The sequence below is a fragment of the Dolosigranulum pigrum ATCC 51524 genome (assembly GCF_000245815.1).
Classification (GTDB): Bacteria; Bacillota; Bacilli; order Lactobacillales; family Carnobacteriaceae_A; genus Dolosigranulum; species Dolosigranulum pigrum.
Genome location: NZ_JH601103.1, coordinates 1 through 57,671, shown reverse-complemented (window position 1 = coordinate 57,671; position 57,671 = coordinate 1). Strand labels below are relative to the sequence as shown.

49 protein-coding genes, 1 tRNA gene, 1 pseudogene and 1 riboswitch (1 of these 52 running past the window's edge) are annotated in these 57,671 nt (G+C 40.2%); of the genes and pseudogenes, 40 read left to right on the top strand and 11 right to left on the bottom strand.

Features of this window, described 5'->3' with window-relative positions:
• Positions 1-249 carry the 3' portion of an FtsB family cell division protein gene (locus tag HMPREF9703_RS00255; RefSeq protein WP_004634578.1) on the top strand. The gene continues 216 nt to the left of window position 1, outside the view, so the window shows 249 of its 465 coding nt (coding positions 217-465); the start codon falls outside the window, past its left edge; the stop codon is at positions 247-249.
• A gap of 90 nt (positions 250-339) precedes the next feature.
• Positions 340-423, top strand: a tRNA-Leu gene (locus tag HMPREF9703_RS00250).
• 157 nt (positions 424-580) lie between these two features.
• Here HMPREF9703_RS00250 and HMPREF9703_RS00245 read toward each other — a convergent pair.
• Together HMPREF9703_RS00245 and HMPREF9703_RS00240 are read right to left on the bottom strand one after the other, a co-directional pair.
• Positions 581-1,342 carry an SDR family NAD(P)-dependent oxidoreductase gene (locus HMPREF9703_RS00245; protein WP_004634576.1) on the bottom strand — a complete coding sequence of 254 codons (762 nt, stop codon included), beginning with the start codon at positions 1,340-1,342 and terminating at the stop codon, positions 581-583.
• A gap of 69 nt (positions 1,343-1,411) precedes the next feature.
• A complete protein-coding gene (locus HMPREF9703_RS00240) occupies positions 1,412-3,307 on the bottom strand; it encodes a heavy metal translocating P-type ATPase (protein WP_004634574.1) in 1,896 nt (631 codons plus the stop codon).
• Between the two features lie 116 nt (positions 3,308-3,423).
• Positions 3,424-3,521: riboswitch (NiCo riboswitch) on the bottom strand.
• A 337-nt stretch (positions 3,522-3,858) separates the two neighbouring features.
• Here HMPREF9703_RS00240 and lipA point away from each other — a divergent pair.
• The 8 genes from lipA to HMPREF9703_RS00200 all read left to right on the top strand — a co-directional run bounded on the left by lipA (position 3,859) and on the right by HMPREF9703_RS00200 (position 11,144).
• On the top strand, positions 3,859-4,959 hold the full coding sequence (gene lipA / locus HMPREF9703_RS00235) for a lipoyl synthase (RefSeq protein ID WP_004634572.1): 1,101 nt from the start codon (positions 3,859-3,861) through the stop codon (positions 4,957-4,959).
• A gap of 3 nt (positions 4,960-4,962) precedes the next feature.
• Complete coding sequence (lplA, locus tag HMPREF9703_RS00230) at positions 4,963-5,964, top strand: lipoate--protein ligase (RefSeq protein ID WP_004634570.1); 1,002 nt, start codon at positions 4,963-4,965, stop codon at positions 5,962-5,964.
• Between the two features lie 15 nt (positions 5,965-5,979).
• Positions 5,980-6,324, top strand: a complete 345-nt coding sequence (locus HMPREF9703_RS00225; RefSeq protein WP_004634568.1) for a metal-sulfur cluster assembly factor — start codon at positions 5,980-5,982, stop codon at positions 6,322-6,324.
• Between the two features lie 379 nt (positions 6,325-6,703).
• Complete coding sequence (arsD, locus tag HMPREF9703_RS00220) at positions 6,704-7,078, top strand: arsenite efflux transporter metallochaperone ArsD (protein WP_004634566.1); 375 nt, start codon at positions 6,704-6,706, stop codon at positions 7,076-7,078.
• A gap of 15 nt (positions 7,079-7,093) precedes the next feature.
• The gene (arsA, locus tag HMPREF9703_RS00215; protein ID WP_004634564.1) at positions 7,094-8,839 is read left to right on the top strand and encodes an arsenical pump-driving ATPase; all 1,746 of its coding nucleotides are present in this window, start codon (positions 7,094-7,096) and stop codon (positions 8,837-8,839) included.
• 421 nt (positions 8,840-9,260) lie between these two features.
• Positions 9,261-9,836, top strand: coding sequence for a hypothetical protein (locus HMPREF9703_RS00210; protein ID WP_004634561.1), 576 nt, complete (start codon positions 9,261-9,263; stop codon positions 9,834-9,836).
• Between the two features lie 143 nt (positions 9,837-9,979).
• Entirely contained in the window at positions 9,980-10,360 is a 381-nt protein-coding gene (gloA, locus tag HMPREF9703_RS00205) for a lactoylglutathione lyase (protein ID WP_004634559.1), read from the top strand.
• 160 nt (positions 10,361-10,520) lie between these two features.
• Entirely contained in the window at positions 10,521-11,144 is a 624-nt protein-coding gene (locus tag HMPREF9703_RS00200; protein ID WP_256998273.1) for an SGNH/GDSL hydrolase family protein, read from the top strand.
• A 66-nt stretch (positions 11,145-11,210) separates the two neighbouring features.
• On the opposite strand, the gene spxA is transcribed toward HMPREF9703_RS00200, so the two are convergent.
• The 5 genes from spxA to HMPREF9703_RS00175 all read right to left on the bottom strand — a co-directional run bounded on the left by spxA (position 11,211) and on the right by HMPREF9703_RS00175 (position 15,303).
• Positions 11,211-11,621: a transcriptional regulator SpxA gene (gene spxA, locus HMPREF9703_RS00195; RefSeq protein WP_004634555.1), complete on the bottom strand. Its 411-nt coding sequence runs from the start codon at positions 11,619-11,621 to the stop codon at positions 11,211-11,213.
• A gap of 528 nt (positions 11,622-12,149) precedes the next feature.
• Positions 12,150-12,686: a splicing factor U2AF large subunit gene (locus HMPREF9703_RS00190; protein WP_004634553.1), complete on the bottom strand. Its 537-nt coding sequence runs from the start codon at positions 12,684-12,686 to the stop codon at positions 12,150-12,152.
• A gap of 6 nt (positions 12,687-12,692) precedes the next feature.
• Positions 12,693-13,697 (bottom strand): flotillin-like protein FloA, encoded by a 1,005-nt coding sequence (gene floA / locus HMPREF9703_RS00185; RefSeq protein ID WP_004634551.1) that lies wholly within the window; start codon positions 13,695-13,697, stop codon positions 12,693-12,695.
• Positions 13,698-13,752: 55 nt separating this feature from the next.
• Positions 13,753-14,376, bottom strand: a complete 624-nt coding sequence (locus HMPREF9703_RS00180; protein ID WP_004634549.1) for an NfeD family protein — start codon at positions 14,374-14,376, stop codon at positions 13,753-13,755.
• Positions 14,377-14,475: 99 nt separating this feature from the next.
• Entirely contained in the window at positions 14,476-15,303 is an 828-nt protein-coding gene (locus HMPREF9703_RS00175) for an undecaprenyl-diphosphate phosphatase (RefSeq protein WP_004634547.1), read from the bottom strand.
• Positions 15,304-15,482: 179 nt separating this feature from the next.
• Between HMPREF9703_RS00175 and HMPREF9703_RS00170 the strand changes: the two genes are divergently transcribed.
• Both HMPREF9703_RS00170 and HMPREF9703_RS00165 read left to right on the top strand, forming a co-directional pair.
• Positions 15,483-15,995: a PTS sugar transporter subunit IIA gene (locus tag HMPREF9703_RS00170; protein ID WP_004634546.1), complete on the top strand. Its 513-nt coding sequence runs from the start codon at positions 15,483-15,485 to the stop codon at positions 15,993-15,995.
• Between the two features lie 107 nt (positions 15,996-16,102).
• A complete protein-coding gene (locus HMPREF9703_RS00165; protein WP_004634544.1) occupies positions 16,103-16,642 on the top strand; it encodes a guanylate kinase in 540 nt (179 codons plus the stop codon).
• Positions 16,643-16,729: 87 nt separating this feature from the next.
• Here the strand turns inward: HMPREF9703_RS00165 and HMPREF9703_RS00160 are convergent, their stop codons facing one another.
• The gene (locus HMPREF9703_RS00160; RefSeq protein ID WP_004634542.1) at positions 16,730-17,764 is read right to left on the bottom strand and encodes a GMP reductase; all 1,035 of its coding nucleotides are present in this window, start codon (positions 17,762-17,764) and stop codon (positions 16,730-16,732) included.
• Positions 17,765-18,043: 279 nt separating this feature from the next.
• Here HMPREF9703_RS00160 and HMPREF9703_RS00155 point away from each other — a divergent pair, with 279 nt between their 5' ends.
• Both HMPREF9703_RS00155 and HMPREF9703_RS00150 read left to right on the top strand, forming a co-directional pair.
• Positions 18,044-18,700: a phosphatase PAP2 family protein gene (locus tag HMPREF9703_RS00155; RefSeq protein ID WP_004634540.1), complete on the top strand. Its 657-nt coding sequence runs from the start codon at positions 18,044-18,046 to the stop codon at positions 18,698-18,700.
• A gap of 26 nt (positions 18,701-18,726) precedes the next feature.
• Positions 18,727-19,800 carry a M50 family metallopeptidase gene (locus HMPREF9703_RS00150; protein WP_004634537.1) on the top strand — a complete coding sequence of 358 codons (1,074 nt, stop codon included), beginning with the start codon at positions 18,727-18,729 and terminating at the stop codon, positions 19,798-19,800.
• Positions 19,801-19,913: 113 nt separating this feature from the next.
• On the opposite strand, the gene HMPREF9703_RS00145 is transcribed toward HMPREF9703_RS00150, so the two are convergent.
• On the bottom strand, positions 19,914-20,141 hold the full coding sequence (locus HMPREF9703_RS00145) for a hypothetical protein (RefSeq protein WP_004634536.1): 228 nt from the start codon (positions 20,139-20,141) through the stop codon (positions 19,914-19,916).
• Between the two features lie 443 nt (positions 20,142-20,584).
• Between HMPREF9703_RS00145 and HMPREF9703_RS08515 the strand changes: the two genes are divergently transcribed.
• From HMPREF9703_RS08515 to HMPREF9703_RS00085, 12 genes and pseudogenes are all read left to right on the top strand, one after another.
• Entirely contained in the window at positions 20,585-25,774 is a 5,190-nt protein-coding gene (locus HMPREF9703_RS08515; RefSeq protein WP_004634535.1) for a S8 family serine peptidase, read from the top strand.
• 364 nt (positions 25,775-26,138) lie between these two features.
• Positions 26,139-27,650 (top strand): glycerol kinase GlpK, encoded by a 1,512-nt coding sequence (glpK, locus tag HMPREF9703_RS00135; RefSeq protein ID WP_004634533.1) that lies wholly within the window; start codon positions 26,139-26,141, stop codon positions 27,648-27,650.
• A gap of 25 nt (positions 27,651-27,675) precedes the next feature.
• Complete coding sequence (glpO, locus tag HMPREF9703_RS00130; protein WP_004634530.1) at positions 27,676-29,496, top strand: type 1 glycerol-3-phosphate oxidase; 1,821 nt, start codon at positions 27,676-27,678, stop codon at positions 29,494-29,496.
• Positions 29,497-29,527: 31 nt separating this feature from the next.
• A pseudogene (gene dhaK, locus HMPREF9703_RS00125) lies at positions 29,528-30,511 on the top strand (dihydroxyacetone kinase subunit DhaK).
• A 5-nt stretch (positions 30,512-30,516) separates the two neighbouring features.
• Positions 30,517-31,098, top strand: coding sequence for a dihydroxyacetone kinase subunit DhaL (gene dhaL, locus HMPREF9703_RS00120; protein WP_004634526.1), 582 nt, complete (start codon positions 30,517-30,519; stop codon positions 31,096-31,098).
• A 100-nt stretch (positions 31,099-31,198) separates the two neighbouring features.
• A complete protein-coding gene (dhaM, locus tag HMPREF9703_RS00115) occupies positions 31,199-31,579 on the top strand; it encodes a dihydroxyacetone kinase phosphoryl donor subunit DhaM (protein WP_004634524.1) in 381 nt (126 codons plus the stop codon).
• A gap of 43 nt (positions 31,580-31,622) precedes the next feature.
• Positions 31,623-32,003: a Lin0368 family putative glycerol transporter subunit gene (locus HMPREF9703_RS00110; RefSeq protein WP_004634522.1), complete on the top strand. Its 381-nt coding sequence runs from the start codon at positions 31,623-31,625 to the stop codon at positions 32,001-32,003.
• Positions 32,003-32,341: a Lin0368 family putative glycerol transporter subunit gene (locus HMPREF9703_RS00105; RefSeq protein WP_004634520.1), complete on the top strand. Its 339-nt coding sequence runs from the start codon at positions 32,003-32,005 to the stop codon at positions 32,339-32,341. Before HMPREF9703_RS00110 ends, HMPREF9703_RS00105 begins: the two co-directional genes overlap by 1 nt.
• Positions 32,342-32,457: 116 nt before the next feature.
• Positions 32,458-33,051, top strand: coding sequence for a hypothetical protein (locus HMPREF9703_RS00100; RefSeq protein ID WP_004634518.1), 594 nt, complete (start codon positions 32,458-32,460; stop codon positions 33,049-33,051).
• Between the two features lie 26 nt (positions 33,052-33,077).
• Positions 33,078-33,917, top strand: coding sequence for a bifunctional hydroxymethylpyrimidine kinase/phosphomethylpyrimidine kinase (gene thiD, locus HMPREF9703_RS00095; protein ID WP_004634515.1), 840 nt, complete (start codon positions 33,078-33,080; stop codon positions 33,915-33,917).
• A gap of 225 nt (positions 33,918-34,142) precedes the next feature.
• Positions 34,143-35,057, top strand: a complete 915-nt coding sequence (locus HMPREF9703_RS00090; RefSeq protein WP_040376730.1) for a glycerophosphodiester phosphodiesterase family protein — start codon at positions 34,143-34,145, stop codon at positions 35,055-35,057.
• Between the two features lie 126 nt (positions 35,058-35,183).
• The gene (locus HMPREF9703_RS00085) at positions 35,184-36,362 is read left to right on the top strand and encodes a Mur ligase family protein (RefSeq protein WP_004634512.1); all 1,179 of its coding nucleotides are present in this window, start codon (positions 35,184-35,186) and stop codon (positions 36,360-36,362) included.
• Positions 36,363-36,573: 211 nt separating this feature from the next.
• Here the strand turns inward: HMPREF9703_RS00085 and HMPREF9703_RS00080 are convergent, their stop codons facing one another.
• Positions 36,574-37,602 (bottom strand): siderophore ABC transporter substrate-binding protein, encoded by a 1,029-nt coding sequence (locus HMPREF9703_RS00080; RefSeq protein WP_004634510.1) that lies wholly within the window; start codon positions 37,600-37,602, stop codon positions 36,574-36,576.
• A 304-nt stretch (positions 37,603-37,906) separates the two neighbouring features.
• On the opposite strand from HMPREF9703_RS00080, the gene HMPREF9703_RS00075 reads away from it, so the two are divergent.
• Together HMPREF9703_RS00075 and recD2 are read left to right on the top strand one after the other, a co-directional pair.
• On the top strand, positions 37,907-38,548 hold the full coding sequence (locus HMPREF9703_RS00075) for a redox-sensing transcriptional repressor Rex (protein ID WP_004634509.1): 642 nt from the start codon (positions 37,907-37,909) through the stop codon (positions 38,546-38,548).
• Positions 38,549-38,710: 162 nt separating this feature from the next.
• Positions 38,711-41,119: an SF1B family DNA helicase RecD2 gene (gene recD2, locus HMPREF9703_RS00070; RefSeq protein ID WP_004634507.1), complete on the top strand. Its 2,409-nt coding sequence runs from the start codon at positions 38,711-38,713 to the stop codon at positions 41,117-41,119.
• A 39-nt stretch (positions 41,120-41,158) separates the two neighbouring features.
• Here the strand turns inward: recD2 and HMPREF9703_RS00065 are convergent, their stop codons facing one another.
• On the bottom strand, positions 41,159-42,067 hold the full coding sequence (locus HMPREF9703_RS00065) for a diacylglycerol/lipid kinase family protein (RefSeq protein WP_004634506.1): 909 nt from the start codon (positions 42,065-42,067) through the stop codon (positions 41,159-41,161).
• A gap of 88 nt (positions 42,068-42,155) precedes the next feature.
• Here HMPREF9703_RS00065 and HMPREF9703_RS00060 point away from each other — a divergent pair, with 88 nt between their 5' ends.
• The 12 genes from HMPREF9703_RS00060 to HMPREF9703_RS00005 all read left to right on the top strand — a co-directional run.
• Positions 42,156-43,073 carry a YitT family protein gene (locus HMPREF9703_RS00060; RefSeq protein ID WP_004634504.1) on the top strand — a complete coding sequence of 306 codons (918 nt, stop codon included), beginning with the start codon at positions 42,156-42,158 and terminating at the stop codon, positions 43,071-43,073.
• A 176-nt stretch (positions 43,074-43,249) separates the two neighbouring features.
• On the top strand, positions 43,250-43,504 hold the full coding sequence (gene rpsT, locus HMPREF9703_RS00055) for a 30S ribosomal protein S20 (protein ID WP_004634503.1): 255 nt from the start codon (positions 43,250-43,252) through the stop codon (positions 43,502-43,504).
• 136 nt (positions 43,505-43,640) lie between these two features.
• Positions 43,641-45,623 (top strand): excinuclease ABC subunit UvrB, encoded by a 1,983-nt coding sequence (gene uvrB / locus HMPREF9703_RS00050; protein WP_004634502.1) that lies wholly within the window; start codon positions 43,641-43,643, stop codon positions 45,621-45,623.
• Between the two features lie 149 nt (positions 45,624-45,772).
• Positions 45,773-46,186, top strand: coding sequence for a hypothetical protein (locus tag HMPREF9703_RS00045; protein ID WP_004634500.1), 414 nt, complete (start codon positions 45,773-45,775; stop codon positions 46,184-46,186).
• Positions 46,187-46,219: 33 nt separating this feature from the next.
• Positions 46,220-46,708: a thioredoxin domain-containing protein gene (locus HMPREF9703_RS00040; protein ID WP_004634499.1), complete on the top strand. Its 489-nt coding sequence runs from the start codon at positions 46,220-46,222 to the stop codon at positions 46,706-46,708.
• A 128-nt stretch (positions 46,709-46,836) separates the two neighbouring features.
• Positions 46,837-47,865, top strand: a complete 1,029-nt coding sequence (locus tag HMPREF9703_RS00035) for a sugar-binding transcriptional regulator (protein WP_004634498.1) — start codon at positions 46,837-46,839, stop codon at positions 47,863-47,865.
• 39 nt (positions 47,866-47,904) lie between these two features.
• Entirely contained in the window at positions 47,905-48,900 is a 996-nt protein-coding gene (gap, locus tag HMPREF9703_RS00030; RefSeq protein ID WP_004634496.1) for a type I glyceraldehyde-3-phosphate dehydrogenase, read from the top strand.
• 127 nt (positions 48,901-49,027) lie between these two features.
• Positions 49,028-50,212: a phosphoglycerate kinase gene (locus HMPREF9703_RS00025; RefSeq protein ID WP_004634494.1), complete on the top strand. Its 1,185-nt coding sequence runs from the start codon at positions 49,028-49,030 to the stop codon at positions 50,210-50,212.
• Between the two features lie 89 nt (positions 50,213-50,301).
• On the top strand, positions 50,302-51,060 hold the full coding sequence (gene tpiA, locus HMPREF9703_RS00020) for a triose-phosphate isomerase (protein WP_004634490.1): 759 nt from the start codon (positions 50,302-50,304) through the stop codon (positions 51,058-51,060).
• Positions 51,060-52,589, top strand: a complete 1,530-nt coding sequence (gpmI, locus tag HMPREF9703_RS00015) for a 2,3-bisphosphoglycerate-independent phosphoglycerate mutase (protein WP_004634488.1) — start codon at positions 51,060-51,062, stop codon at positions 52,587-52,589. Before tpiA ends, gpmI begins: the two co-directional genes overlap by 1 nt.
• A 127-nt stretch (positions 52,590-52,716) precedes the next feature.
• The gene (eno, locus tag HMPREF9703_RS00010) at positions 52,717-54,018 is read left to right on the top strand and encodes a phosphopyruvate hydratase (protein ID WP_004634487.1); all 1,302 of its coding nucleotides are present in this window, start codon (positions 52,717-52,719) and stop codon (positions 54,016-54,018) included.
• A 398-nt stretch (positions 54,019-54,416) separates the two neighbouring features.
• The coding region (locus HMPREF9703_RS00005; RefSeq protein WP_004634485.1) for a GA-like domain-containing protein at positions 54,417-57,671 on the top strand (3,255 nt) is incomplete at its 3' end.

The window sequence follows — 57,671 nt, the reverse complement described above, 5'->3', positions numbered from 1 at the left end:
GCAAGCGATGAGCTTAAGTTGGTGAAAGGATATCAAGAAGATCTTCAATATTATATTAAACAATTGAACGATGAACAGTATGTGGCTAAGTTAGCGCGCAATGAATATTATGTGACAGGAGAAGGCGAGATTGTCTTCAACTTGCCCGATGAACATATTCCAGATTATCAGCGTGTTATCCAGCAACACAAAGAAGACCGGCACCTGTTGAGACATCCAGAAGATGCTACTGAACCACAATCCGAATAAACTTCGGCATGAAGAACAACTTTTACAAGAATTTGGGTAAGTAAGTTGACAAATAATCTCTAAATTGGTATAATTATGATTGTGATTGAAGCGCATATGGCGGAATGGTAGACGCGCTACCTTGAGGGGGTAGTGGGCCTTGTGCCCGTGGAAGTTCAAATCTTCTTATGCGCATTACATATTAAACTGCAATATCTCATTGCACATCGAACCCCGGAAGAGTGATCAACTTTTTTCGAGGTTCTTTTTGATTACTTATTAAAAAAATAGCCGAGAAACGCTAGTAAGATAGACGTTTCTTGGCTATTGGTGTTTCAGTTAGTTAAACCGCTTAGTTACCGCCAGCATATTTGAACTGAGGGTCTGTTAGTTTGAATTCGAAATCATCTAAGTCAACGATTCCGACCACTTTATCGGATTCGAGCAACTTCCAGGCGAATTCAGCCATCTGTTCACTGGTGTGGTAGCGTTCGAAGACATCAGAGTAATCAACATCTGCTTCAGCATCACCACGAACAACGCCGACAAATTCGGTCTCAGTTGCAGCAGGAGCAAGTACTTTAGCCCGAGCTGGTTTGTTTTTATTTGCTAATTCGTGGGCTAAGTTTTCAGTTAAGGTACTGACAAAGTGCTTAGACACGGAATAGAGTGGGGCACTTTCCATTAAAGCATAGCCGGCCACAGATGAGACATTGAGGAGTTGGACAGGCTCATCCGCATAATCTTGCAAGTAAAGAATTGACAACTTAGCTAGAGCCCCGGTATTGAGTTTTAACATTTTTAAGATGTCATTGGGATCTATCTCTAAGAAGTCACCGGAAACACTGATTCCGGCATTGTTAACCCAGAGATCAATGTTGAATGCTTTTGTTTTTTCATAAAAATCATCTAAGCGGGCCACATCACCAATATCCTGCACGAGGTACTCGGCACTTACGTGGTAGTTTTCTTCGATATCGGCAGCAATTTCTTTTAGCCGTTGTTCACGGCGGGCCACAAGGATAACATTGTGTCCTTCACTAGCTAGTTTGTATGCGAGATCACGCCCGATACCAGAGCTTGCTCCAGTAATTAAACTATATGTTTTTGTCATGAGTTATCAACCTTTCTATTTGCTACCTAGTATAACATACATAGCGGTGTAGCGAGAGAATCGTGCTTATTAAATGATGGTCTCGGGATGATCAGCGGTATGCTGTTGTGATGTGTTAGCTTCGGTAGCTGCTGTAGAGCTGTTTCGCAAGAGCCGTAGACCATTTAAGATGACTAGAATAGTCGATACTTCATGAAAAACAACGCCCATCGGTAAATCGAGCCCTCCTAAAATATTCAGTGTGATGAGTGTGATAATCACACCAATTGCAAAGAAAAGGTTTTGCTTAATAATCTTATCTAGGCGTTGACTTAAGCGATAACTATTGAACAATTTTTGTAGATCATTCTTAACAATTACAATATCAGCAGATTCCATGGCCGCTTGCGAACCGCTGCCCATCGCGATTCCAATATCGGCGTGAGCTAAGGCAGGAGCATCGTTAATGCCATCACCGATCATGCCAACCACTTCATTGTTGGACTGGCTGGATTGGATGAAATTCATTTTATCTTCTGGAAGCAATTCAGCATAGGTTTTAGGAATACCTATATCGGTAGCGACTGCTTCGGCTACGCGTTGTTGGTCACCAGTGAGTAAGACTACTTCAACGCCAGCTGCTTGGAACTGTTGAACAGCCTCTCGAGAACTAACTCGAATTTTATCTGCTAAATTAACATAACCGACGATGCGATCACGTTCAGCTATAATAACGGTCGTATCTGTACTGTCGATAGCTGCTTGGACGGTTTCAATTCCTGTTGACTGTTTGAATAAATCAGGTTTTCCGACTGTGATGTTGCCCATTTTCAAGCCGGCTCCCGCAATTTCTTCGATTTGAGCTGATTCAGTTGGCAATTCGATCTTCTCTGATTTGAAGTGAGCAACAATTGCTTGGGCGATAGGGTGACTCGATTGCTGTTCCATATAGACCAGTGTTGGAAGATAGTCATCGGCTAACTCATAATCAGTGACACTGAATTCTCCTTGAGTGAGTGTACCAGTTTTGTCGGTATAGAGTGTCTTCAATTCACCGAAGCGTTCCATAACCTTACCCCCTTTGAAGAGGATACCGTTCTTTGCGCCGTTACTAATAGCGCTGAGTGTGGCAGGAGTGATAGAAGCAACTAAGGCACAAGGACTGGCGACTGTTAAGAGAACAAGTCCACGATAGAAGGCGTCTTGCCAACTGAGATCTTGCAGAAAAAATAATCCAATAATAAATAGAGGAACTGCAATCAGAACACCTGTGACATAATAGGATTCAAATGTATCAATCCAGCGAGCTTTTTTGGAGGGTTGCTGTTGTGCTTGCTCGACCATATGAATAATGTTGGAGAAGATAGTGTCATTACTTGTCTGAGTAACTGTTAGATAAAAGACATCTCCTTCATTCAATGTTCCGGCATAGACCATATCACCGCTAGATTTTTCTACTGGAATAGATTCACCAGTGAGGGCGGATTCGTTCAATACAGCTTGGCGATCAATCGTACCATCGATCGGAAGTTGAGCTCCTTTTTGAACGATCACTGTGTCACCGATTGCTAAGGAATCAGTGGGAACACGATCAACCTTGCCGTTCTCGCGCATAATATGAGCTTGATTAGGAACGCTAGACATCAACTCAGAGATACTGTCAGTTGCCTTATCTGTTACGTAATCTTCTAACACTTCTGCACCAGCAAAAATAAGAAGTAATACAGCGCCTTCTGATTCATATTGGATTAGGGTGGCTCCTAAGGCTGAGAGAATCATCAGCAGAGCATCATTGGGGGCTTTATGTTTAAAAGTTTCAACTAGCGCTTCTTTTGCTGCATAGAAGCCTAAAAATACAATAGCACCATAGAATGCCCACCGACTACTCGTTAAATCCATTATTGATAAGTTGAATCCTAGTACTGTTAATAGAATACCTATGACTAAAAATTGTCCTTCACGATTTGTTTTTAAATAATTTAACATTGTAATCTCTCCTTTGGTAAAAAATAACTTGAATAATGAGTGACTAAATTGCGCTAGTGAAACGATCCTCCTTTTTAGGCTACTGTACTAAAAAAGGCACACCTGTGGACAGAATTAACTGTCTCACAGATGTGCCTTAACACTCTGCTGCTACGTTTAGTAGCCGGGCTGCATGAATAGTCACCTATTCACCGCTTGCTCAGATTTGTGCTTCTTTTCAGTAGAAGCGCTATGTAATTTTTAATAACTCATCTAACTTATTTATAGTATACTACATCGCAATGAATATGTAAAGTATTTTACAAGTATTTTTTAAATTTTTTTGATAGTACATAGTAACGAGTGATGGAGAGAATAACGGGTTCTCACTATGTTTAAAGTCGAAATTGTTTTTATAATACATCTTATTATACTTTTTTATATGGAATTTTATTAAATGTTAGGTTTATTGATAATTTTTTGTCTTTTGTATTGTAATGGTTATTATTTTTTGGTAGATTATAGGCAAGAAATCGGTATAAAAACTATTCTACATTGGAGTGATTATAATTATGACTATTCATATCAAGATGCCAAAATTACTTCCCAACATGGAAATGGGGAAACTTGTTGCTTGGGTTGTCGATGAAGGTGAAGTATTCGAAGCTGGCGATCCGTTATACGAAGTTGAAACAGATAAAGTCGTTAATATTATTGAGGCAGAGATGGATGGCTTGATGATGAAGCATCGTTACGAAGAAGGAGATGATGTACCCGTTGGAGCAATTGTCGCTGAGGCGGGACCACGATCGTCAAAGCCTGATTGGTTGCGCGTGTCTTACAATGGGAGTGCGATTAAAAACGTCTCTAATATTTTAGAAGAGAACAGATTAACGACAGTTTGTGAGGAAGCAAATTGTCCGAATATCGGGGAATGTTTCGGCAATAACACCGCAACCTTTATGATTATGGGAGAAAAATGTACCCGTGGCTGTAAGTTTTGTAATATTGAACGGACCGCTCGCCCGGGCCAGCTTGATCCACTTGAGCCCATTCGAGTGGCCGATGCAGTTCGTAAGATGAAGCTTGAGCATGCTGTGGTTACGCAAGTCGCACGAGATGATCTTAAAGATGGTGGTGCAGCGCATATGGCTGAGACTGTTCGACAAATCCGCGAGATCAATCCGGAGACAACAATCGAAGTCTTGATCTCAGACTTGCGCGGCTCTTATGAAGCATTGGAAGACGTTCTTGCAGCCGATCCCGATGTCTTGAACCACAACATGGAGATGCCAAAAGAATGGTACCGAAAAGTCCAGCCACAATGTAATTATGAACAGTCCTTGAATGTTTTACGCAATAGTAAGAAGATTTCACCGAATACCTTAACGAAGACTGGATTCATGGTCGGTCTAGGTGAGTCTGATGAAGAGATTTCTAACTTGATGGATGACATCTTAGCGACGGGTTGTGATATTTTGACGATTAACCAATACTTGCAACCATCTAGTGAGCACCATAAGTTGGCCCGCTACGTGACACCGGAGAAGTTCAATGAATATGAAGAAATGGCCCGCGAAAAAGGATTTAAATATGTCGTAGCAGCACCGCTCGTTCGTTCATCATACAAAGCAGCGGAGGCCTTCGAACACGCTAAAGCAAAGCAGGCTTAGCCTATGTTGTTTATTAATAATGATTCTAATGACGTATATTTTAATTTTGCTTTAGAGCATTATTTTGTAACGGAAAAACAAATGAATGAGCCCTTATTAGTTTTTTGGCGGACGGAGCCAACGCTGATGGTTGGGAAGTATCAAAATATTTATGAAGAAGTGGATGTCAACTATGCAAAACAGCACGATATTAACATTGTGCGGCGTCCATCTGGTGGGGGGACTATTTATACAGATTTGGGCAGTTGGCAATTTACTTTTATTCATTATCAGACGAAGCGAGAGATATTCTTTGATGATTTCACGCAACCGGTTATTGTAGCACTCAATCGATTGGGTGTTCCGGCTGAATTTAATGGCCGAAATGATATTATGATTGAGAACAAAAAAATATCGGGCAATGCACAGTACAAAGAAAAAGGGATTACGGTCCATCATGGCTCATTGCTCTTCGATACAAACATTGAGGAAATGGTGCGCAGTACGACGGTGGATGAACACAAAATCATCTCAAAAAGCATCAAATCTATTCGCGATCGGGTGACGAATATTGCTGAGTATTTGCCTAATGACTTTACAGCAATGGACTTCAAGCAGTATATGGTCCAAGAATTGATGGGTAACGAAGCAACAATCTATCACTTAACGAGAACAGATATTGCTCGCATTAATGAACTGGCGGATCAATTATTTCGCAGTTGGGAAGCGAAATATAAGCGGAACCCCACATTTACACGTACAACAACGCATTATTTGGCGGGAGGTAAGCTCAGTGTGTCGCTCAATATCAAGTCGGGACGTATTGCTGAATTGCAATTGACAGGGGATTTTTTCTCAGGTGAAGATATTGAAGAATTTTGTCAGAAACTTGTTGGGACACGCTTAGACGAACAAGCGATTCGAGAAAAAATAACAGAATTAACTGATCAGTCGTTGATTTACAATATCTCAAATGAAGAAATCGCCACAGCCATCTTAGATATCCCACAACGCAATATAGATTAAGGTAGGTGCACAGATATGATGGAAAACTTAAATGTTGAATTGTTGAATGAAGCTCAAACGCATCAAGAGGTCTTACACCAACAACTCACGCAAGTTATTGATCCCGAGTTAGGTATTGATGTGTTGAATTTAGGCTTGATTTACAAACTTGATTTAAATAAAAAAGGGGACTGTAAAGTAACCATGACGCTTACATCAATGGGCTGTCCGCTAGCTGATGAGATTATGAATGGTGTCCGTTTTGCTCTGCTTGATTGTGATCCTGTTGAATTTGTTAATATTGATCTGGTTTTTTCACCGGCATGGAGCACGAGCCATATGTCGCGCTATGCGAGGATTTCTCTCGGCGTTAGAGCATAAAAAATAAATAGAGAAAATAAAAGAAGCTCCCCGCAAATTGGGGAGCTTCTTCAAGTAGAAAGGAGATGATAAATGAAAAGAAAAACAAAAAGCTTGTTTGTCCCATCCATCTATTTATATGATACCGCATTCTGGAAACGGTGTCAAGCGGAAATGGAAATTATTTATTTTTTTAGTAAGGAAATCATGAACTACCTATAATTCAGTAACCAATCGTAATGAATGAGGCTATGTATTTTGAGTATTAATTGTCTTAGTAAAAAGACATATATTGTGCCTTTTTTTACAATGGATTAAACTTGTGGTATGATAAAGATGTAAACAGATACATGGATGACTATAAAAAATACTGAGAGAATAAGAAAGGAAGTCGGCTAAAATGAAGAAAATGGTTATATTTGATCCAGCTATGTGTTGTTCTACAGGGGTTTGTGGGCCTTCTGTTGATGAAAATCTGCTGAGGGTATCTACAGTAATCAATAAATTAAAAAAGAAAGATATAGTAGTTGAAAGACATAATCTAGCCAATGATCCAAAAGCATTTGTGGAGAATGAATTAATTAACCAAATAATTGACAGTGAAGGAACAGAGGCACTGCCGATTACAACAGTAGATGGAGAAGTCGTGAAGAAGAAAGAATACCCTACAAATGATGAATTTTGCTCATTTTTAGATATTCCTAAAGCATATCTGGATTCATCGAAAGAACAATCAACAAAAAAATGTTGTTGTGGAAAAGGTAATTGTTGCTAAAAGGAGTGAGGTCATATGTTTGAATCATTTAATGCAGATAATATTGATTTAACTAAATATTTATTCTTCACAGGAAAAGGTGGTGTCGGTAAAACATCAACTGCTTGTGCCGTGGCAGTTGCACTCGCAGATCAAGGCAAAAAAATTATGTTGGTCAGCACGGATCCAGCCTCTAATTTACAAGATGTGTTCGATACAGAATTAAATAATAAAGGGGTCTCTATAGAAGAAGTTCCTCATTTAAAAGTAGCAAATTTCGAACCGGAAAAAGCAGCAGCAGAGTATAAAGAGAAAGTGCTAGCTCCTTACAGAGGAAAACTTCCCGAAGTCGCTCTACAAAGTATGGAAGAGCAACTTTCCGGATCATGTACAGTAGAAATTGCGGCATTTAATGAATTTTCTGGATTTATTACGGATAAGGAAACTGCTGATAAATATGATCACATTATCTTTGATACAGCCCCAACAGGTCATACTTTGAGAATGTTACAATTACCATCAGCGTGGACTAATTTTATTAGTGAAAGTACGCACGGTGCATCATGTTTGGGACAATTAGCAGGGCTTGAAGATAAAAAAGAAATGTATAAAAAAGCGGTAGATAATTTAGCTGATGACAGTAAAACAACACTTATCTTAGTGGCGCGACCGGAGATCTCTGCGTTGGAAGAAGCTGAGAGAGCCTCATTAGAATTACACGATATAGGTGTGAATAATCAGAAGTTAATCATTAATGGGATACTCCAAGAGCATGATGATGAACTTTCGACAGCTATTTATAATAAACAACAACATGCATTAAACGCACGGCCTGCACATCTTAAGGAAATTCATACGTACCAAATCCCCTTGAGACCATATAATATAACAGGAATTGAAAGTATTCGAGCATTATTTCAAGAGCACCAGATCCAAGATAAAGAAGAAGCTCTAGAAGTAGCCGATCGTTCCAATCTCAGTGATGTGATCGAAGACTTATATCAATCCAATAAAAAAGTGATTTTTACTATGGGCAAAGGTGGTGTCGGTAAAACTACAATAGCCGCGACTATAGCACAAGAGCTTGCCAAAAAAGGACAAAAAGTTCATCTAACAACAACTGATCCAGCATCACATTTGAAATATGTCTTAGAAGAAAGCCACGGTGTGCGGATAAGTAGCATTGATGAAAAAGAAGAATTAGAGAAATATAAAGAAGATGTATTAAGCAAAGCAAAACAAACGATGAGTGATGATGATATTGAGTACATTAAGGAAGATTTAAGATCACCTTGTACACAAGAAATTGCTGTTTTTCGAGCGTTAGCGGAAGTGGTTGAAGGCTCGAAAGAAGAAACAGTGGTTATTGATACAGCTCCAACTGGGCATACACTATTATTACTAGAATCAACACAAAGTTATAATACTGAAATTGAACGTACTCAAGGAGATGTTCCAGAATCTGTTAAATCGTTATTGCCTAAATTGAAAGATGACTCATTGACAGAAGTGCTAATTGTTACTTTGCCAGAAGCTACGCCCGTGTATGAAGCGATAAGGTTACAAGAAGATTTAAATCGAGCAGGAATATATAGCAACTGGTGGATTATTAACTCTAGCTTTTATGCGACTGATACGACTAATGAAATTCTAAAAGGAAAAGCCAATAATGAAGTGCAATGGATTAATCAAGTCAATAAACTGTCCAAGGGGAATTCAGCCTTGATCAGATGGGTATCTGAAGAATTAAAAGGAGAAAGGTTAAGTAAACTTTTGACATAACAGAAGCAATGTCAAATTGACTGGTTTTAATAGGATAAATTTATTATCACAACAAACCTAAAAATATAATATATGTATAATCGGAAGAGAAAATCCCTATACAAAAGGATTTCTCTTCCGATATATTGTTGTATTCACTAATTTACGGACTGGTTTTATGTAAATGAGGTTATCCTTTATAATAAAGGTATTAAACCAAAAAACAAAGGAGAAGCTCAGTGGCAATCGGTCAGCGCAGTTCGTATGGACAATTTTAGTTGCAATAAATTTTACCACCATTTTATCATTCATTAAAGAATCAAATATTTATATTGACATTCATAATAAATGAGTATAATATTATCAACAATATTAAAAGAATAAATATATCAGTTGAAATGTAGTCAGGGATAATGGGGACTTTCAATAAGGAGGCGTTTAAATGAAAAAATATTTGGTCATGGTGTTGTTAATGATGCTAATATTGATGGGGTGTTCGGCAGGCAATGTCAATGAGAATAGTGTGGCGGTATTAGATGAGAGTGAGTCATCGGCTGAGACGACGCGCACCAGTCAAGAAGCAACATTCACCTATCAACAGATCAATTTAGAGCAGCCGACTCTTTATTTTTGGATTGAGCGTGTTGAATACGGTCAACTGAAAGAAGTAGCTCAGGAATTTGAAATGACAGCTGACCAGCCACAAAAGGATAATCCACTCCATTTAGCACTCAATCACCTAACATATGAAGATCATGCACTTGATAGTATTGAGGTGGACACGGATAGCTATTCAACTTATCATGCGTATGATTTAAATGAGTTAGACACAACTGTTCAGCCGGCCATTTTTGACTATGGCGTTGCTGAGTGGGACGATGGTTATTTATTAGGAGTCATTAGATATCTAAAGGATGATGCAGATGTTACGTCAATAACTGTAGAGCATTTAACAGAAGTAGATCTGGATTTAGATGACGTGCCTCTAGCCTTTTTGATAAAAATGAGATTTGAATAAATGACTAACAGGAAGCAGTTTGTAAACGTTCTTGTTGTCACAGAAGTGTAAGCGACCAGACACTTCGGGATATTTCTGAGTCAAGTGTCATCTGTAGACAAATAAATAGGAAACTTGTATAATGTAAGTAGGAGGAGATTTGTATGAGTTTTAAGTTTTTACACACGTGCTATCGTGTACAAGATTTAGATAAGTCACTTGAGTTTTACCAGGATGTACTTGGTTTTGAGATTTCTCGTAAACGAGATTTCCCAGAAGATAAATTTACCTTGGTATACTTGAAAGTGCCAGGTTCAGATTATGAACTTGAGTTGACGTACAACTACGATAAGGAAGAACCATACACAATTGGTGATGGTTACGGCCATATCGCAATTGGTGTTGATGACCTAGAAGCAACTCACAAAGAGTACAGCGAAACAGGTTATGAAGTAACTGAGCTGAAAGCTTTATCTAACAACAGTACAAGTTACTTCTTCATCAAAGATCCTGATGGCTACAAAGTTGAGGTTATCCAAAACTAATCTAAACGACAAGCCGACAAAACCCTGCCTTAAGTGGTGGGGGTTTTTTGTTTGGGTTAGATATTTTGAACTAAAGTGTTGGTCTCTTTCTTGTATATTAATGTCGGTTGATGAATGGTGAATGGACGTGATATAATGAGAGTGCGAAAGGGGTGCCATGATGAGATTGAAGATGGATGATGTGGTGTTGTTTATTGGGGATAGTATTACGGATGTTGGACGTAACCGCAGTGATGAAGGCGCGTTAGGACAAGGCTATCCTCACTTGGTGGCTGCTCAGTTGTTGACAGATCAGCCGACCAAGAATTTCCAGTTTTATAATCGGGGAATTGGCGGAGATACATTAGATGATCTTGTGCATCGTTGGGAGCGAGACTGTTTGGAATTGAATCCGGATGTTATTTCTATTCTGATTGGGATTAATGATATTTGGGAAGGGAACATCCAAACGCAAGAAGATTTAGACCGTTTTGAGGAACAATATCGTTACTTGCTAAAGACGTTATACCAGCGAACAGATGCGCGAGTTGTACTGATGGAGCCCTATGTGGTGCCGTATAAGAAAGATCGTCATCAGTGGCGTCCGATGTTGGATGCGATTATCAATATTATCCGTAAGTTAGCTCGGGATTATCAGACGGATTTTATCCCGCTCGATGGGTTAATCAATGCTGTGGCCATGCGTGATGGACTGACTTATTATACAGAAGAAGATGGTGTGCACCCAACCTTGGCTGGACATGGCTTTATTGCCCAGAAGTGGTTAGAAAACTTAGGAAACTAAATAAATTGCATAGAAAAAAGCGTGGTGAGAAACCACGCTTTTTAAGTTGAAATAAGGTCATAAATCTTAGGCGATGTCATCAGCAATTAGTTGCTGTCTGATTTCAGCGAGTTTTAATTCGCGAACTTCACGCGGTAGGAAACAACGAATTTCTTCTTCGTTGTAACCAATTTGTAGACGACGATCATCCATAATAATCGGACGACGAATGAGGCTAGGCTGATCGGTGAATAGATCAAGCAGTTCACTCATTGATAAGTCCTCAATATCTACTTCAAGATTTTGGTACGCTTGCGAACGATATGAAATAATCTCGCCGGTTCCTTCATCTGTCAGCATCAGGATTTCCTTAATTTCATCTTTTGTCAATGGATCATGATAGATATTTTTTTCAACATAGTCTAAGTCATGTTCTTCCAACCAAGATTTTGCCTTACGACATGATGTACAACTTGGTGATACGTACAAATTAATCATATAGAACGTCCCTTTCTATGTAAAAAGATCCTCAATTTACAGGGTTACTCCCTTTCCACAGAAGTAATGGTTAGTGCTTAACTTTGACCTTACATAACTATTGTATTACGCTTACGCAATGATTGCAATACCTTTTTTGAAGAAAACGATATTTTTTCCAAAAACTTAACATTAAGTTCACAATAGAAGTCATTTGTAACTGCAAAAGATTCTCTAGAGATGTACTTGATATCTAACTAAAAAGTGTCGTGCATCCTATAACTGCCTTGATAAAAGAGCCGGATACATATTGATTCTTAAAATACCAAAAATACAGATAAATGTACAAAAATAATTTAATAAGATTAAGTTGCCTGTTATACACAATATTGTACATTATTAAAATATTAGAAAGTAATAAGCATATGATAGTACCGAGAATCCGCTTGCATAAAAGGAGTTATATATAAGGAAGAAAAAGCTAAATAATCAAGGACCACCAGCATTGTTAGTGTCGGTGGTCCTTGATTATAGTGGAGACAGTTATCATTAACGAAGTGATTTTGGTTTGTTCAGTATTTCGGTATAAATAACTGCCTGTTTTAAGTTTTGTTGATTAAGCGATGGAGTAGATCTATTAGTCGGTCTAGTTGATTGTTTTTGGATTATTGATTTTTTAGATGTCTTCTCCGTTGCACTTAACTGTTTAGCCCGCTGACGACGTTCGTGTGTCGAGTGACTCTGTCTTGAGCGAGATTCCTGTGAATTTGGGTGGTTAATGCGAGAAGTGCGTCTGTGTTCTTGATCAGCTTCTTGCTGGACAGAGCTGTTTCGTCTCTGTTGCCCTCTGTTTGAATCGGTAGCTCGTTCAGCATTTGTCATATTCCGTTCACTGCGCAGTTGATTTAAGAAACTTTTTCGATTATGGTGTGAACGAGATACTTGTTTTGATGGGTTTCGTCTGGATATTTGTCTGCTATTTTTCGACGATAACGGTTTTGATTTTTTCTGGGAACTTCCCCAACCTTGGATAGCGACAGAGAAGACAGCAAATCCAAGACCGAGTAAGATAATTAGGATTTCCATCTGTTATCACTCTTCCTCAGTGTCCGCTTGCATCGGTTCTCCTTGACTCGAAATAGCTTCACGCATTTGGGTGTCTGATTTCAAGTTTTCTAGTTTGTAGTAATCCATGACGCCTAAATTCCCATTACGCAAGGCTTCTGCCATAGCGCGAGGAACTTCAGCTTCTGCTTCCACTACTTTGGCGCGTTGTTTTTGTACTTCAGCACGCATTTCTTGTTCTTCAGCAATCGCCATGGAGCGACGTTCTTCTGCTTTTGCTTGAGCAATATTTTTGTCAGCGGTGGACTGTTCAGTTTGTAATTTGGCTCCGATATTACGGCCAACATCTAGGTCAGCGATATCAATGGACAGAATTTCAAAAGCGGTTCCTGAGTCGAGTCCTTTTGAGAGAACAGTCTTGGTAATTGAGTCGGGATCTTCCAGAACAGTCGCATGTTTCTCGGATGAACCGACCGTTGTGACAATCCCTTCTCCAACTCGGGCAATAATGGTATCTTCACCGGCACCACCGACGAGTCGTTCGATATTGGCCCGGACAGTAACTTTTGCTTTAGCAATAATTTCGATACCATCTTTAGCAACGGCACATATATCTGGCGTGACGATAACTTTTGGGGTAACGGATACTTGGACAGCTTCGAAGACATTACGTCCCGCTAAGTCAATAGCGGCTGCTTTTTCGAATCCGAGGTCAATATCCGCACGTTGAGAAGCAATTAAGGCATCGATCACATCATCGACATTCCCACCAGCTAAGTAGTGTGCTTCCAGTTCATCAATATTTAGGGTTAATCCAGCTTTAGTAGCCTTAATCAGTGGTTCAATAATGTCATGCGGTTTTACGCGTCTGAAGCGCATTCCAATCAAGGTGCCGATATTAATCTTGACTCCAGAGAAGTAAGCGGTAATCCAGAGACCGATTGGAACGAAGCGCAAGAATACACTGACAACAATAACAATTAAAACAGCAACAATACCGATACCGATAAAATTTTCATAACCTTGTGTCATAATAAGTCTTCCTTTCTAAGCGTGTTTATTGAACAGTAAATTAAAATGTCGTAAATTAGAATGTTAATGAACGTTGGCGCCGGACCACAATTTTCGTGGCAGAGACTTTCTCTACTTCGATCGGTGTTCCCCGTGAGATATGACCTTCTGAACTAATCACATCGAAATAGGGGCTATTCTCACCAAATGTTACTTTCCCACTCGGTCGCAAAGGTGTCTGAGCAATGCCTCTTAAGCCGGGTTTAATCGGATGGTCCGGACTTTTGACTGAATCATTTGCCTTGCTACCAGGATCGGTTGACTGCAAGACAAGCTTATTCACGTTCGTCAAGGAATAGCCTCTCCGAATTAAATAAACAACCATGGCTGCCGTGATGACAATAGCGATACTTAAGTCTTGGATCGTCTGTGTCAAGTCGCCCAAGGTCCAATATAAGCCTAAGACAATAGACAGAATACCGCTAATACCGACCAAACCAAAATCGGGAATAAAGACTTCCAGCACAATAAGCAGGAGACCAACAGTAAATAAAGCAACTGGAATCCAACTATTAACGCCGACTAGATAGAAATAACCGGTGAAAGATAATGCGGAAATTGTGGCCCCTATCGTCTTCCTAGGTGTCAAAACAAAAAGTGCTAACCCTAAAAAGACAAATGTTAATATAATTCCTTCCATTTAAATCCCTCCTTCTTTATGTGTCGATGCTCACATTCATTTTATCATGGATTAGCTAAAATGTCATAAGGCTTAAGATGTATCTTTAACGGCGCTTTATTAGGCGGCCAAGATGCCAAAATATCCAATGACCAGCAATCCAATTACAATACGGTACCATCCAAAAGCACTAAAATCATTTTTGCGGATATAGTTCATTAAAAATTTGATTGCAAAAACCGAGACAACAAAAGAGAATAAGCACCCCGCTAGCAGTAATACCAATTCATCACCAGTGAAGTTAAAGCCAAAGCGAACGAGCTTTAAGAAACTAGCACCGAACATAATGGGGATGGATAAGAAGAATGAGAACTTAGCTGCAATCGGGCGAGCTGTTCCAATTAAGAGAGCACCGATAATGGTTGCACCGGATCGAGAAGTTCCTGGAACAAGCGCGAGGACTTGGAAGAGGCCAATCATTAAGGCGACTTGATAAGAGAGATCATCCCATGTTTTGATATCAAAGGTTCTCTTCTTATTGTAATGTTCGATAATAATAAATAGCACACCGTAAATAATGAGAGCTAGTGCAACCGTATACCAATTGAAGAAGTTCTCAGTGAACCAATCATCAAATAAAAAACCAATCACCCCAGCAGGGATCACTCCTACAATAACTTTTGGCCAAATTGATAGAATGTCTTGATCGATGCTGAAACCCGAATGAGTACGGATGACGGGATTCAGTTCGTTCCAGTAGAGTAAGACGACGGCCAAAACACTAGCGAGTTGAATAACAACAAAGAACATTTCCATAAAGGCGGCACTTGCTTGCATTTGGATCAATTCATCAACAAGAATCATGTGCCCTGTACTACTGATTGGCAACCACTCCGTAATACCTTGCACAATGCCCAAGATAATGGCTTTTATAATATTCCACAACATAACATAATACACTCCTATTTCTATAATATAAATAGTTACACGCTCTTAGTTTACGCTAATTACCGCATAGACTCAAGAGATTTTAGATTTATGAGTAAATTATTTCTATTCGCAGTGAAAGTGTGTTATTATTAGAATGAGTTGTAAATTGACAAACTAAAAAATGAAGGATGATAAGCATGGGATTATTTGATTTTTTTAAAGGAAACAAGAACAAAGAACAAGAACAAAATAAATCACAAGCCATTGTGTCACCAGTTAACGGAAAAGTTGTGGCTATTGAGAACGTGAATGATCCAGTGTTCTCTCAAAAAATGATGGGAGATGGATTCGGTGTGGAGCCTGCTGATGGCGATGTTTATGCACCAGGAACTGGAAAAGTTGTTTCAGTTTTCCCAACGCAACACGCGGTTGGTTTAGAGTTAGAGAATGGTATCGAAGTGCTTGTCCACATCGGGATTGATACAGTAGAATTAGAAGGTGGACCGTTCGACACATTAGTAAAAGAAGGCGATACTGTTACACCAGAGACAAAAATTTCAACAGTTGACTTAGCAGGATTGAAAGAAGCAGACAAAGAAGATACTGTTATTGTTGTTTTCACTAACATGGATCAAGTTGAAAACTACAACTTAACGTCAACAGGTGACAGCAAACGCGGTGACCAAATCGGAACAATTGAAGCTAAATAAGTTTCAAACGGACATAAAGAAGGGCGGGCGTTGTGCTCGCCTTTTTTATACTAAAAGAAGTCAATTTTGTGAAGTGAAAAACGTTATGTAATACAAGGAGGATTAGTGTGGGCAAATTTATTATTGTGTTAGTTGGGCCAAGCGGGAGTGGCAAGACATCTTTAGGCTCAGAGTTGACTAAGGCAGGCTATCCTAAGCTAGTGACTACGACAACGCGGTCTAAGCGCCCTGGCGAACAAGAAGGCGAAGATTATTATTTTCGAGCAGCTTCTGAGCTTGAGGCGGATGATTTTGTTGAACAGACGGTTTACAATAATCATATGTATGGCTTAACGAAGGCAGAAGTGCAAGAGGCCTTAGCACACCATGATATTGTCCATGTATCACTCGATCGTAATGGAGTTCATGCCTTGAGTCGCCAGTATCCGGATATAGCGGTGACATGTTTTATTACAATTTCTGAAGAAGAGATGGCTCGTCGCATGGCTAAACGTGGAGATAGTCCTCGAAAAATTAATGAGCGTATTTCCTTCTGTCGTGAAATTGGCGAACTAACTCCACCACAAGAGACAGATTATGTGATCGAAAATAATCACTTCCAACAAGCAGTGAATGAATTGCTAGCGATGATTGATCAACTGAAGTGATATAGGAATGATATTAGAAAAAGGCAACTACATTGATCCTGTTTGGTTAATGTAGTTGCCTTTTTTGATAGTATTTATTTATATTATTTATGCTTGATTATAGTTTGAGCTAGCAAAGCTGTCGTTGACGTCGATACCGAATGAATTATAATGTTCACCATTCATAATGGAGTTTTTGACAATAACATAATCAACACGACGGATGGCATCGAGATCACGTCCCCCAGCATAAGAGATGGAGGATTGTAAATCTTGTTTCATTTCAGCTAAGGTGAGGGCAATATCGCCTTTGTAAGGAACAAGCATTTTCTTCCCTTCGACATTTTTACGTTCACCTTTTTGGGAAGCGGAGGCTGAGCCGAAGTATTCTTTATATTTTTTGCCATTAACTTCAACCATCTGCCCCGGTGATTGTTCGTGGCCAGAGAAGAGAGAGCCAATCATGACCATTGTTGCACCGAAGCGAACTGATTTGGCGATATCACCATGTGTACGAACGCCACCATCGGCAATAAGTGGTTTTCGAGCTACTTTTGAACAGTGAGAGAGGGCAGCGAGTTGCCATCCTCCTGTACCGAACCCAGTTTTTAGTTTTGTTGTACAGACCTTTCCTGGCCCGATACCTACTTTTGTTGCATCAGCACCGGCATTTTCTAATTCGCGAACAGCTGCAGGTGTACCGACGTTTCCGACAATGAGGAAGGTTTCTGGCATATGCTTTTTCACATGCGTAATCATCTGAATGACCATATCAGAATGACCGTGTGCCACATCAATCGTAATATATTCAGGAATGGCATCTTCAGCCACTAATTGCTCAACAAAATCATATTCGTAATCTTTCACACCTAAACTAATCGATGCAAATAAATTCTGGTCATGCATCGATTGGATGAAAGGCAAACGAGCTGCTTCATCAAAACGGTGCATAACGTAGAAATAGCCTTCCTTCGCTAACCAGACTGCTAATTCTTCATCGATGACCGTCTGCATGTTGGCTGGAACAACAGGTAACTTGAAGTGGCGTCCACCCAATTCCACCGAGGTATCACATTCTGAACGGCTCTTGACAACCGCTTTAGCTGGAATCAGTTGAATATCTTCGTAGTCAAAAATCTTCATGAATTCTAATTCTCCTTATAGTTCATTCGTAATTCATACGGCAATAGGACATAAAAATAGGAAATAAGCATTTAATATACGTTATTTAATTTTAGTTCCCTTAATAGAATACGTTAAAGAGTCTTGAAAGTCAACTTTAAGATAAAAAAGCTTACATATATTTTTTATCCATCGAAAAGAAGAGAAAATCAGTCTCAAGACGGAAAATTAGTTAAATACCTTGTCAAAGTTGTGAATTTAACGGATAATAGAGACAATGAATAGTTTGGAGTGATTGGATTGACAAAACGAACAAGTACTTTTTGGACAGAGCGAAATACGGCTTTAACGGGTGTGGCGTTATTAATTCCGTTTATTATTTTGGCGTTATTACTAACGTTTAATCCAGTATGGCTGAATGAAATGGATGCAAATTTGGGAGCTATCTTACATAATATGCGTACTGCAGAGCGCACCCAGATTGTCGTAGGAATAACAACACTGGGTGATTTGTGGGCACAAGCAGCTTTCGCGGGTATTATTACCTTAATCCTTTTAGCGGTTCGTCGGTGGCAGGAGGCGATATGGTTTGCGATAACAGTTGGAGTCGGGGCGGGATTGTTGAATAATTTTGTGAAGCATCAATTTGCGCGGGTGCGGCCTGATTATATTGAACATCTTGTGTCTGAAAGTCACTATGCTTTTCCTAGCGGACACTCGATGGGGGCGATGATTTTATTAGGTTCACTCTTATTTATTGTTATTCGGTTATGGTCTAATGAAGCTATATTGCATTTTTTAGTCAGTGTCGTTTGCATCGTCACCATTGTAGCAATTGGCTTGAGTCGGATTTACTTAGGCGTGCATTTTCCTTCTGATGTGTTAGCAGGTTTTTCCTTAGGAGCTAGTTGGTTATTTATTAGTATTGCTACTTTTGGCTTGCGAGCAGTTAAATAAAACCTATCTAGAGAGGACGAGATAATGTGAAAAAAATATTGCCATTTGTATTTGGTGGGGTAATGGGGTTTATTATTAGCTTATATTTTAGTGTTTATTTTATATATTCGGGTCGTCTTTTCGAAACGATATTAGTTGTGATCATTACACTTATTGTTAGTGGTTTTTTGCATATATTATTACATGAATTAGGTCATGTGCTAGGCGGGTGGTTAACTGGCTATCAACTCAGTGTTTTTCGGATGTTATATTTGACACTTTATCGAGGAAAATCAGGATGGCAGACCAAGGTAGATAAGCAATCCATTACGAGAGGCATATTAGGCCAAGCGTTAATGGTTCCAACTAAGAAAAATGTTCCTGTGATACCGTATTTTTTGGGTGGAATAACGGTCAATATTTTATTGGGAATTACTTTATTAGCTGTAGCACGTACGTTGTATCAACCATTATGGAATAATATCCTAATTGTTGCTGGGTATGTGGGCATTTTTTTCGGGGGAATGAACTTAATGCCAATTGATCCGACAGATGGGTATCATTTGAAAGAAATTCTACGTACCCCTTCTTACAAAGAACAGTTACGACAAGTGTTAATCACCTATAAGCAGCTCATGCAAGGAGTGCCTATGCATGAGATTGTGACTCATATTGACTTGAACGATAAAATAGCGCTCAGTCAATCGAATCAGACATCTCTTATGATACTAAAAATTTTGAATGCAATTGATCAGCACGAATTTAATCAAGCATATGCCTTGAGCCAGCAACTATGGTCTGTATTTGATCAGTTATTCAACGGCTATAAAGAAGAGGTCTACGCGCTTCATTTATTGGCCTTTTTATTGGCAGATAATGACTCACTTGAGATGATTCAGAACTTTAAGCAGCATCCTTATTTTGAAAAGGTGATTACAAGTGATAAGCCCGAACATGCGACGGTTCAGTCATTATATGCAGCAGAAGTTGATGGTAATTATTCCCGAGCAATGACACGATTGAGTATTGCACGGGAACGTCTAGACTTGATTGAAACCAAAATTGAACAAGCGGTAGAAGAACGACTACTGATTTATTTAGAGTATATATACCGCCGATAAGTGAACAAAAAAAGCCTCCTGTGATGTGGTGGCCCAAGAGTTGGATTGACTATACCAACTTCCAAGGCACTGCATTACTCGGAGGCTTTTTTACTTAGTAGTGGGGCAGCCGATTATTGGAATAATTCGAAGACTTGACTAGAGCTGTACAAGGTAGTCATTAGCCAGCCTATTACGCCAATGCTAATAGAGGTTATGCCCATTCCACGAATATCTTTAAAGAACATAGCTACAATACCGAACACAACTGCTAGTACACAAAGCCATTCATGCTGGAATCCCACACCAGCTAATGCAATTAAAAGTGCACCCCAACCAATTATTTGATCGACATAGTTCATTTAGCATCCCCCTTTTTGTGTGAATTCTCTATGTTTATTATACTATGAAGATCTCAAAAACAAAAGGATATTATAAAAAAAATTTATAAGATAATTATGTTTGTATATCAGCAAGGTGGGAGAACAGAAACATTCAGCAAAATTAATAGAGTAATTTAAATTTTCTGACAATATTTTGTATAATTATGTTGAAAATGAGTTTAAAAGAAGATATAATATATTCCAATAAGCGATTTTGCCAATAATTGAGAGAGGTTTTACTGGTTTAAAGTAATTTTTTAGCTGAGGTACACTTATTTTATGATTTTTTTGTCTGAAAAATATCAAAATAAATTAATGTATTATTTTTAGAATATACTAGCTAATACAATACAGAAGACATAATCTTTCAGTGGGGTAGAGTGAAATGTCGTTTATCAATAAAAAATAAGGGAGTGTGCGGCATGAAGTTATTGCGTAAAAAGAATGGCCAATGGTTTACGGTATCAGTTGCAGTTGGGATGTTGATGGCGTTAGGTAATGTCAGTCAAGAAGTTTCAGCCCATGAAACTTTACCAGAGGTTAGCGACGTATTGGAGCAGGGAGAGATTGTAGAAGCTGCTGGTCAAGACGCCAATGTTGAGCGGGAGCAAGTAGTTACTGAAACAGAGCAATCGGTAAGTGAGCTGGAAAACTATGCCGAAATAGCTGATGATTCCGTTGAAGCAGAATCTATAACAACAGAAAAAGGACATGAATCTTCAGAAAAAACAGCTGAAGTGGAACAACGAGATGCATCGGAGCACACAGTGAAGGATGCTTCACGGGAAGAGCGCTCTACTGAGTTAGAAGGCAAGAATCAATCTAAAGTAAATAAGCCTAGCGAAAATAGCACTGAACTGGATTATGTATTACCGCAAGAAGCTGTCCAAGGAGGGGCCGAAGATCAGCATCATCCCCAAGCTGAAAATTCAAATCAAATAATCCATGCACCACAAGCATGGCAGGCGGGTTACCGTGGCGAGGGCGAAGTAGTGGCGATTATTGACTCAGGAATTGATCCCGTTCACGATGCTTTTGGTCGATTATCTGATATGATGAAAGCTCGTTACCAAACGCAAGAACAGTTCGAAAAAGCAAAATTGGCAGCAGGTATTGAATATGGTCGTTGGGTAAATGAAAAATTGATTTTTGGTTACAATTATACCGATGCGGATATTCACTTGAAGGAAAATGATTTAATGTCACACGGTCAGCACGTAGCAGGAACAGCAGTAGGGAATCCAAGTCGACCAGTTAAGTTACCAACGTTAGATAATCCCGATAATGAAGAATATATTTATGGTGTCGCACCAGAAGCACAACTGATGGCGATGCGTGTTTTCTCTGATTTGAACGGAGGCACTTGGGAATATCTTTATGCTCGTGCGATTGAAGATGCTGTTAAACTTGGAGCAACAAGTATTAACTTGAGTCTCGGTGGTGGAAGTGGCTCCTTATACGAGACAAGTTACCGCTTATCGAAAGCTATAGCTGATGCGAATGCAGCTGGAGTGAGTGTAGTTATTGCAGCAGGTAATTCGCGTGTATTCGGTCAAGGACACAGTAATCCAAAAGCAAGCAATCCGGATATTGGAGTTGTTGGCTCACCATCAACTGCCCAAAATTCAATTTCAGTAGCATCCGTTAACTCGACGGTAGCGATGGAATATGTTTTGCAAGTAAAAGGACTAGAAAAAGCAGAATTTAATCATGGAAACTTAATGGTAGGATTCGGAGATAACAAGTCACAAGAAATTTTACGCCAGCCGGAATTTGCTGAAGGTGAGTTTGAATATGAAGTAGCTGGGTTGGGTAAGGAAGCAGATTTTGCTGGCCGCGATTTGAGTGGAAAGTTTGCGCTAGTGAAACGTGGTGAAATTTCATTTGAAGACAAAGCGCTACATGCCAAACGAGCAGGTGCTAAAGGAATTGTTGTCTATAATAGAGATGATAGTGATGATGAAGTGATGACGATGACTTTGGGAGACAATCCCGAATTAAAAGACTTCCCAGCGTTATTTATTACGAATCGTGCCGGGAATGAATTAGCTGCACATGCGGACAAATATCGACTTAAACCTGATACACAACACCGAATGAAGTTTGATCATCCTAATAAGGGCGAAATGAGTTACTTCTCAAGTTGGGGCTTATCGGCTGATGGTGAGTTGAAGCCAGATGTGACGGCTCCTGGTGGGGGAATTTTCTCAGCATATAATGATGGTGAGTATGGACCAATGAGCGGAACGAGTATGGCCTCACCTCATGTAGCTGGTGCGGTTGCGTTGATTAAGCAAGGGTTGCGAAAGAAATACCCGGAAATGTCAGCAGGTGAATTAACAGCACTCGTGAAGAATTTATTGATGAGTACAGCTACGATTCATACCAATCCTGAAACGGGAGCTTTCACCTCTCCTCGTCAACAAGGAGCTGGGATTATTAATGTGGATAAAGCATTGACGTCCGATCTGTATGTGACGAATAATAAAGGATATGGTAGTGTCTCCTTGTACAATGTTGGCGACCAATTACGATTCGATGTGGTTGTTCACAACCGTTCCAATGAAGCCAAAACATTAACTTATCAAACACACTTGAATACTGATGCGACGAAAGATTCGCCGATCGGACCGCTGATGTCCTTGCAGCCACGTCATTTGAAGACGACAGAACGTCAAACCGTTACCGTTGAAGCCGGTGAATCTAAAACAATCTCCATCACTGTTGATGCTTCTGAGTTTAGTGAAGAGTTATTAACTCAGATGAAAAGTGGCTATTTCTTAGAAGGATATGTTGTCTTCAAAGATGAAGCGGGACAAGGATTAGTCAATATTCCGTATGTTGGATTCCGCGGTGATTTTAGTTCCTTACGTGTTGTAGAGACACCTATTTATGATTTAGAGAAAGGTGAAGTGCCTTTTTACTACTATGCTAATGTAGAAGAACAAGTCGTCGATCCACATGAGGATCACTTCACAAGTTTAGTGACAGCGGTCGATACAGGAAAAGATAAACCGCAAATACAAACACTTGGAGCAGATACAGTCGATCCAGAAGGGAATTTCTTAGAACAAGGTAAAGATATGAAATTAGCCCTCTCCCCGAATGGTGATGGTCACAAAGATGAACTGGGCTTTAAGGGAGTCTTCTTAAGAAATTATGAGGATTTCGTTGCGAGTATTTATGCTTTGGATGACGTTTCCCGTGAGAAAGTCTTGTGGCGCAGTGAAAAGACCAGTGGGCGTAAGAACTACTTCGATGGGCAGGATGATAAAAGCACACTTGTTCCAGAATCGGTCTGGAATGGATTAGATTATCTAGGTAATTTGTTAGCAGATGGTCAATATAAATATGTCGTCAATTATCGTCCAGTTGTTCCTGGGGCTGACTTGCAGGAGTTAACGTTTGATCTCACACTGGATACGCAGCTAACGATGGCGACAGCAGCAGATTTTGATGCTCAGCTACGCAAGTTAACGTTTAGAAATACTAATGAATTAGCTAGTGACTTGTCTGGGATCAACCCATTCCGAACCAGCATTGGTTATAAAGATGGTAGCCCACTTGCGGAAGGGTTGCCAAGATTGTACATGAATGAAGATTTAACGTTCGATATTCCAGAAGGTGTTGATATCACTGACAAACGCTTAGTCTTGAACTTAGAAGACAATGCCGGTAACCGCAAGCAGAAAAAACTGAATGAATTGCTTATCGGTATGACAGGAGTTGTTAATTTCCGTCTATTAGATGAAGTGACTGGTGAGAATTATGCGAAATATGGCTTCCGTGTGCTTATTCGTGATGAAGCAGGCAATATTGTAGAGACAATCGAGCACGCAGGCAAAAAAGGCTCAACGCTTCGCTTACCGTTCGGCACATATACCGCTGAAACATTCTTATACGATATTGAATATCTTGAAGTAGTTGGCAACATCCAAAAGACATTTACTGTATCATTCGAACAATCTGTTCAAACAGTTGATTTCTTAGCTAAACAGACCATTTATCGTGAATTCAGAGTCCAATTAAACGAATCATTACCACAGGGAGCAACAGTTTATGCCGTTGATGCTGCTGGCAAACGTTATCTAGTTCCTACGACATCTTATCACCCAGATCGCTTGCAAGTTCGTTTGCCAGAAGGAACGTACACTATTGTTGTGGAACTTCCAGCGGGGTACAGTAGTGAGCAAAATGGAGCTGTAGTAGAATTGACGGAAAACAGTAGCACATTCCACTTAGCTATTGAGCAAATAGAAGTCGCACCAGCAGTTGATTTGAATCCATTTGTTGACGAGCTTCTTAATATTAACCAACACATCGAAGCAGAAGAACAAGTTGATAAGGGCGCCTTCTTGAATAAATGGTTAGAGAAAACAAAAGAGACTGAAGAACAACCTGAGGAAGAACCAGAAGTTTCATCAGAACCAGAACAGCAACCGGAAGGAACAGTCCAAGAGCAACTAGAAGATTCACAAGTGTTGGCGAAGAAAAAAGTGGAAGCCAACTTGGCAATTATTCGTTCAGAGCAAGCTTCAGATAACTTGAAGCAAACATATCTTACATTGATCCGTCAAGCGGATGGTGTGGAAGCTGTTCAAGCATTATTAGCTGAGTTCCAACAAAAAGCAACAGTTGAGGATACAACTGTTCCAACTCCGCCACAAGAACCTGAAGAGATACCAGAACCTGGATTAAAAACTATAAAAAACCACTTCAAACTGGTAGTTGACTTCGATGGGGAACAAGTCGTCTACGACCGCAAAGATTCAGATGTCTGGGCTTCAGAGGAGCACGCTCGAGAAGTGTACGATCAATACTTGCCGGAAGTCATTGAACGTGACGGGAAGGAATATGAACGCATAAATATCACATTTAAACAATTAGCTGAAGAAGCCATTTTGACCTATGTATTTAAACTAAAAACTGATCTGACAGTAGCAGTCGCACCACCTGCTGAAGAAAATGAATCAGTTCAAGAGACAGAAAAGCCCGTACAACCTGAACGACCAGAAATAGAGAAGAACCAATCAACGGGGAAAGTTATTGATTCAACTGACGATAATCAATTACCTGATGATTCAAATATAGAAACAGGGAAAGGACTCATTCGTCCTGATAAACCAGCATTTGAAGGTGGGGTAAACCATCACAAAGCAGCCATTCATGAAAAAACCATGTTCCCAGACCATCAACTGCAGGCGTTACTTCAGGTTGAAAAAAATAAGGCTAAAACGTATATTGCGACACTGTCAGATTTAACAGCAACCAGTACAATGACTTATCAAGAGGCCATCCAACAGGCAAACAATGTACCGACTATTGAACAAATCATTCGCCAAGCAGTCACAGTTAATGAACAACTTACCGTTCAAGCTGCAATGAACGAAATAACAGACCAGAAAAATAAAAGCAATGAAACGCACATCCTACTACAAACAGTTAGCATAACTGACCGCACCTCTCAATCAGCTAACAAGCAATTGGCTGAGAAAGCAACAGAAGGAGAACGATTGCCAGATACGGCAACTAGTTCATGGATTATTGGTTTAGTTGGAGTCAGCTCATTGTTGGCAGGAGTTAGTGTGAAAAAGCTTAAAAATGACAAGTAATAGTGATCGAATGATTAAAAAGGAGGCGCAAGCCTCTTTTTTTGTTCATAATTTACATTTAAAATATCATTAAAAAATAATGAGTGATATAAAATAGTTAATAGAAAGTTTTGTTCATTATTTATCAAGGATAAAATGTATATAAATATAAAAAAATAAACATAAAACGGAAAATTTATATAAATAAGTCTAGTTATATAAAATCCTTATAAATACTTTTATAACAAGACTGGTGGAGAATGAAACTTAAAAATATTAAAATAATTTTATATAAATCTCATGAAAATACTTTTGAAAAATGTATCCGTTTCATTTATAATAGATTTACAGATTAAACGATTACAAAAACGAGAGGAAGATAAATATGTCAGAAAAGTACATTATGACAATCGATCAAGGAACGACGAGCTCACGAGCAGTTCTCTATAATAAAAAGGGAGAAGCAGTTGGCAGTTTCCAAAAAGAATTTACGCAATATTTTCCGAATGATGGTTGGGTAGAACACGATGCGAATGAAATTTGGAACTCGGTACAGTCGGTTATTGCCGGAGCATTCATCGATAGTAATATTAAACCAGGTCAAGTAGAAGCGATTGGGATTACGAACCAACGTGAGACGACGGTTGTTTGGGATAAAGAGACTGGTCGTCCCGTCTACAACGCGATTGTGTGGCAATCACGCCAGACCTCTCATATTGTTAATCGGTTGAAAAAAGAAGGCCATGCTGATATGATTCATAAGAAGACAGGGCTTGTGATTGATGCTTACTTCTCAGCGACGAAGATTCGTTGGATTTTGGACCATATTGATAATGGGCAAGAGCGTGCGGAGAAGGGCGAGTTGCTCTTTGGAACGATCGATACATGGTTAGTTTGGAAATTAACGGGTGGCGAAACGCACGTAACGGATTACACGAATGCGAGTCGTACCATGCTATACAATATTAAAGACTTGAAGTGGGATGAAGAAATTCTAGATATCTTGAATATTCCAGCATGCATGTTACCAGAAGTAAAATCTAACTCGGAAGTTTACGGCAAGACAGCTTCTTACCACTTCTATGGTGATGAAGTTCCAATTGCGGGAATGGCTGGAGACCAGCAGGCAGCTTTATTTGGGCAACAAGCCTTCGAGCCGGGGATGGTCAAGAATACGTACGGAACGGGTGCTTTCATTCTGATGAATGTCGGTGAAGAAATGCAACTCTCAGAGAATAACTTATTGTCCACAATTGGATACGGTATTAATGGGAAAGTTTACTATGCGTTGGAAGGATCTATTTTCGTAGCTGGAAGTGCCGTGCAATGGTTACGTGACGGACTTGAGATGATTCAGGACTCAAGTGAAACGGAAGGATTGGCTGAGGGATCAGACAACAACGATGAAGTTTATGTTGTGCCAGCCTTTACGGGATTAGGTGCACCGTACTGGAATTCTGATGCGCGTGGGGCAATTTATGGCTTGACGCGAGCGACGAACCGTAAGGACTTTGCGAAGGCAACCTTGCCAGCGATCGCTTACCAGACGCGTGATGTTGTTGATACGATGAAGCTTGATGCGGATATCAATATCGGTGAATTACGTGTGGATGGGGGAGCATCTATGAATAAATACTTGATGCAATTCCAGTCTAATATCTTAGGAACGAAAATATTACGTGCACAAAACCACGAAACAACAGCCCTAGGAGCAGCTTACTTAGCAGGGCTAGCAGTTGGGTTCTGGAAGGACTTAGATGAAATTAAGACCTTATACAAAGTCGGTGAGTCTTACGAGCCGAATATGAATGATTCGAAGAAAGAAAAACTTTACAGTGGCTGGCAAAAAGCGGTCGAAGCAACACAAACTTTTGCCGAAGCAGATATTGAAGCTTAATAACTAGAAAGGAAGGAGACGAATAATGAGTTTATCATATACCAATCGTCAAGAAATTTTATCACATTTAAAAAATAATGAATTCGATATTTTAATTATTGGAGGGGGAATTACCGGTGCCGGGCTTGCCCTTCAATCAGCAGCAAGTGGCTTAGAGACCGGGTTGATTGAGATGCAAGATTTCTCAGAGGGAACCTCCAGCCGCTCAACCAAATTAGTTCATGGAGGAATCCGCTACTTGAAACAGTTTGATGTTGAAGTGGTGAATGATACGGTGGGTGAACGTGCGGTTGTTCAGCAAATAGCGCCGCATATTCCCAAGCCTGATCCGATGTTAATTCCACTCTATGATGAAGAAGGGTCAACCTTTGATCCCTTTAAATTAAAAGTTGCGATGAATTTATACGATTCATTGGCGGGGATTGATAATACAACACTGGCGAATTACTCACTATCTAAAGAAGGAACACTAAAACGTGTGCCAGGTCTGATGTCAGAGGGATTACTTGGTGGGGGGAATTATCTCGACTTCAACAATAGTGATGTCCGTCTAGTTATTGAAAATATTAAAAAAGCGCACGAAGATGGCGGAACCATGGCAAGTCGTGTGAAAGCAGTTGACTACTTGTACAATGAAGAGGGCAATATTTGTGGTGTTCGTGCTGAGGATGTCTTAACGGGTGAGCAGTTCGATATTGCGGCTAAAGTTGTTGTTAATGCGAGCGGACCATGGAGTGATAAAGTTCGTAACTTAGGGCGTGAGGAAGAAGAAAGCTTCTACCAAATGCGACCAACAAAAGGGGTCCACTTAGTTGTGGATAAAGAGCGACTTACCGTACCACAACCGATTTACTTCGACACGGGTCTAGGTGACGGACGTATGGTGTTCGTCATTCCACGTGAAGATAAGACTTTCTTCGGAACAACAGATACGGATTACACGGGTGACTACACAACACCGAAGATCACACAAGAAGATGTGGATTACTTGCTCGATGTGGTTAACCGTCGCTTCCCAGATGCACATATTACGCTTGATGATGTGGAAAGTTCTTGGGCAGGCTTGCGTCCGTTGATCTCAGGAAATGCCGGCAGTGATTATAACGGTGGTGATAGTGGTAAGATTAGCGATGAAAGTTTTGATAACTTAGTCGAGACCGTCAAGCAATTTATTAATCAAGATAGTTCACGTGATGAAGTGGAAGAAGCTGTTCGTAGCGTTGAAGGTCAGACTTCTGAACGTGATCCATCCGCTGTTTCGCGTGGGAGTAAGCTAGATGTTGGAGAGAACGGCCTAGTCACCATTGCAGGGGGTAAAATTACCGACTATCGTAAAATGGCTGAAAGTACGCTTGAGAAAACCATCGAAATTCTCGAACGTGACTATGACAAGTTCTTCCATAAAATTAACTCAAAAACATATCCGGTCTCAGGTGGACAACTGGATCCGGAGAATGTTGACCGTGAAATTGAACGTCTGATCCAGCGCGGAATTGAAAAAGGCCTATCACCAGAAGATGCGGCGTACTTGAGTAACTTATACGGATCGAATGCGCCACAAGTCTTCAGCTTAATTGATGAAGTCGAGCCGGTCGAAGGTCTAGAGACAAAATATCTCTTATCTCTTCACTATGCACTGCGCAATGAGATGGTTATCTCTCCAGTGGATTTCCTTGTTCGCCGTACGAACTTAATGTTGTTCATGCGTGATAAAGTCGATGAAGTAAAAGAACCGCTCTTCGCTGTCATGAAAGAAGCACTCGGTTGGAGCGATGAACAAGAACAAGCTTACCGCGATGAATTACAAGAAACATTGGACATAAACGACTTAAAATACTTGCGATAAACTCTAGTATTGTAGAAAGGTGTGTTTTGAGATGAAGAAGATTATTAATCAACCTGAAAACGTCCTTGAAGAAATGGTCAGTGGGATTGTTCGAGCAAATGAAGAAAAACTGGAGCGACTAGAAGACAGTTACGTCATTAAACAGCGCAACTTGAATGATCAAGTCTCACTTGTCAGTGGGGGTGGGAGCGGCCATGAGCCGTCCCACGCGGGCTTTGTTGGAGATGGAATGCTACAAGCAGCTGTCTGTGGTCAAGTTTTCACCTCACCGACAACTGATGAAGTCTTGAAAGCTATCTAAGCCGTCGATACGGGCAAAGGGGTTCTGCTTATTATTAAGAATTATTCCGGAGATGTCATGAATTTCGAAATGGCGATGGAAATGGCCGAAATGGAAGACATCGAAGTGCGAAAAGTTATTATTGATGATGACATTGCCTTAGGAGAAGATGAATCCGAACAAGGAAAACGTGGTGTGGCCGGAACGGTCTTACTACACAAAATTTTAGGAGCTGCTGCGCGTAAGGGCTACTCGTTAGATGAGCTAGCAGAACTGGGTCAAGCGGTGGTCGATAATGTGAATTCATTGGGAGTTGGGCTGCGCGGAGCGACCGTGCCAGAAGTGGGTAAGCCTGGATTTACTCTAGAAGAAGATGAAATTGAATTCGGGATCGGTATTCATGGAGAAGCCGGTTATAAGCGCGAAAAACTACAACCATCAAAAGAAATGGCCAGTGAAATGTTAGGTAAACTAAAAGAAGCCTTCAATTGGTCAGACGGAGATGAATTTGCTCTCTTGGTGAATGGCATGGGCGGTACACCGCTGATGGAACAATATATCTTCTTCAATGATACCTTGAATCATCTAGAAGCAGACGGCATTCAGACACCGTTCCGCAAAGTCGGTGATTACATGACATCAATCGAGATGCAAGGCGTCTCACTGACGTTACTCAAACTGCAAGATGATTGGTTAGACTTACTGAACGAAGATGTTGACACAATAGGGTGGTAGATAATATGGATACACAAGTAGCAATTAAGGCATTAGAATTATTTAGCGAGAAAATTATTGACAATAAAGAATACTTGAGTGAATTGGATACACCAATTGGAGATGGCGATCACGGTGGTAATATGGTCCGCGGTGTTAAGGCATTGCAAGAAAGCTTAGCAGAAGATGAATTTGATTCAGCAGCCGATGTTTTCAAGACAGCCGCTAAAGCCTTGATGGGCAAAGTCGGCGGGGCGTCTGGTCCGCTATATGGTAGTGCCTTCTTACAAATCAGTAAAGCCTTGGCAGATGGCGATGATCTGTTAGAGGCACTAGAAGCCGGACGAGACGGTATTACGAAGCGCGGGAAAAGTTCCGTCGGGGACAAAACCATGGTTGATGTCTGGACACCGGCGTTGGAGTTGTTGGCAGACGGCGATGTAAGCACCGATGACTTAGCACAGCTAGCAGAAGATACGAAAGAATTAAAAGCGAAAAAAGGTCGAGCGTCTTATTTAGGTGATCGTTCAGTGGGACATATCGATCCGGGCGCAATGTCTAGCGTCTATTTCTTCCAAGCATTAGTTGAAGCAGAAGCAGTGAAGTAAATTTTATAAGGCACGATAGCGATAGTCGCGTCGCGAGAGATTGTAGCGACGCGGAGCTATTCGTGTTCATTAGTTACTACGAAATGAAAGGGGTTTATTCATGATTGGGATTGTATTAGTCTCTCATAGTAAGAAAATTACAGATGGCTTGAAAGAACTAATTGAACAGATGGCAGGTGACGGGTCAAATCTTGTCGTGAAATCAAATGGTGGAACGGATGAGGGCGAACTGGGATCAAACCCAATGGAACTACTCAGTACATTAGAAGCAATGACCGATTGTGAAGAAATTTATGTCTTTGCCGGTGTCGGAAGTGCCAAGATGGCGGTTGAAACAGCACTTGATATGCTGGATGATGCCGAACATGTTCATGATTTCAGTGACTATCCATTAGTGGAGAGTGCCTTTACAGCAGGAATCACTGCTTCAACAGGGGCTAGCTACGAGCAGATCAAAGCAGAACTGCAACAATTTAATTAATGCAGGGTGAAATTAAAGAAGTAAACAGAATTGAGGAGTACAGATGAAACATATTAGAAATACACTTGGTTTTTTTGTTGCTGGTATTTTCGTTATGGGATTATGGGGCGGCTATGCTGGTGCATATGGTATTGGTGGTGGCTTTGCTGGAGCGATTATTATTATTGGGCCACTTTGGTACTTGAATCACAAGTTAGGTTTAATTCATCAACAAGAAGAGCATGCGTTTGTTGATATGGCGCTTGGTATTGGAATTGCTGGGTTAGCTCGCGATTTCTTCATGAATGGGGGCCAATCATTGGTGGATGCCGTTCCAACCTTAGTTTTCGTCATTATTGGCGGGATTATCGGTGGCGTGCTTTCGGCTTATATTGAACAAGATATCGAGATGGACAAAGAGAAAGCAAATAGAGGTGAGCAGTAATGACAGTAGGATTAGCAATTGCAACGATGGTAGGAGCCGCGATGTTCCCGCTCTTTATCCGCTTGGTATGGGGCGAGTTAGTTGAAGACTTCGGACCAATTGGCGGTTGGATGGCAGCAGCCTTCATTGTTGGAACGCTCTGGTCAATTAATCACGGTCTAGAGACGCCAATGATTCATCAGACCGGTGCCTGGGTTGATATGGCTGTCGCAGCGGGTGTTGGTATTTATACCGCAGAATTGATCCGCGGTAAGTTATGTAAAGAATCACTGTCGCGAGTATGTGCCGCGATTGTCGGGGGCATTCTCGCTGGGTTAGTATTATCATTCTTCTTATAGACCAATGTATTATACAAATAGTGGGCGATTACTTAGAAATTTTCTGAGTAGTTGCTTGCTGTTTTTTTATGGAGTGGAGAGGTGCCTATGCTATAATGGACAAAAGGGGGATGATCATGAAAAAATTATTAACGGCATTATTTATTCTGGGTGGTTTGTTGTTTGCTTGCGGGAAGGAAGGGAATCAAATTACACAAGCTGAAGGGGTTAAAAAAATTGAAGCGGACGGTGCGATGGCATTTGATTTTCATCATGAGCAAGGCGAAGCACGTACAGCTGATATTTGGATTGAGACCTATGAGTCTGGACAGACAGTCGATGAACCGATTGCAAGTATGTTAACTTTTGCAGAAACAGCAGAGGTGCAATCGATGCAAGTGTTAATGGATTATGGGAAGCATGGGTTGAGAAAAAATGAGATAACTTTAGTCACACCGACTGAGGAACTTGAGACTGTTGATGAATTGGACAGTTTAGAAGGGGTGACGTTTAAAGGACAACATTCGATCTATTTAAGCTATGAGAATTTAGCGCCGAATAAAGAGGTGATTATTGGAGTGATGACCTTTGAGGCGTCGGAGCAGTCAACGGTAAAAGAGCAATTAGATGCATTATTGACGGATGACTTGGACCCTACAACATTGGATGTTGATCAGCTTGGGCTGGCAGATATTCCACTCGCTTATGTGATTAAGGCACAGTTTAAGTAAGAAGGGGTAAAAGGAAGGATGATACGATGACGAACGAAACAATTCAAGCACTGACAATTGAAGGATCAGATACGGGCGCAGGATGTGGTCTGCAGGCAGATCTGAAAACCTTTCATCAACGGAAAGTCTTTGGTTTAAATATTGTGATTGCTCTGACTGCCCAAAATTCACTGGGCACAAAAGGTGTCATGACAGTCGATGAGGCCTTTATTGCCCAGCAATTCGAAGCCATTCATGAAGATTTTAAGGTGCGTGCGGCGAAAGTAGGGATGTTAGTTGATACACGAACGGTTCGAGCAGTGGCAAAACAGTTGAAAACAGCTCAATTTAGTCAACTGGTGGTTGATCCGGTTATGTTCGAAAAAAGCGGCTATCGTTTATTAGAAGAGTCGGCCGAGCGCGTCTTGACTGAGGAGATTGTTCCGATGGCGGATATATTGACGCCAAATTTAGCCGAAGCAGCAGCGATGGTGGGACGCAAGTTGACAACGAGCAAAGATATGGTAGACGCAGCACAAGAATTGCAAGCTCTCGGTGCCAACAATATCGTCATTAAAGGTGGTCACGGTCACGGTGAAATGTCTGCTGATTACGTTTTGTTGGCAGATGGGGAAGACTTCTGGTTAAGTGCACCGCGAGTGGAGACCTCTAACTTGAACGGGACGGGGGACACCTTCTCGGCTTGTATAACAGCAGAATTAGCGAAAGGGCACGATCCTAAACAAGCGATTATTACGGCAAAGTGTTTTGTCCAAGATGCCTTAGAGAATCCATTGAGTGTTGGACATGGCAATGGACCGACCAATCAATGGGCAACGCGGAGTGATCATGTTGAGGTTCATAAGTGCTTAACCTTTGAACTGTAAATTTTGAGCTGTAAATAAAGCTTGAACTGCCTCGAGATGCGCACGTCGAGGTAGTTTTATTTTGGAGATTTTTCATCAGTATACATGCAACATCGCACCATACGAATCTTAAATAAAAATAAAGGTATTTTGTTTTTGAACTGTGATATAATATTGTGCATGAGAATCGATGTTCGCACTGAATGAGTCAGCATCGTGTAATCAAAAAATATAGATGGAGAGGACATGATGAAGAAGAAAGGATTCATAATGATCAGTGCTATTGTTGGAATAGTGCTAATTATTTGGGGGCTTGCGTTTATTTGGCCAGTTAAGCCACGACCAAAGCACGCCTTCTTTAAAGAAGATGATCAGACGTTAGTGATTGCTCATCGAGGTGGTCGGGCACATGCCCCGGAGAATACGTTGCCGGCATTCGCACGATCGGTGGAGTTAGGTGTAGATGTGCTAGAGCTTGATGTTCATCTGACGAAAGATGAAGAAATCGTTGTTTTGCATGATGCGACGGTTGATCGAACAACAGATGGATCAGGCCATATTAATGAACTAACCTATGCCGAAGTCGAGGTGCTCGATGCGGGTTATTATTATCAGGATGAGGCAGGAGACTATACGTACCGAGATCAAGGCGTTCATATCCCAAGATTAGAAGAAGTGTTTGATCAATTCCCGATGCAACGTTATTTTATTGAGTTAAAAGACACCACTGCCCCAGTGCTTCAACCAATGCTGATCCAGAAAGTCTGGGAGTTGATTCAGCAGTATCAGATGGAAGATCAAGTCGTTATCGGTAGTTTTGACCATGATTTGATTGAAGATTTTCAACAAATTTCAGGCGGTCAGGTCGCGATTGGTGCGGGTGAACAGGCGGCACGTTCTTTTGTTAAAGGACATTTAGCTTATTTGAATGGTTGGACAACGATTAATGCGGATAGCTTACAACTACCGCTAGAAAAAGAGGGTCATGATTTAACGCATAATAATTTGCTTCGAGGCGTTCTTAAGCAAAATATTGCACTCTATTATTGGACAATCAATGATCCTGCAACGATGCATTCATTATTGGATAAAGAGGTGGACGGCATTATGACCGACCATCCTGCCTTGTTGTTAGAAATAATAGCAGAAAGACAGAAATAAAAATTGAATTTATATCAAGAATGCGGTACAATATAAAGCATTAATTTGAAAAATAACACTGACAAAATGATAGTTAATAGTAATATTTTGTCAAAGTGTGAATTTATAATTGAGGAGTTAGGAAGTATGACATTAAAAAGTACAATAGCTACATCCACAGCAAAATTAGCGAAAATGGGGTTAAACGCAACGAAACGGTCGGGTTCTAGTTTACCTGGAAAATTAGCTCAGCGATTGGACCCACAAATTTTGACACATCTGACAGAAGATAAGCAAGTTATTCTGGTTACAGGGACGAATGGGAAGACGACCACAACTGCCTTATTATCAGAAATGTTGCGTACGGAATTTGACGTAGTGACGAATGATTCCGGTGCTAATATGGAACAAGGCTTGATCACTTCACTTATTTTGAAAGGACAGGGCAAAGATATTGCTGTCTTGGAGACAGATGAAGTGTATGTACGAAAACTGTCACCGCAATTAACGATTGATTACTTGGTGATTACGAATGTCTTCGATGATCAAGTGGATCGCTTAGGTAGCAAGGAGCAGACCTTACAAACCATTCTTGCAGGAGTGAAGCATCAGCCGCAAGCAAAACTTATACTTAATGGCGATTTAGAGTTAATGCATGAGATTGATATTGAAAATCACCAGCTCTTCTTTGGAAAAGATTTTGCGAATGCCAATTATAAACTACATGATGTGTCAATTGGGCTTAACCAGTCACAACTTAAAATAAATGATACCGCATTGACGGCTCCATTCAGTGGAATGTACAATATGTACAATGTGGCGGCAGCTTATGCGGTAGCAAAGGAATTAGGGATTAGTGATGAGCACATTGCTCAAGCTCTGCGCAACTTTAAACGAATTGAAGGACGCCAGGAAGTGATTCATATTGCTGGGAAAGATGTTGTATTTAATCTCGTGAAGAATACAGCAGGATTTAATGCGACACTTGACGTCATCAAGTTAGATAATCGTCAGAAGGCGTGTGTCTTAGCGTTTAATAATAAGCCAGCTGATGGGGAAGACATGTCTTGGTTAGACGAAGCTGACTTCGAGCAACTCGCTAATATGTCAGTTACCCGAACATATTACGGTGGGATGTATCAAAAACCGCTAGGCGAACGGGCAAGACGAGCTGGATTTGATGAGTTAATCGAATTTAATTCGCCAGAAGAATTGCTTGGCTACATTAAATGTGAAGAGAATGATGTCGTGCATATTGTTGCGAACTATACGGCGTTATATGATATCCGCAATGAATTTGTTAAATTAGGTGTTATTGACGAATAATGATGAAGCGAAAGAGTCTCTTATATAGAGGCTCTTTTTTAGTTGGAGCAGGTAGCGATTTATGATAATAAGGACGAGAATTACTTTCTGGAGTTGGGCTCGGCATAATAATATGAAATAGATGTAGACTAAAAACTATTTTATAAATCATAAAAACCCCCTGTTATCATGGCGTAGATAACAGGGGTTAACTTGTTATTGTGTGTTTAGCTTAGTTGAGCGGTTGAGCCGCTTCGTCCATCATTGTTTTGAAGGAGATGAAGCCACCTTCAGTTAAGTACCACATGTCAGGTGATAAGTGAACGATATTGCCTTCTTTATAAGCTGTTGTTTCTTGAATAACTGGATTTTCTTCGAATTCACTAATGCTACTTTCATCACCGATAGCTGCTCCGCGATCAAGTAAGAAAATTACATCAGGATCTTTTTCTAAGACATATTCAACGGAAACATCCATGCCGTGACGAGAGACTTCAATATCGCTGTCAACCGGTTCATAGCCGAATAAATCGTGAACATGGCCGAAGCGAGAGCCTGGTCCGTAAGCGGATAGTTGGCCTTCGCTGGTCATCAAGAACAGCGCGTTTAAACCAGATGAGGAAGCATTCTCAGCAAGAGCGGTCAACTGTTCTTCTAAACCTTGAATTTTTCCTTCAGCTTGTTCTTCAACACCAAAGATTTTACCATATGTTTCTAAGTTTGATTGCAAGGTTTCCCAAATATTTTGGATAGTATTACTTAAGTCAAGCGTTGGAACAGTATCAGCTAAGCCATCGTAACTTTCTTGGGAACGGGCACCGACAATTGCTAGTTCCGGTTCTTCAGCGTTCGCCACTTCTAAGTCGATCTCGAAGAGTGTACCGGCAACTGGCAAGTCACTGAACTCACTTAAATAGTCTGGTAAAATATCGGAGGCAGTAGCGACAACACGGTCTGATAAGCCGAGTGACTGCAAAACATCTAACTGTCCATTATCGAACACAGCCACTCGTTGTGGGTTAGCCGGCACATCAACCGTATGCTCCGCATTATCCATAATGGTTAGTGTTCCGTCAGCAGTTGCTTTATCAGTTTCATCTGATGGACTATCTGTAGCTGTTTGATCACTATTTTCTTCGGAGGGTTGGTTCACCTCTTCAGTGGTCTCTTCAACTTGAGCGTCATCTCCATTATTGGGGCTACACGCAGCCACCAATAAGACACTTGACAATAGTAATCCTCTAGACAATAATTTCTTCACAATATCGACTCCTTTGTAATATAATAAATAAAAACATATCAAGAAAACAGCGTAAGAAGCTGTTTTCATAAAATGATTTTATTATGTTTGATAATGATAATCATTCTCACTAATAACAGTATATCAAAGATGGATAGCGACTTCAATGATTTTATATACTTTTTTAGACTGTATTGTTCAATTTTGAGCATTATAAATAATTATAATAAGAAAACATCTTTATTATCTTTGTGAACATTGCTATAATGATAGGGAGATACAATAATTGTGAAATTTTAAATTACAGTATGAGAGGATGATAATAATGTCAGATAAGAAAATTCCTAAGGCAACGGCCAAACGCCTACCATTATACCATCGTTATTTGCGATACTTATTGGAGAGTGGAAAAACGCGAGTGTCTTCAGCAGAACTAAGTGAGGCGATTAAAGTTGATAGTGCAACGATCAGACGTGATTTTTCTTACTTTGGAGCATTAGGTAAGCGAGGTTATGGCTATGATGTGGAGAGTTTGTTGGAATTCTTCAGCAAGCAATTGAATCATGAACAACTGACGAATGTTGCTTTAGTTGGGGTAGGTAAATTAGGTCAAGCATTGTTGAATTATAACTTTCAGCAAACTAATAACATTCGCATTAGTGCAGGATTTGATATGGATGAATCACTTATTGATACGATTCAACGTGGTGTGCCTGTCTATGATGTGAAGCACTTAGCGCAAGAAATTAAAAATCAACAACTAAAAATTGCTATCTTAACTGTTCCTCGAGAATATGCACAAGATATTACAAATAAGTTAGTGGATGCGGGCATTCAAGGGATCTTGAACTTTACCCCACGCCGTCTAACTGTTCCTGAGAATGTTCGTGTGCATAGCGTCGACTTAACAAATGAACTTCAAAGCTTAATCTACTTTACTAGATACTATCAAGACGGCGAAGATTAGCGATAAAAGTAAGGGGAGCCTTGCAAAGGCAGGGCTTTTTTATTTTGGCCGTAAAGAGTTGAACGATTAGTCATATTTAGTGAAAAAAGAAAAATAGTGTCAAAGGTAGCGAATCAGGCGTAAAGTCTGTTACAATAAAGATGAGATGAAAGGAGGAGGAGCGTGGAGTTATATGTTAAAGGAGACGTAAAAGCGATCTTTTTTTCGAATCCCTCGAATTTTTATAAAGTGATGTTAGTAGGGATTGAGGAGACGAATCTTGATTACGATGATGATGAGATCGTTGTTGTCGGGAATGTTGGCCGAATTCAAGAGGGACAATCATATGAATTTTATGGCACGCTTGTCGATCATCCTAAATACGGGATTCAGTTGAAAGTTGATCGTTATAAGGTACAACAACCTTCTTCGAAAGAAGCTATTGTCCAGTATTTATCAAGCTCACGGTTTAAAGGCATTGGCCAAGTGACAGCTGAACGGATTGTAGACACGTTAGGATTAGAGTGTTTAGATCGTATTTTAGCTGACAAAGAGGTGTTAAAACAAGTGCCTCGGCTAAATCAGGCTAAGCGTGATACGATTGCTGAAGTGATTACTGCTGAGCGTGGCTTGCAACAAGTCATCTTGAAGTTGAATGAATATGGCATTGCTAATCAATTGGCCTATAAGATTTATGCGATGTATCGTGATGAGACATTGGAGCAGCTTCAGACAAATCCATATCAGTTAGCAGTTGATATTGAGGGAATCGGGTTCAATAAGGCAGATCATATTGCCAGTGAATTAGAGATTTCAGAAGAAGCACCTAGTCGGATTCAAGCGGCGATTTATTTTGTCTTATATAATCAATGCTTAAGTGGTGGTCATACGTATTTAGAGGCTGGGCAGTTATTGACAGAGACATTAGATACACTGGAGAGCAGTCGTCCGTATATTATTGAGCCACATTTAGTTGAAGAGAACTTAGCAGCTCTCGTGGAATCACAAGCGATTATTGCTGATGAAGCGCGCTTCTACGTTCCTTCTTTATTTGCAGCAGAATGGGGAATTGTTCAGTCTATTGAACACTTATTGTCGCGTCAACCTGTACAGAATAATTTCAGTGAGCGGGTCATTAGTCAACATATCGAGAAGGTTCAAGCCTCGCTAGGGATTCAATATGGTGAGTCCCAACGACAAGCGATTCATACAGCATTGAATGAGTCAGTCTTCATTCTAACAGGAGGTCCAGGAACAGGGAAAACAACTGTTCTAGACGGAATTGTGACGATTTTTTCTCAGTTGCATGATCTTTCTCTGGATCCTAATGATTATACAGATGATCATTTTCCTATTCTGATGGCAGCTCCTACTGGTCGAGCGGCGAAACAGATGGCTGAAGCTACGGGACTGCCGGCCTCTACTATTCATCGGTTGTTAGGTTTGGGGGTTGATCGTGAAGAGCGAGAGTCCTCTTATGAAGCAGCTGAACTTAAGGGGCAATTACTTATTATTGATGAAATGTCGATGGTTGATACATGGTTAGCTAATCAGTTATTTAAGTCTATTCCAGCTGGCATGCAAGTGATTTTAGTAGGGGATAAGGATCAATTGCCATCTGTCGGTCCGGGACAAGTCTTACGTGATTTAATTGATAGTGGCCAAGTTCCACAAGTGGAGCTAATCGATATTTATCGTCAAGGCGATGAATCTTCCATTATTCCACTAGCTCACAGCATTAAGCAAGGAAGATTGCCTGTCGACTTCACCGATCCCAAAAATGATCGTAGTTTTTTAGCATGTGGACCACATAATGCACGTCAATTGATCGAAAAAGTGGTTAAACGAGCCCTTGCAAAAGGTTATAGCGTTGAAGATATACAAGTGCTGGCACCTATGTATCGAGGAGATGCGGGGATTGATAAGTTGAATCAGTCCTTGCAATCGATCTTTAATCCAAAAACTCCAGAGCAAAAAGAGGTCTCCTTTATCGATAAAGTCTATCGGGTCGGAGATAAAGTACTGCATTTAGTGAATGAAGCAGAGTTGGGTATTTTTAACGGGGATATTGGCTATATTGTAGGGATTATTCCTAAGCAGGAATCGGAATTAAATACGGATGAACTTGTGATTGACTTTGACGGGAATGAAGTGAGCTATCCAAGAAGTGAATGGACTAAAATTACATTGGCTTACTGCTGTTCGATTCATAAAGCACAAGGTAGTGAATATAAGATGGTTATCTTGCCTCTTGTAGGGGCTTTTCATCGGATGTTACGCAAAGATTTGTTATACACAGCGGTCACTCGAGCGAGTCAGTTTTTAATTCTGTGTGGGCAACGCAAGGCATATGAACAATGTGTTGCAACTGATAATTTGCAGCGTCAAACAACGCTAAAACCGTTCTTATTAACTGATACAGAACAGGTAGCGACTATTCAATCTACCATCGAGCAATCAGAGGACCAGCCGCTTACAGAGCATTCTCCTGAAGATACAACCGAACAATGGCGTCTCACCCCACAACTCATTCAGTCTGGTCGTATAGACCCAATGATTGGGATGGAAGGATTGACGCCGAGTAATGCTTAATTCCTATTACCATAATATATAATGTTAACTAAAAATATGCTACAATAAATACATCTGTTTTGTTAACTGACAAGTTAATTGCCATTCCGTTTCGCCCATAGGTTCTCCGTCAGCTTGCATAAATTCAGGTTGCTTGATGGTCAACTCGATTGTGTGACCACGTAAGCTGTGGACCTTGGAGTGGTTCAGATGTTTTCCGAGTAAGAGTTGTGGGACAACTTGTAAAAGGTCCAAGGCATGTAGACGAGACGTATATAAAATATCAATCAAACCATCAGTTGGGTTAGCTTGGGGTAAAATAGGAATGCCTCCACCGAATGATCCGTGATTAGCGATAACAAGCAGTAAGGTCTGTTCGATAGGGGATGTTTGCCCATCTACAGTAACTGCTACATCGAAAGCTTGTTGATGAAAGAGACTTTCAATACCACTTTTAAGATAAGCAAGTTGACCGAATGATTTAGTAGGATCAGGTGCTGATAATTCGTGAATAACTCGTCCATCAATACCAACGCCACAGCTGTTAATTGCATAGTGAATTCCTGTAGAAGACTCGATGCGAAGACAATCTAAGGCAGCTGGCTGACTATGATGAATGAGATAACTGAGACCTGGTTGAACACCTAGTGGCAATTGATGACTTCGTGCAAAATCATTACCCGATCCAGCGGGCAAGACCCCTACTGGATTATCTAATTTATATTTTTTTAATTGGTTAACAATTGTGCTGATTGTTCCGTCTCCACCGACAGCTACGACGATACCGCCCTGACGTAATTCAGGAAGCCACCTTGTAATCAGGGTATCAACGGAGCAATTATCCCGCAGATGACCTAATGAATAATCAATTGTCGAGTAGCGATTTAAAGTATGACGGATTTTTGCCTCTGCATGATGCGCACGTGTGGCATAGGGATTTATAATAAAAAATAATTTAGAATTTAACATAGAACAATGTCTTCCTCTCTAAGATAACTCTATTATACGTGAGATAGACAAAAGTTTGAAGAATAAGTACTATTGAAAGGATGATGATATGCTGAACTTAGCAAAACGATACAAATTTGATATTATTGATTACTTATATATTATAGTAGGGGCTTTTATTACTGCCGTTGCTTTTCAGGTCTTCTTGTTACCAAATAATATTGTCTCTGGAGGAACGAGTGGGGTGTCAATTATTACTTTAGATCTCTTTGGTTGGGACCCCTATATCGTCCAGTATGCGCTAAATATTCCGTTGCTAGCTGTAGCGTATCTCTTTTTAGGAAAAGAAGCGGGAAACAAGACCGTTTTAGGAAGTATAATTTTACCGTTCTTTATTGGAATGATCAGTCATTGGCCACCTGTGACGCATGATCAATTTTTAGCAACTATTATCGGCGGAGCTATTAGTGGAATTGGTTTAGGGATTATTTTCCGAGCAAAAGCATCAACAGGAGGATCAAGTGTTCCAGCCCAAATAATACACAAATACACCGGTTTATCGCTAGGAACGAGTTCAATGATTGTTGATGGCGGAATTATGCTTCTGACCTTCCTAACCTTTGAAGTGGACGTTATTATGTACGGTGTGATTAACCTCTATGTGGTTGCCTTTGCGATCGATCTCGTTCAAGTGGGCTTCAACACACACAAGAATGTACTTATCATTACCAAAGAAACCGAGAAAGTGCGCTGGGAGCTCATGAATTCCTTAGAACGTGGAGTCACTAATATTCAGATTCGAAGTAGTGTGGATGATAGTAATAAAGAAATGCTCATGTGTGTCATTCCCGAGCGCGAATTTCCATACATGAAAGAATTAATTACAAGTTATGACCCCGAAGCCTTTGTTGTTGTTACAAGTGCTTCTGAAGTCATGGGGCACGGCTTCTCTATTACCAAACAATTCGAAGCACTTGGGCATTCTAGTTTTGTTCAGGAGTATGATGAGCGAGAGATCGAAGATTAGTCAGAAGTGTCCAATCCGAGACATTTCTAGAAAAATCTGTTGAAATACCTTAAAATAGAGTTGCAATTTTGCTTCAGGTTTTGTATACTATAGAATGTTGGAGACTTTCCAAGTGAAAGGTGGTTAGAGGCCTTTCATATTTTGAATGTTAAATTAGAATAAGGGAGTGTTAATTTATGGCAAATAATGCATCAACTTTGAAACGTATTCGTCAAGATGCGAAAAAAGAAGCACGTGGTAAGAGTCAGCGTACAGCATTGAAAAATGCGAAGAAAAAATTCATCAACGCTGTTCAAGCAGGTGACAATAATGCAGAACAATTGTTGAATGATGCTTACAAAGCAATTGATAAAGCAGTGGCACAAAACCACATTCACGAAAACAAAGCTGCACGCGACAAGTCACGTTTAGCGAAAAAATTAAATGCATAATATTAAATTGAGCCGAAGTGTTACGTTATGTAATGCTTGGGCTTTTTTGTTATATAGGTCTGTCAATATAGGTCTGTTCAATGTTGGAGAACTATGATAAGATGACGATATCATGCAGGATAGGGAGAGATACATCATGGATACGGAATCAGTCTTTGATCTGAAATCAAAATATGAGCCAGCTGGAGATCAACCAGAAGCAATTAATCAACTTGTTGAAGGAATTAAAGCTGGGGATAAGGAACATGTCTTGTTGGGGGCGACTGGGACAGGGAAAACTTTTACAATGAGTAATGTGATTCAACGAGTCAGTAAACCGACACTCGTTATTGCACATAATAAAACACTGGCGGGTCAGTTATATACAGAATTGAAGGAGTTTTTTCCGAATAATGCGGTAGAGTATTTTGTTAGTTATTACGATTATTATCAACCGGAAGCGTATGTTCCATCAACTGATACATTCATCGAAAAAGATGCGAGTGTTAATGATGAGATTGATAAGTTACGCCATGCTGCGACAAGTTCACTGTTGGAACGACGAGATACGATTGTAGTGGCATCGGTCTCGTGTATCTATGGGTTAGTTAATCCGATTGATTATAAGAATCATGTGCTGTCACTGCGAGAAGGGACGGAGATTGGACGTGATGAACTACTAGAGACCTTGGTTGATATGCAGTATCAGCGTAATGATATTGACTTCAAACGGGGAACCTTCCGTGTGCGCGGTGATGTAGTGGAAATTTTCCTAGTTTCGCGTGGATCTGAAGCTATTCGCGTAGAATTTTTTGGAGATGAAATTGATCGTATTCGTGAAGTGGATGTGGTGACAGGTGAAGTCCAACATGCGCTTAAGCACGTGGCTGTTTTCCCAGCGACTCACTTCGTCTCCAGTGATGAACAGACTCAGTCAGCTATCAATTCTATTAATCAGGAACTGAAAGAGCAATTATCTGAGCTACGTGACGAGAATAAATTGCTGGAAGCTCAACGCTTAGAGCAACGGACAGAATATGACCTAGAGATGCTCCATGAAATGGGCTATTGCTCAGGGATTGAGAACTATTCGCGACATTTGGATGGGCGTCAGCCGGGCGAAGCACCATACACATTACTAGATTTTTTCCCGGATGATTCGCTCTTTATTATTGATGAGTCACATATGACCATGCCGCAAATTCGCGGGATGTATAATGGGGACCGTGCGCGAAAAGAACGGCTGATCGAACATGGTTTTCGCTTGCCGAGTGCGTTGGATAACCGCCCGCTTACATTGGAAGAGTTCGAAGCACGCGTACCGCAAATCACATACGTCTCAGCAACACCGGCTCAGTATGAAATTGAACGCTCCAGTCAAGTGGTTGAACAAATTATCCGACCAACTGGCTTGCTGGATCCAATTATTGAAGTACGACCAATTAAAGGCCAAATTGATGATTTAATTGATGAAATTCATAAGCGGATTGACAAAAATGAACGGGTCTTTATTACAACATTAACGAAAAAAATGTCGGAGGATCTCACGGATTATTTAAAAGAAGTCGGTATTAAAGTGCGCTATCTACATTCTGATATTAAGACGTTGGAGAGAACGGAAATTATTCGTGACTTGCGCCGGGGCGAGTTCGACGTGTTGATTGGAATTAACCTACTCAGAGAAGGGTTAGATGTACCAGAAGTTTCGTTAGTAGCCATCTTAGATGCAGATAAGGAAGGCTTCTTGCGTAGTACGCGTGCCTTAATTCAGACGGTGGGTCGAGCTGCGCGGAATGAGAATGGTCGTGTTATTATGTATGCCGATAATATGACAGACTCGATGCAGACCACAATTGATGAGACGGAACGTCGCCGTGAAATCCAACAAGCCTTTAATGAAGAACACAATATTACACCAAAAACAATCAAGAAAGCCGTCCCTGACTTAATCAGTATTGCTAAAGTTGATAATGAAGACGGTGAAGGACTGACCGAAGAGAAAATCAAAAACTTATCGCAAGCAGAACGCCGTGAGATGATCGAAACGATGGAATTTGAAATGAAACAAGCGGCTAAAAACTTAGAATTTGAAAAAGCCGCACAATTACGTGATGTTGTGATGGAAATCAAAGCGTTATAAGTCATCGAAGAGATTTAGGCATGGATTTAGGTATGAACGATAAAAACACGAAAATGTATCTGGTGTAAGGGGTTTTTCGTGAGAATAATCTAGAAGTGCGATAAAATATAGGTAATCGGCTGACACTTGTGAAGAGAGGTGGTAGGAAGATGTATGGCTTTCCACAAAATATCTTAATGATGCTCATAACGCTACTAACAACAAGCGGGGTGCTCTATTACTTGAAGTATCTTCCGCGCAAAATTGTTTATTATAATATCGGTATTCAATTCATCTTTATTATTACCCTTGTCGGTCTGACCTATCTACCTTTTCGTCAACAGTGGCCTAATGAGACACTCATTCAAGTCTCTTATTTGATTATTTCAACATCAGGATTAGTGATTTGGGGTCCATTCATTGCCAGTATAGCTTTTTCGGTGATGAAGACAATAGCGACAGCTCGCCAAGAGTCAACTGGGGTAAAGTTGTTGATGAATATTGGAGTAGGTACATTAAGTATCGTGGCTTTACTTATCTTATACGCCATTCATATTGTATTGTTTTACGGTTTTGCACCGTAGTTACTATTATTTATTATAGAAGGAGAAAAAATTATGACTTACACAAATCAGTTACCGAGTTGGCAGATAGGTTCTGTGGATGCACCGATTCAATTGGTTGAATATGTTAATCTTCGGTGCCCAGATTGTAAAGATTCCTGGAATGAATTGAAGGATTACTTGATGCCATTGATTAAATCTGGTAAACTTCGCCACATCATCAAACCCATTCATAAGGAAAAACCCTTCTTGGAAGTGGGTAATCAGTTACAATATCTTCTTCCAAGTGATGAGACAATTGATTATCGGCCGATATTTGAAAAAATTTACACAGAACAGGCTATCTGGGGCGAATATAATCTGGATGAATTGCGTCGTTATGTGAAAGAGGAGTTAGGGGTGCAACCTAATGAGAATATCGAAGGGGTTGATCATCGTACAGATGAGATTGAATTCGTGCCAACGATTTTAGTCGGCAAAAAAACATTTGTCGAAACCATTCGATTTGATGATGTACGGGCGGCAATTAAGCCGTTACTATAAGAATTCTTACTTTACACCGATATGTCTTTATTCGCTGGTCAATAAAAGACCCGGATGGAATGTTGTGGGTTGACATCTGTCCTAGGTATGATATAATAGGTTGTGAAGTGAGGAGGAGAGATGATTGCATGTTGTCGTTAATTGAGAGAGTTGCTCCTGGGACAATCGACGTCCTAATGCGACGGTTGGAAATCTTAGGAGAAATACATCGATCCAGTCCTATCGGTAGACGTGCTCTTGCACAAAAGCTTAACTTGACTGAGCGCACACTTCGATCAGAAGTTGATAGATTGCGTGATGAGAAGTTAATTCGTGCAGATACGACTGGGATGCGTTTGTCCGATCGTGGGCAATCAACGATGCAAGCTCTTGCTCAATTATTAGAACGACAAACAACGATCCAACGTCAGGAAACTGCTTTAGCAGAAATGCTAGGTATTCAATCGTGTACGATTGTGTGCCGAGATGATGAGAAGGCAGATGCCAAAGAACAACTAGCTGATTCAGTTGTTAAACTGGTGGAGAAGTTGTTAGACAATCAATCTCAAACAATCGGTGTCATGGGCGGTACAACCATGCGTTCGGTCGCGAATGCATTCGAGAGTCGCTTAGTTGATGCCAGTAATGTACTGTTCGTTCCTGCTCGTGGAGGAGCGAGTGACAGCCCCGATATTCAGCCGAATCAGATCGCAGCGCGTATGGCTGAGTTGACCGGAGCGAAGAGTCGGACATTAAACGCTCCTGAGCACGTGAGCGCAGAAACACATTCCTTGCTTTTAGAAGAACCAGAAATTAAGAAGACGTTACGCTTTCTTTCTGAAGCAATTCTTGTTATATTTAGTATTGGTAGGGCCATGGAAATGGCCAACCGCTTCAAACTGAAGCAGCAAGATTTAGATAAGCTTGAAGAGCATGGTGCTGTTGCCGAGGCATTTGGTGAGTTTCTTGACCAAGATGGCAAGGTTGTACACAAGGTAGCACGCATTGGTCTATCAGCCGAACAATTGTCAGAGATCCCGAATCTCTTGGCGGTCGCTGGTGGTGCTAATAAAGCTCAAGCCATTCAAGCCTATATGAAAACTGCTCCGCCGCATACACAACTCGTGACGGATCAAGCAGCAGCACAAGTGATTTTAAATGGGGAATATTCCCTTTAAAATAAAAAACAACAGATTTTCTAAGGAGGAAATCATTTTATGTCAAAAAAAATAGCAATTAATGGTTTTGGTCGTATTGGTCGTTTAGCACTTCGTCGTATCTTAGAGTCAAGCAATGAATTAGAAGTAGTTGCAATTAATGACTTAACTGATATTGATGACTTAGGCTACCTATTGAAGTATGATACAGCACAAGGTCGCTTCCCATACGATGTTGAAGTGAAGTCAGACGCACTTTTAGTTGATGGTAAAGAAGTAAAAGCTTACTCTGAGAAAAACCCTGCTGACTTACCATGGGGCGACTTAGATGTTGATGTTGTATTAGAATGTACAGGTATCTTCAACACTAACGAAAAAGCAAGTGCTCACCTAGAAGCTGGCGCGAAAAAAGTTCTAATCTCTGCACCAGCGAAAGATGACGTAACTAAAATGGTCGTATTTGGTGTTAACGATGACGTTATCGAAGCTGATGACAAGATCGTATCAGCTGCATCATGTACAACAAACTGTTTAGCTCCAATGGCAAAAGTTCTTAATGATGAATTTGGCTTGAACGGTGCGCTTATGTCAACTATCCACGCGTACACTGCTACTCAAGCATTACAAGACGCACCAGGTGGACGTAAGAACCGTGCTGGAGCAGCTAACGCAATTCCTGCATCAACAGGTGCTGCAATCGCTGTAGGTGAAGTTATTCCAGAAATTAAAGGTAGAATTGACGGTACTGCTGTTCGTGTACCAACAATTACTGGTTCAATGACTGAAGTATACGCAACATTAAACAAAACAGTAACAGAAGAAGAAGTAAACGAAGCAATGAAAGCTGCGCAACGTCCTTCATTCGAATACAATACTGATGAAATTGTTTCTTCAGACATTATTGGTAACCCTGCTGGATCAGTCTTCGACGCAACTCAAACAAAAGTTATCGACGGAGAAAATGGTCAAGTTGTTAAAGTTGTTGCTTGGTACGACAATGAGTACGGATTTACTGGAAACATGGTTCGTACACTAGAACGTCTTGCAACTGTATAAAAAATTTAATCACACAATTTAATGCTTAGTTATAGTAAGCGGGGAAGTGTCGACGCGCTTCCCCGTTTATTTGTTAGAAGGGTAGCACCTTCTAACATACATACCAATGAAAGGAATGTGATAAAGAATGAATAAACAAACAGTAAAAGATCTACAATTAAAGAACAAAAAAGTGTTGATGCGAGCAGACTTTAATGTCCCGTTAAAAGACGGTGAAATTACAAATGATAACCGTATTCAAGCAGCACTACCAACTATTAAGCACATCTTAGATGAGGGAGGGAAATTAATTGTCTTCTCTCACTTAGGACGTGTGAAAGAAGAAGCGGATAAAAACAAATTATCAATGGCACCTGTTGCCAAACGCTTAGGTGAGCTCTTAGATCAAGAGGTTACGTTCATTAACGAAACAAGAGGACCAGCTTTAGAAGCAGCTATCGATGAACTGGAACCAGGACAAGTCTTGATGTTCGAGAATACACGCTTCGAAGATGTTCCAGGCAAAAAAGAAAGCAAAAATGATGAAGAACTAGGGAAGTACTGGGCAAGCTTAGGTGATGTATTCGTTAACGATGCATTCGGAACGGCTCACCGTGCGCATGCTTCGAATGTAGGTATTGCCTCAAATGTTGAATCAGCTGTCGGCTTCCTTATCGAAAAAGAAATTGAATTTATCGGTGGAGCTGTTGATGAACCAGAACAGCCATTCGTAGCAATTCTAGGTGGAGCAAAAGTGTCTGACAAGATTGGTGTTATCGAGAACTTACTCGAAAAAGCGGACAAAGTATTAGTCGGTGGTGGTATGACTTACACTTTCTTGAAAGCAAAAGGACACGATATTGGTAATTCACTCCTAGAAGAAGATAAAATCGACTTAGCGAAAGACTTAATGGATCGTGCTGGGGACAAATTAGTCTTGCCAGTCGATTCAGTCGCAGCTACTGAATTCAAAAATGATGCCGAAACTAAATTGTTCGATGAAGATATTCCTGAAGGGTACATGGGAATGGATATTGGTCCAAAAACAATCGAGCGATTCAAGGCAGAACTTGAAGGAGCTAAAACGGTTGTCTGGAATGGTCCAATGGGTGTCTTCGAAATGGAAAACTTTGCTAAAGGAACAAGCCAATTATGTGAGATTTTAGCTGAATTAGATGCAATAACGATTATTGGTGGAGGAGACTCGGCAACAGCAGCTGAATCACTTGGCTTTGCTGAGGACTTTAGTCACATTTCAACAGGTGGTGGCGCAAGCTTAACTTACCTTGAAGGAGACGAACTACCAGGGCTTGCTGCTATTAGCGACAAATAAAAATATAGTTAAGGAGATTGGGGTTTCAAACAGAAGCCCTAGCTTCCTCTAATGAAATAGAACTAATGAATGAAGAAAGGAATGATTGTATGTCACGTAAACCATTTATTGCCGGAAACTGGAAAATGCACAAGACAGTCGAAGAAGCCGTTCAATTCATCAATGAGGTGAAAGATAAATTACCTTCACGCGATGTTGTTGATGCAGCAATCGGTGCTTCTACTTTACAACTTACAGCAGTTAAAGAAGCGGCGAAAGGATCAGAATTGCAAGTAGCTGCTCAAAATAGTCACTTCGAAGACGAAGGAGCTTTCACAGGTGAAACTTCACCAGCTGCCTTAGAAGCATTAGGCCTTGAGTATGTTATCTTAGGTCACTCTGAGCGTCGTGAAATCTTCGGTGAAACCGATGAAGATGTTAACAAAAAGGTAAAAGCTGTTGTCGCTCACGGAATGAACCCAATCGTCTGTGTAGGTGAAACCCTTGAACAAAAAGAAGCAGGAGAAACACAAGCTGTTGTTGCTGACCAAGTAAAAGCAGCTCTTGCTGGCCTAACAGCTGATCAAGTAGCAGATGCTGTGTTAGCATATGAGCCACTTTGGGCAATTGGTACAGGTAAAACGGCAACTGCTGAAGATGCTAATGATACCATTAAAGAAGTCCGTCAAACAGTTGCTGAAGAGTTCGGTCAAGAGGCAGCAGATGCTATTCGCATCCAATACGGCGGTAGTGTGAAGCCAAATAACATTGCAGAATTCTTAGCTCAATCAGATATTGATGGAGCACTCGTTGGTGGTGCAAGTTTAGAAGCTGATTCATTCCTAGCATTATTCGAGGCGGTTAAATAATGAGTAAAGGACCTGTAGCAATTATTATATTAGACGGTTTTGGCTGGCGTGAAGAGCGTGAAGCTAATGCCGTCGCTCAAGCGCATAAACCCAATTTTGACCGTTACTGGGAAACCTTCCCTCACGCAACAATGCAGGCAAGTGGACTAGCAGTTGGTCTACCAGAAGGACAAATGGGGAATTCAGAAGTTGGTCATACCAATATTGGAGCCGGCCGTGTCGTTTATCAGAGTATTACACGTATTGATAAAGCGATCGAAGAAGGCGAATTGGAAACCAACCAAGCTTTCCAAGATACGTTAGAGCATGTGCAGCGCAACGATTCAGCACTACACTTAATAGGACTTGTCTCAGATGGTGGGGTTCACTCCCACCAACGCCACTTGAATGCCTTAGTTAAACAAGCGCATGAACAAGGCATTGAGAAGATTTATATTCATGCTTTCACGGATGGTCGTGATGTAGCACCAGACTCAGCGGCTGACTTCATCCAAGAATTAAATACGTCACTTGCTGAGATCGGGGCTGGGAAACTAGCGACTATTACTGGACGCTTCTATGCGATGGACCGTGATAATCGTTGGGAACGTGTGCAGAAAGCTTACAATGCTATTCGATTCGGTGAAGGGCATCACGTAGAAAATCCAGTAGCCGGAATCCAGCACAGTTACAATAAAGAAGTTATGGATGAGTTCATTGAGCCTATTGTTATTGATGAAGAGGGCCAACCAATAGCAACCTTAGCCGATAATGATGCTGTCTTATTCTTCAACTTCCGACCTGACCGTGCCATTCAACTATCACGAGCACTGTCTGAGTCAGATTTTGCTGAGTTCGATTTACGTCAGAAGCCACAAAATGTCAAATTGACGACAATGACACAGTACACAGCTGAGATGAATGCTGATGTCATGTTTAAGCCACTTGAGATTAAAAATGTTTTAGGTGAAGTGTTAGCGAAGAATAACTTAACACAACTTCGTATTGCTGAAACTGAGAAATATCCACACGTGACTTTCTTCATGAACGGTGGTACCAATGATGAATATGACGGCGAAAGTCGAACACTTATTCCATCACCAAAAGTTGAAACTTACGACCTAAAACCAGAAATGAGCGCATATGAAGTGGCCGATTCGTTAGTAACGGATATTAAGGCAGATAAGCACGATGCGATTATTCTGAACTTTGCTAACCCAGATATGGTCGGGCACTCAGGTAAACTTGAACCGACTATTAAAGCTTGTGAAGCGGTCGATGTGAACTTAGGCCGTGTGGTTGATGCGATCTTAGAAAAAGATGGTTATGCGATTATTTTCGCTGATCATGGAAATGCGGATACAGAAATGACGCCAGATGGTCAACCACATACAGCGCACACAACCGTTCCCGTTCCAGTTATTGTAACGAAAAAAGGATTGGAACTACGTGAAGATGGGAAACTAGCCGATGTAGCACCAACCATGCTTGAATTATTAGGGGTCGATCAACCTGAAGAGATGACCGGAGAATCCCTGATTAAACATTAAGACAGGCTTATCTTTGTAAATCAAGTAAAAAATTAGTACAATAGAACTAGAGAGATTGAGTGGTGGATTGAGGCAGATGCTTCAACCCCACCGATACTCTAAAACAATTAAAGGAGAGATTTATTTCATGCCATTTATTACAGATATTATTGCACGCGAAGTTCTAGACTCACGTGGTAACCCAACTGTTGAAGTTGATGTAGTTACCGAATCAGGTGCCTTTGGACGAGCACTCGTTCCTTCAGGTGCTTCAACCGGTGAACACGAAGCAGTTGAATTACGTGACGGCGACAAGAACCGTTACAACGGCAAAGGAGTTCTTCAAGCTGTTGAGAACGTTAATACAAAAATTGTTGATGAATTACTGGGATACGATGTCCGCGATCAATTAGGCGTCGACCAAATGTTAATCGAATTAGACGGTACACCAAACAAAGGAAAACTTGGTGCGAACGCTATTCTTGGTGTCTCTATGGCAGTCGCTCGTGCCGCAGCGAACTACCTAGACCTACCATTATACCGTTACTTGGGTGGGTTCGGAGCGAAAACAATCCCAACTCCAATGTTGAACATTATTAACGGTGGATCACACTCAAGTGCTCCAATTGCGTTCCAAGAGTTCATGATCTTACCAACAGGTGCTCCAACCTTTAAAGAAGCGCTACGTTGGGGAGCAGAAATCTTCCACGCATTGAAATCAATCTTGAGCGAACGTGGCCTTGAAACATCAGTAGGTGACGAAGGTGGATTTGCACCGAAGTTCAACGGAACTGAAGATGGTGTTGAAACGATTCTAGAAGCTATTAAAAAAGCTGGCTTAACTCCAGGTGAAGATGTCTTCTTAGGCTTCGACTGTGCGTCAAGTGAATTCTACGAAGATGGTGTCTACGACTACTCTAAGTTCGAGTCAGCTGATGCACCTAAACGTACAAGTGAAGAGCAAGTGGACTACTTGGAAGAACTTGTTGAAAAATACCCAATCATCTCTATTGAAGATGGTATGGACGAAAACGACTGGGACGGATGGAAGTTGCTTACTGAACGTCTTGGTGACCGCGTTCAATTAGTCGGAGATGACTTATTCGTAACCAACACTGAAATCTTAGCAAAAGGTATCGAAAAAGGTGTCGGTAACTCAATCTTGATTAAAGTGAACCAAATCGGTACGTTGACTGAAACATTCAACGCAATCGAAATGGCAAAACGTGCTGGCTACACAGCTGTTGTCTCTCACCGTTCAGGCGAAACTGAAGATACCACAATTGCTGATATCGCAGTTGCAACAAACGCTGGCCAAATCAAGACAGGTTCTGCTTCACGTACGGACCGTATCGCGAAGTACAACCAATTACTCCGCATCGAAGAAGCATTACTTGACACAGCTGTCTACGAAGGAAAAGATGCTTTCTACAACTTGAACAACAAGTAATTAAAAATAACTAAATTTGCCGAATTCTTAAAGAAAATGGCAACTCTCCTCCTTGGATTCTTAGCTTATAATAAGTTAAAAATTCAAGGGGGATTTTTTATACAATAAGTTAACAAAATATGACTTTATTAAGAAAATATAAACATTTACTTTCAATAGATATACATAATTCTCATTTTATGCTATTATGAAGGGGTAGATAGACTCATAAAAAAACTATTTATGTAAGTGATGCACGTAACAATACATGCGATAGCATGTTGATTAGTTGTGTGTTCTAGATACTATGATGGAATGACGCTAGGTATGTTTAAATATAAGCGCCGATGCAGAGGTTATCGGCTTTTTGATTTGAATATATAGGCGGTTGTTGTTAATAGCTAATTAGGAGGAACAAAATGGTAGGTAAGAATAATAAGAAGTTACTTATGGAGATGGGCGCGAATAAGTTTAAACGCTACACCTTGAAAAAGCTTTCAATCGGTGTTGCGTCTGTTTCGATTGGAATTGGGTTGATGTTTGGCGCGACTGAACAAGTCAGTGCCCAAGCAGAAGCGGGTACCGTCATTGAACATGATGAACCGGTCAACCAAGATATTACACCTCAATCTGAACAACAAGAGCCTGAGATCGATCACGTCTTAGAAGCTAAACGACAAGAAGTGAATGCTTATTTAGTGAACTCTAATTTACAGCATAATCGTGATCAATTCAAGGCACAAATTGATCAAGCAACCTCTGTATCTGAATTAGTTAACATTGGAAATCAGATTAATGAAGCCGTTGCTGAACAAGTTGAAGAAACTGAAAAAAATAATCAACTCTCTGAAGAAGAACAAGAACAGAAGCCACAAGACACGCAAGTATCTGATGAAAAACAATCAGAAGAATTGGAGAAAAAGCGTAAAGCAGTAAAAGATGAACTAGGCAAGTCTGAAATCGTGATCTGGGATGACTACTTGGCTCTCTTGAATAAGATTAATGAAGCTACTTCTATTGAAGAACTCGATGCGATCTCCGCAGAAATTCGAGGGGATAAAGCACCTGAAAAACAAGATGAAAAAGAGCAAGAAGCTGATAACACAATCGAACAAACAACACCGGCAACTCCACAGCAACCTCAAGTTGACGTACAACAAGATACTTCAAAACCAGAAGTTGAATACACCTTAGATCAAGTACGTCACTTCTTCAACCAAGAAGAAATCGCTAAAATTGAAGCCGGTCAAATGACCATTAAACAAGCACTTCAAAAAGCACTCGGCACACAACCAGACATTAAAACTAACCAAAATCACCACGAAGAAAATGTCCTAGCAGCTGGTGTAGAGAACTTGGATAACAAGCAAGAAGAACAGACTGGAAAAAGACGTACCCGTCGAAACACAGGGAATGTTGATTTGAATCGTCAATTTAATCGTGATGATACATTTATGCATATTTTTGATTATTTAGATGATTTGAAAAACAAGAAGTACTTGACAGAAGAAGAAACTGTTATTTTCAAGCGAGGTGCGTTAAGAAGATTTGCAAATAATGGTGATCCAGACTTACGAAACGATCGTGCTGACGCTCGTAAATGGGAAACATTTTTACGATCAGGTCAAACATCTCATCTTAGTCGTGGAGCTGAAAACCAATTAAAACAAAAATTATCTGTGAGATCAGGTGATATTTCGAAATTAAATGAGATCATAAAGAAGGTACAACAGTTCATTAAAAATCGTCAAGGAACTAATGAACACCTTATCGTTGATGGTACAGATAGTACAAATAAACAAACTCGCCACGAACTATCACCTGATCTTGGTAACATAAATATATCACAAGGTAAGACAAATTCTCATCAAGTTACAATGGAACTTAAAAAAGAAAATCCTGCTGATTGGAATAATAGAGAATATGGGTACGACATTTATACTGTTCAAGTTAATAAAAAATTAGCAGATAAGATAAATAGTGTAACATATAGGGATACTGCTGGGACTAAAGGACGATTAGTAACAAAAAATTTAAACAATGGTTATGTTCAGTATATATACAAGAGAGATTATGGATATGACAAAGGATCTACAACACCTAATGGCAATTTAGGAAAAGCAGTTGAATTTACCTTTAATTTAAAAAATATGTTAGATAGCGATGATCAGTTATCTAGTTATTATTATAATGATACTATCAAACCACAAATGTGGCCTGGAGGTGGAAAAGATCATTTATTACAACATTCATTTATTCAGTATAAAAATGAACAAGAACATTTATTAAGTATATACAATAAAGTAGTAGAACTTAAAGGGCAATCAAAAATAACAGAACTTAGAGAAAAAATTAAGAATTTTAGTAATATATATAATAATTTAAAAGAAGATCCAGAAACTGATAAAAAAATTATTAATCCAGATACACATAGGAAATTAGATAAAATTAAAAAAGATATTGACTCTCATTATTCAAGTACTCTTGAGTTGCTTTCTAACCTTCCGAATTTTTATAAAAATAATAAACAAAGAACTACAAAAAAAGATGAATTACTAGAAGACTTACAAGGAAGAGTTGGAAATCATCAATATAATGGATTAAAAGGACGAATAGATGCTTTACCAGGATATGATGTTAATGACCGGAACGATAATAGTATTATTGATGAAACTGATGTAAAAAATGCTGAAAATAAAGTAAATGAAATTAAACGTAAGCACTCAGAGTTACAAGAAAAAATTGAAAAAGCAAAAAAACAAAATAGGATAAATAATCATAACGAACTAATTAATCAGTATGAATCATTAAAAGCTTCTATCCAAGAAGCTAAAAATTTGATTTCTCAGATTCCTGAATTTGATGATGTTTATCAAGACGGACAATCTTTTAACCAGAAACGCCAAGGATTGACTAATAGTTTACCGAACTTATCTGAGCTTAATCTACCAGTAGCACCTCCTACTCAAAAGGTTGAACTTTCTAACTTAGATGGATTGTCTAGGGAACAAAAAGAACAAGTTAAAGATAATTTGAAAGCAAACAACCCAGAATTAGATTTAAGTAAAGTAACGGTTGCAGCAGACGGAACGGTAACTGTTCAGTGGGATGAGCATAACAGTGTAACTGTAGATAAATCTGAAACAGTTGAATTAAAAGTAAATAAAGATGCATTGCAACAAGCAATTGAGAAAACAAGAAAAACAACTAACAGTGAATTTTATAACAAACTAGAAGAATTAGATCCAAATCTGAAATCAGAATATGATAAAGCAAAACAACAAGCTGAAATTACTTTTAATAATAACAAGGCATCACAAACAGAAGTTAACAAAGCAACAAACAAACTTAATGAATTAGAATCTAAAATTTCTGAAAGAGAACAAATAGAAGTCACTAAGAAATTTAATCAGGCGAAAGCGAAAGTTGAAGAGGCGAAGCAAGCTGTTCAAACTGCGCAAGCTAAGAAAGAAGAAATCGAAAGAGATGGCGTGGTCAACCCAAGTGAAGTCGCAGAATTGAACGCCTTGAATGACGCAGTAACTAAGGCGAAAAATGAAGCGAACACAGCGGTCAACGCATTGCCAGACGGTGCAGCAAATGGTGAAGATACAAAAGCAAGCTTACAAGATGAGCTTGGAGGTATCAACCTAGTTGACGTACCAGCAGTAACC

What these genes read in the sequence shown, in the direction of transcription:
- HMPREF9703_RS00245 (WP_004634576.1), bottom strand. Translation starts at nt 1,342, where the DNA reads ATGACAAAAACATATAGTTTAATTACTGGAGCAAGCTCTGGTATCGGG.
- HMPREF9703_RS00240 (WP_004634574.1), bottom strand. Translation starts at nt 3,307, where the DNA reads ATGTTAAATTATTTAAAAACAAATCGTGAAGGACAATTTTTAGTCATA.
- lipA (WP_004634572.1), top strand. Translation starts at nt 3,859, where the DNA reads ATGACTATTCATATCAAGATGCCAAAATTACTTCCCAACATGGAAATG.
- lplA (WP_004634570.1), top strand. Translation starts at nt 4,963, where the DNA reads ATGTTGTTTATTAATAATGATTCTAATGACGTATATTTTAATTTTGCT.
- HMPREF9703_RS00225 (WP_004634568.1), top strand. Translation starts at nt 5,980, where the DNA reads ATGATGGAAAACTTAAATGTTGAATTGTTGAATGAAGCTCAAACGCAT.
- arsD (WP_004634566.1), top strand. Translation starts at nt 6,704, where the DNA reads ATGAAGAAAATGGTTATATTTGATCCAGCTATGTGTTGTTCTACAGGG.
- arsA (WP_004634564.1), top strand. Translation starts at nt 7,094, where the DNA reads ATGTTTGAATCATTTAATGCAGATAATATTGATTTAACTAAATATTTA.
- HMPREF9703_RS00210 (WP_004634561.1), top strand. Translation starts at nt 9,261, where the DNA reads ATGAAAAAATATTTGGTCATGGTGTTGTTAATGATGCTAATATTGATG.
- gloA (WP_004634559.1), top strand. Translation starts at nt 9,980, where the DNA reads ATGAGTTTTAAGTTTTTACACACGTGCTATCGTGTACAAGATTTAGAT.
- HMPREF9703_RS00200 (WP_256998273.1), top strand. Translation starts at nt 10,521, where the DNA reads ATGAGATTGAAGATGGATGATGTGGTGTTGTTTATTGGGGATAGTATT.
- spxA (WP_004634555.1), bottom strand. Translation starts at nt 11,621, where the DNA reads ATGATTAATTTGTACGTATCACCAAGTTGTACATCATGTCGTAAGGCA.
- HMPREF9703_RS00190 (WP_004634553.1), bottom strand. Translation starts at nt 12,686, where the DNA reads ATGGAAATCCTAATTATCTTACTCGGTCTTGGATTTGCTGTCTTCTCT.
- floA (WP_004634551.1), bottom strand. Translation starts at nt 13,697, where the DNA reads ATGACACAAGGTTATGAAAATTTTATCGGTATCGGTATTGTTGCTGTT.
- HMPREF9703_RS00180 (WP_004634549.1), bottom strand. Translation starts at nt 14,376, where the DNA reads ATGGAAGGAATTATATTAACATTTGTCTTTTTAGGGTTAGCACTTTTT.
- HMPREF9703_RS00175 (WP_004634547.1), bottom strand. Translation starts at nt 15,303, where the DNA reads ATGTTGTGGAATATTATAAAAGCCATTATCTTGGGCATTGTGCAAGGT.
- HMPREF9703_RS00170 (WP_004634546.1), top strand. Translation starts at nt 15,483, where the DNA reads ATGGGATTATTTGATTTTTTTAAAGGAAACAAGAACAAAGAACAAGAA.
- HMPREF9703_RS00160 (WP_004634542.1), bottom strand. Translation starts at nt 17,764, where the DNA reads ATGAAGATTTTTGACTACGAAGATATTCAACTGATTCCAGCTAAAGCG.
- HMPREF9703_RS00145 (WP_004634536.1), bottom strand. Translation starts at nt 20,141, where the DNA reads ATGAACTATGTCGATCAAATAATTGGTTGGGGTGCACTTTTAATTGCA.
- HMPREF9703_RS08515 (WP_004634535.1), top strand. Translation starts at nt 20,585, where the DNA reads ATGAAGTTATTGCGTAAAAAGAATGGCCAATGGTTTACGGTATCAGTT.
- glpK (WP_004634533.1), top strand. Translation starts at nt 26,139, where the DNA reads ATGTCAGAAAAGTACATTATGACAATCGATCAAGGAACGACGAGCTCA.
- glpO (WP_004634530.1), top strand. Translation starts at nt 27,676, where the DNA reads ATGAGTTTATCATATACCAATCGTCAAGAAATTTTATCACATTTAAAA.
- dhaL (WP_004634526.1), top strand. Translation starts at nt 30,517, where the DNA reads ATGGATACACAAGTAGCAATTAAGGCATTAGAATTATTTAGCGAGAAA.
- dhaM (WP_004634524.1), top strand. Translation starts at nt 31,199, where the DNA reads ATGATTGGGATTGTATTAGTCTCTCATAGTAAGAAAATTACAGATGGC.
- HMPREF9703_RS00110 (WP_004634522.1), top strand. Translation starts at nt 31,623, where the DNA reads ATGAAACATATTAGAAATACACTTGGTTTTTTTGTTGCTGGTATTTTC.
- HMPREF9703_RS00105 (WP_004634520.1), top strand. Translation starts at nt 32,003, where the DNA reads ATGACAGTAGGATTAGCAATTGCAACGATGGTAGGAGCCGCGATGTTC.
- HMPREF9703_RS00100 (WP_004634518.1), top strand. Translation starts at nt 32,458, where the DNA reads ATGAAAAAATTATTAACGGCATTATTTATTCTGGGTGGTTTGTTGTTT.
- thiD (WP_004634515.1), top strand. Translation starts at nt 33,078, where the DNA reads ATGACGAACGAAACAATTCAAGCACTGACAATTGAAGGATCAGATACG.
- HMPREF9703_RS00090 (WP_040376730.1), top strand. Translation starts at nt 34,143, where the DNA reads ATGATGAAGAAGAAAGGATTCATAATGATCAGTGCTATTGTTGGAATA.
- HMPREF9703_RS00085 (WP_004634512.1), top strand. Translation starts at nt 35,184, where the DNA reads ATGACATTAAAAAGTACAATAGCTACATCCACAGCAAAATTAGCGAAA.
- HMPREF9703_RS00075 (WP_004634509.1), top strand. Translation starts at nt 37,907, where the DNA reads ATGTCAGATAAGAAAATTCCTAAGGCAACGGCCAAACGCCTACCATTA.
- HMPREF9703_RS00065 (WP_004634506.1), bottom strand. Translation starts at nt 42,067, where the DNA reads ATGTTAAATTCTAAATTATTTTTTATTATAAATCCCTATGCCACACGT.
- HMPREF9703_RS00060 (WP_004634504.1), top strand. Translation starts at nt 42,156, where the DNA reads ATGCTGAACTTAGCAAAACGATACAAATTTGATATTATTGATTACTTA.
- rpsT (WP_004634503.1), top strand. Translation starts at nt 43,250, where the DNA reads ATGGCAAATAATGCATCAACTTTGAAACGTATTCGTCAAGATGCGAAA.
- uvrB (WP_004634502.1), top strand. Translation starts at nt 43,641, where the DNA reads ATGGATACGGAATCAGTCTTTGATCTGAAATCAAAATATGAGCCAGCT.
- HMPREF9703_RS00045 (WP_004634500.1), top strand. Translation starts at nt 45,773, where the DNA reads ATGTATGGCTTTCCACAAAATATCTTAATGATGCTCATAACGCTACTA.
- HMPREF9703_RS00040 (WP_004634499.1), top strand. Translation starts at nt 46,220, where the DNA reads ATGACTTACACAAATCAGTTACCGAGTTGGCAGATAGGTTCTGTGGAT.
- HMPREF9703_RS00035 (WP_004634498.1), top strand. Translation starts at nt 46,837, where the DNA reads ATGTTGTCGTTAATTGAGAGAGTTGCTCCTGGGACAATCGACGTCCTA.
- gap (WP_004634496.1), top strand. Translation starts at nt 47,905, where the DNA reads ATGTCAAAAAAAATAGCAATTAATGGTTTTGGTCGTATTGGTCGTTTA.
- HMPREF9703_RS00025 (WP_004634494.1), top strand. Translation starts at nt 49,028, where the DNA reads ATGAATAAACAAACAGTAAAAGATCTACAATTAAAGAACAAAAAAGTG.
- tpiA (WP_004634490.1), top strand. Translation starts at nt 50,302, where the DNA reads ATGTCACGTAAACCATTTATTGCCGGAAACTGGAAAATGCACAAGACA.
- gpmI (WP_004634488.1), top strand. Translation starts at nt 51,060, where the DNA reads ATGAGTAAAGGACCTGTAGCAATTATTATATTAGACGGTTTTGGCTGG.
- eno (WP_004634487.1), top strand. Translation starts at nt 52,717, where the DNA reads ATGCCATTTATTACAGATATTATTGCACGCGAAGTTCTAGACTCACGT.